Origin of the sequence: Sphingomonas sp. RIT328, from assembly GCF_000632225.1 — a bacterium.
GTDB classification, from domain to species: Bacteria; Pseudomonadota; Alphaproteobacteria; order Sphingomonadales; family Sphingomonadaceae; genus Sphingomonas; species Sphingomonas kyungheensis.
Genome location: NZ_JFYV01000008.1, coordinates 1 through 56,295 on the forward strand (window position 1 = coordinate 1; position 56,295 = coordinate 56,295).

A 56,295-nucleotide genomic window follows, 5' to 3' on the forward strand; every position below is an offset into this window, starting at 1 on the left:
CTCCACCACCACGCTGCGCGTGGCGGTCCCCCTCCCCGTGCCGGGGAGGATTACAGTTTGCGGGCCAAAGCTTTCTTCAATCGGCCGTGCGCGGCAGCCTTGATCTGGCAGACCCTTGCCGCACCGACGCCGAGGACGCGGCCGATCTCTTCGAGGTTGAGTTCCTCGACGTAGAACAATTGCACGACCAGCGCCTCGCGCTCGGGCAGCGCGCCGATCGCGGCGATCAGCGTGTCGCGCAGGTCGCTCTCGGCGAGCTGTTCAAAGGCGTCGGGCGTGTCGTCGGCGAACCAGGGCAGATCGTCCGAATAGATGTCGTCGATTGCCTCGAACCGCACCGCCTCGGCGGTGACGTAATCGGCGCGCAGCTTCTCGACCGAGACGCCGAGTTCGCGCGCGACCGCCGCCTCTTCGGGCGGGCGGCCGGTCTGCGCGGTCAGCGTCGCGATCGCGGCATGATATTGCCGCCGCCGCCGCATCGCCCCGCGCGTCGAGGTCGCCTGCCGGCGCAGTTCGTCGATCATCGCGCCGCGCAGGCGGGTCTGGAGATAGGCGCGGAACTGCGCGCCTTGCTCCGCGGCCTGGCCGACCGCCTCGACTAGCGCGACGAGGCCGATCTGCACCAGATCCTCGACCTCGACGATCGTGCTCATCGAACCGTGGACGTGCCAGGCGATCCGCCGGACCAGCGGCAGATACTGGCGGATCATCGCCTCGGGATCGCCGCCCGGCCGGGTGGCGCGCGAATAGGTGAGCGGCGCCTGCGGCACCATGTCGGCGGGCGCCGGGGTGGCGGCGGTGAACGCCTGCGGCATCGGCTCGGCGCTCATGCCGCGAGCGCCTGATGCTGCTGGCCGATCACCGCGACGACCTCGACGGCCTTCTCCTCGGGCACCTCGAAGAAGGAGAGGACCGGCGTGTCGGGCAGCACCGTCTTGACCAATTTGCGGATGGCGAGGCGGATCGCCGGCTGGACGACCAGCGCGAACGGCTTGGCCTCGGCGATCAGCGGCTGGGCCGCCTCCTGCAGCGCATCGACGATGCGGCGGCCGAGATCGGGCTCGATGACGTGGCGGCGCGAGCTGTCGGCGCGTGCCGCCTGACCGAGCAGCGCTTCGAGCTGGCCGTCGAGCGTCATCACGCGCAGCGGTTCGCGCATGCCGCACAGTTTCTGGATGATCAGCGGGCCGAGTTCGGGGCGGATCAGTTCGATGATCTCTTCGGCGTCGGCGCTGCGCGTGGCGGCAACGGCGATCGCCTGGGCGATGCGACGGAATTCCTTCAACGGAATATTCTCCGCAAGCAGGCCCTTGAGGACCTGGGTGAGGGTGGTGAGCGGCAGCGGATTGGGGGTGAGCGCGGCGACGAGCTGCGCCGCGCGCTCCTTGAGCCCGTCGAGCAGCGACTGGACCTCGTCGGGGCCGAGCAGATCGGTGGCGTTGGCGCCGAGCAGATGGTTGAGGTGCGTCGCCATCACCGTGCCGGCATCGACGACGAGGAAGCCCGCGCCGGTCGCCGCATCGGCATCGCCCGACGGGATCCAGGTGGCGTCGAGCCCGAAGGTCGGGTCCTTCGCCTTCTTGCCGCTGAGCGAGCCATAGGCCTGGCCGGTGTCGAGCGCGAGCATCTCGTCGGGCGACACCTGATCCTCGCCGAGCACGACGCCGTTGATGAGGATGCGATAGGTATAGGGCGCGAGGTTGATGTCGTCGCGCACGCGGCATTGCGGCACGACGAAGCCCAGTTCGCGCGACAGCTGGCGGCGCACGCCGGTGATGCGGCCCATCAGCGGCGCGCCGCGGCGCGGATCGACCAGCGGCACCAGGCCATAGCCGATGTCGAAATTGACCTGCATGCCGTCGGTCACCTCGTCCCAGCCGATCTTGGACGGGTCGGCGGGCTCCTCGGCGACCGCGGGCGCAGCCTCGACCACCGGGCGGCGCTCGATCTGGCGCAGCTTCCAGGCGGCGAAACCGGCGATCCCCGCGGCGGTGAGGATGACGAGATGCGGCATGCCGGGCAGCAGCCCGAGCAGGCCGAGGATCACCGCGACCGGCGTCCAGGTGCGCGGGGACCCGAACTGGCCGCCGATCTGGCCGGCGAGGTCCTTGTCCGACGAGACGCGGGTGACGATCGCGGCGGCGGCGATCGACAGCATCAGCGACGGCAGCTGCGCGACGAGCGCGTCGCCGATCGCGAGCAGGATGTAGCTTTTCGCCGCGGCGGCGATCGTCATGCCGTGGCTTACGGGTCCGAGGATCAGGCCGCCGATGACGTTGGCGGCGAGGATCAGCATCGCCGCGACCGCATCGCCCTTCACGAACTTGGACGAACCGTCCATCGATCCGTAGAAATCGGCCTCGGTCGCGACCTCGACACGGCGCTTCTTGGCGTCGTCGGGGGTGATGAGGCCGGCGTTGAGGTCGGCGTCGATCGCCATCTGCTTGCCGGGCAAGGCGTCGAGCGTGAAGCGCGCCGAGACTTCGGAGACGCGGCCGGCGCCCTTGGTAACGACGATCAGGTTGATGATCATCAGGATCGCGAAGACGAAGATGCCGACGACATAGTCGCCGCCGATCAGGAAGGTGCCGAACGCCTCGATGACGTGACCCGCCGCGCTCTCGCCCTCGTGGCCGTGGACCAGCACGATGCGGGTCGAGGCGACGTTGAGCCCGAGGCGGAACAGCGTCGCGAACAGCAGCACCGTCGGGAAGGACGAGAAGTCGAGCGGCTTCTGCGCGTTGAGCGACACCATCAGCACCGCGAGGCTGATCGCGATATTGGCCACGAAGAAGATGTCGAGCAGGAAGGCTGGGATCGGCACGACCATCACGACGACGAGCAGCAGGATGGCGAGCGGCAGCGCCGCGCCGCGGCCGGAGGCGAGCAGCTTGTTCACCTCAGCGGCCCCCCATCTGCGCGAGCATCATATAGGCGAGCCGGGCATTGGCCGGGGACGGGCGCAGCAGCGCATTGGCGCTGGTCGGCGCGGTATTGAGCCGCCCCATCGCCTGCGTCGCCCAGGCGAGCGCATCCTCCGCGCTCTCGTTGCCGCCGGTGACGACGGTCGAGCCGTTGAGGTCGAGCGACTGGGCGGCGAAGGCGAGGTTGGCGGCGCGCGTCTCGGTGACGCTGTCGCTGCCCGCGCCGAGCTTGTCGGCGAACCGCTGGTAGATCGCCTCGAGCGAGCGCGGCTGGCCGTTGCCGGCGTAGAAGATCGAGCGGTTGGCGCCCGCCGCCTGCGGGAACAAGGATGCCGCCGACGCATCGGGGTTGCTCTGCATCGCCGACAGGAATTTCTTGGCGCCGCCGAGCCCGAGGAAATGCGCCATATAGAGGTCGGTGCCGTTGGCGCTGCGGCCGAGCGTGCCTTCGAGCTCGCCCTTGTTGTCGGAGGCGTGTTCGGCCGCCATCAGCGAGGCGGCGGTGGGATCGTTGCGCAGCGCGAGGATTGCCGAGCGGGTGGCGGGATCGCTGACGGTGAAATGGCCGTGCGACTGGCCGATGCTGTCGGCGGCCCAAGCCATGCCATGTTCGGCGCCGTGCTTCTTGACGACCGCGAGCCAGCTTTGTTCGACGAACTGGTACAGGCCCGACGCCGACGAGGTGCCGGCGCGGGCGTTGGCGTTCAGCCCGGATTCGATCTTGGCCTGGCCGAGCAGATAATCGAAGTCGACGCCCGTCTTGCTGCTCGCAAGCGCGATCGCGGACTGGATCCGGCCGGAGCTAATCGGATTGACGGTCATTACGAAGAAAGCACACCCCTGTTGTCAGAGGGTCTTCAGCAACAACCGTGCCAACTATGACATAAAGCGTCCGGCGCTCGCGCAGAGTCGGTTTGGACATTGGCGGAAGAGCCAATGTCAGGCGCAGGCCGAGACGAACGTCGGGCGGTAGCCGTGGCCGGCATCGCCGGTCAGAATTTGCAGGCGGCGGCGAACATTTGCCGCCATCAGGTTGACGTAGATCCGGCACGTCTCGTTGAGGCGGTTGGCCTCGTCGGCAAGCGCGCGCACGTCGTCGCCGGCCGGGCCGGTGCCGAGCGCGGCGACCTGTTCGATGCCGGCGAGCTTGGACTGGGTCGCGCGTTCGAGCGCATGGACGTCGTTGGACTTGAGCGCGTCGATCTCGGCATGGAGCGAGTCGATCACCTGGATGAGGGCATCACGCCGCGTCATGGCCATTCCAGTTCAGCCGGAGTGCGAGAAGCCGGTCGGCGATCGTCGCCGGCAGGATGGGGAAGGAGCCGTTCTGGATCGCCTTCTTGATCTCGTCGATGCGATCGCTGTCGACCGGCGGTTCCGCCGCGAGCGTGCGGGCGAGGTTGCTGAGCTGCGTCGCGTTGCTGGCCGCGGGCGCCTGTTGCGCCGCCTGCTGCACCGCCGGCTGCACCACCGGCGTCGCGGCCGGCGCGGCGACGCGCGAGACGCTTCCACTTCCGTTCAGCGGCGTCGTGCCGATCGAGTCCACCATGTCCGCACCTATCTGTGTTGCCTGACATGGGTGTAAACGACCGGTAGGGCCCCGCCTTTAGAAAAAAGAATCGCGGCGCGGCGGGCGTGCCTATTCGCCCCAGCCGGGCAACGTGGCGCGGCCGCCTTCGAGCGCGATCGCCTGTACCGGCGCCTTGGCGTCGTCGACCTTGACGAGGAAGCGGCCGCCCGGCGGGGCGTCGCCCATCGCAATGCCTTCGCGGCTGATCGAGAAGCCGGACGATCCCGCCTCGATCACCACCGGGTCGCCGCGGCGGATCACCGGTTCGGCCTTGGCGGCGACCGGCGCGCGCGCGGTGGCGGGAGCGGCGGCCGGGCCGGCGGGACGGATGACGGGGACGAAGATGCGCCAGTCGGGCCCCGAACAGGACACGACCACCGCGTCATGCGCCTCGGTCCGCCAGGCGAGCGCGACGGTGGGGCAGAGCGCGAGGCGCAGCCGGCTGTCGATCGCGGTGCGCGCGCCGCCCTCCGCGCCGATCGGCCGGCTGGTGAAGGCGGCGACCGCACGGTCGAGCCCGCCGGTATCCTGAAAGGCGAGTGCGCCGCCCATCGGCGCTGCGGCAAGGAGAAGAGCGAGGATCATCGGTGCTGGTCCATGGATTGCGGCTCGCCGACGAAGGCGAGCGTGAGGATCGCGGCGCGGCGGCCGGGGCGGGGATTGGTGGCGATGGCGATGCGGCGGCTGACCGGGGCGAGCGCCGCGGCAAGGCTGCGCGCGCGGTCGGCGGCGAGCAGCGCGGCGCTGCCGGTGGCGGGGTCGACATCCGCGGCGCTGCCGTCGGTCGACCCGGTGACGGTGAGCGCGACGCGCGGATCGCGCACCGCGTCACGCGCCCAGGCGATGGCGGCGGCGGGGTCGGTCAGTGCCGCGCTGCCGGGCGCGAAGGCGACGCCGGTCGCCATCATCGCCAATGGCGCGGGCGCTGGCGTGCCGCCGAAGCTTTCGCGCAGCGCATCGGTGATCGCGCGCGGCTTCTCGCTCGCCTGCAACAGGACGAAGAAGCCGACCAGCAGCAGGGCGAGGTCGGCGAGCGTCACCAGCCACAGCGGTTTGGCGGGCGGCGTATCGGGATAGAGCGCGTGGGTCATGCGACGCTCTGCAAAGGCGAGCGCGGGGTTTCGCGCAGCGCGAGCGCGAGCAGCGGCGCGTCGATGCGCGCGCGCTCGAACGCCTCGATCCGGCCGGCGGCGCGCAGCCGCTGGCAGATCGGGATCAGCACCAGATTGGCGAGCAGCGCCCCGTAAAGCGTGGCGAGCAGGGCGATCGCCATCGCGCCGCCGATCGCCTTGGGATCGGTCATGTTGGCGAACATGCCGGCGAGGCCGATCAGCGTCCCGACCATGCCCATCGCCGGCGCCGCCTCCGCCGCCGCCGACCAGACGTCGGCATGCGCGACGTGCCGCGCGACGCGGGCGCCGCGGCGATGGTGGAGCAGCGCCTCGACCTCGCGGACGCCGGCGCCGTCGACGATCGCGGCGACCGCGGCGGCGACATCGGGGTCGGCGATCACCGAGCGATCGAGCGCGACGATGCCGTGGCGCTTGGCGATGCGCGCCTGTGCGGCGATCTGGTCGAGCAGCGCATCGGCGCTGAACCGCCGGCGGCCGAGCACCCGCAGCGCGGACACCGCGCCCGACGCGTCGCGCAGTGGCGCGCGCAGGATCGCGGCCAGCGCGGTGCCGCCGCCGACGATGGCGAGCGCGATCGGATCGAAGAATTGGGCGATCATCATGCGCGTGACGTTGCAAGGGGCGGGCCAAATTGCCCGGCATGGAGCGTTCGCCAATGGGGCGGGGTTGCGGAGTCCGGCAGTATTCTCGCGCGGGCGGGCGTCCATTGGTCAAGCGGATCAACCGCTTGCGGCAGAAAATTACTGGGCTCCCGCCTTCGCGGGAGCACTGTGGCGGGAGCATTGCGGCCTTTGTCGGTGCGCGACGGCATCGTCTTTATGCGCACGCAGGAACCCAGGGTCAGGCAGAGCAACGACTTCGGTTCTCCGCAACCCTGGGCTCCTGCGTGCGCAGGAGCGCTGGCGCGGGTTGGCAGACGTTGCGCTCTCAGGGGCGCGGCGGAGGGTTTCGTAAAGGCGCCCCGACGCCGGTCGCCGGTGCCGCGCCGGGCCCTGCGCAGGCGCGATTTGGTAAAGCTTTCGAACACCATGCCGGTCGACCGGCGGCAGCTTTTGCCGCTCCCCGGCAACGGGCGGCAAGGCTTTGCCGCCGGCCTTGCCGCCGGGTCCGCGGCCGGCGAAAAAGCGGCAGGTGCCACGCGGAATCGAAAACTGGCACGGCGGTTGCTTAGCTCCGGGCAGCGCAATGGTGCGCCGGAGATTTGGGCCGATGGCCGCAGAGAGTTTGTTCGGAGTCCATGGTGCCGCCCTCGAAGTGCGCGGGCAGCGCATGGGCGTGCTGGCCTCCAACATCGCCAACGCCTCGACTCCCGGCTTCAAGGCGAAGGACATCGACTTCAAGTCGGCGCTCGCCACGCTGGAGCAGGACAATAACGGCACCCTCGACGCCGCGACCAAGTTCCGCGTGCCGCTGCAGACCTCGATGGACGGCAATACCGTCGAACTCAACGAAGAGCAGACCGCCTTCGCCGAGAACGCCGTCCAGTATCAGACGACGCTGTCGTTCCTCAACGGGCGGATCGGCCAGATCACCCGCGCGCTGAAGGGGGAGTAAGCCGATGGCCGATCCGATCAACGTCTTCCAGGTCGCCGGGCGAGCGATGAGCGCGCAGCTCATCCGCATGAACACCACCGCGTCGAACCTCGCCAATGTCGGCGGCACGACCGGCTCGGCGGACACCGCCTACAAGACGATGAAGCCGGTGTTCCGCACCAGCTTCGACGCGGCGAGCGGCCTTGCCACCGTCGACGTCGAGAAGATCGTCACCGCCGGTGAATCGCCGACCAAGATCTACGATCCGAACAACCCGCTCGCCGACAAGGATGGCAATATCTACCAGGCCGCGGTCGATGAAAGCCGTGAACTCGTCGACATGATGGAGACGGCACGTTCGTATCAAAACAACGTCGAGGTGATGAATACTGCCAAGCAGCTCACCATCGATACCCTCAAGCTGGGACGTTAATGATGGTGGACTCGATTACCTCGACGCAGTCGACGTTCGACGCGACGCTCGACAAGCTCGGCATCAAGCGGTCGGGCTCCACCAGCGCGACGACGACGGCGACCGGCGCCTCGACGACGCCGACCGCGACCAAGACGACGCTCGACCAGTCCGATTTCCTGACGCTGCTGACCACGCAGCTCAAGAACCAGGACCCGCTGAGCCCGATGGACAACACCCAGATGGTCGCCCAGATGGCGCAATTCTCGTCGGTCGCCGGGATCAGCGAGATGAACAAGACGCTGTCGAGCGTCGCCACCAAATTGGGCTCGACCACCGCGTCCGACGCGATGAGCTATGTCGGCAAGACGGTGCTGACCGAGGGATCGACCGCCTATCCGCGCGCCAGCGGCAGCCTCGACGGGGCGGTCGAGCTCGACGACGACGCGACGCAGGTCACCGTGTCGATCTCCGACGCCAACGGCGGCACGCTGCGCAACCTGACGCTCGGCGCGCAGAAGAAGGGCACCGCGACCTTCGAGTGGGACGGCAAGGACGGCGCCGGCAACAGCGCCGGCGACGGGCCGTTCACGGTCACCGCGCTCGCCACCGCCGGCGACAAGACCGTGACCAGCCGCACCCTCGTGTGGGCGCCGGTCGAATCCGTCTCCTTGCCGTCGAGCGGCTCGCCGACGCTCAAGGTGCTCGGCGTCGGCGACGTCAATCCCGCCGACGTCCGGTCCGCCACCTGATCCCGCTTTTCCCGATATCCGCTTCCAAGGAGTAACCCGATGTCCTTCTACACCTCGCTCTCCGGCCTCCAGGCGTCGCAGACCGACATGGCGACGATCAGCCACAATCTCGCCAACGTCTCGACCACCGGCTTCAAGAAGAGCCGTACCGAATTCGCCGACATCATCGCGTCCAGCACCTCGACCGATCCGCGCAAGATGGTCGGTTCGGGCGTCGTGGTGAAGGGCAACACGCAGCAGTTCAAGGAGGGCAACCTCACCACCACGTCGAACGCGCTCGACCTGGCGATGGTCGGCGAAGGCTTCTTCACGATGCGCTCGACCGGCACCAGCGATTCGACCACCTACACGCGCAACGGCAGCTTCTCGGTCGATTCGAACAACAACGTCGTCGACGCGCAGGGCAGCTACCTGATGGTCTATCCGGTCGACAGCGACGGCAACGTCACCGCCACCGGCGAGAAGGGCCTGACCACGCTGCAGATCCAGCAGACCAGCGGCACGCCCAAGGGCACCAGCAAGGTCGCCACCGCGGTGCAGATGTCGTCGACCTCGACCGTCAAGGGCGCCGCGGCCGACTATAAGTTCGATCGCACCGACACGACGACCTACAACAACTCGGTCGCCTCGCGCATCTATGACGCGAACGGCAATCCGATGACGATGACCAGCTATTACGTGCGCACCGCGACGGGCACCGACGGCCCGCCGGTCACCACCGGCAGCTGGGACGTCTATACCTTCGTCGGCGACCAGGCGATGACCACCGGCACCGCGCCCAACACGAGCAACAAGGTGACGCTGACCTTCGACGACAAGGGCGCGCTGACCTCGACCTCACCGACCAAGATCGACTTCAACGCCTTCACCCCGACCTCGGGCGCGGCGACGCAGACGATCTCGCTCGACATCACCAATTCGACGCAGCTGTCGTCGGCCTTCGCGGTCAACGCCAAGACGCAGGACGGTATTCCGGTCGGCCAGCTCGCCGGCGTCACCGTCACCGACGCGGGCCTGATCCAGGCGAGCTTCTCGAACGGCGACATCAAGCCGCTCGGCAAGGTCGCGCTCGCCAAATTCTCGACGCCGACCGGCCTGCGCCAGATCGGCAGCAGCTATTGGGCGGCGACCGGCGTGTCGGGCGCGGCGACGCTCGGCATGGCGAGCGCCGACGGCTTCGGCACGCTGATGAGCGGCACGATCGAAGGATCGAACGTCGACATCACCGAGGAGCTGGTCAACCTGATCGCGGCGCAGCGCAACTTCCAGGCGAACTCGAAGGCGCTCGATACCGCCAATCAGGTGTCGCAGACGATTATCCAGATCCGCAACTGAGCGACGCGGCGCGGAGGCTTTAGATGGACAAACTGGTCTATACGGCGGCGACGGGGCTGCGTGCGCACATGCAGGCGCAGGCGGCGATCGCCAACAATATGGCGAATGCGTCCACCACCGGCTTCCGCGCCGATCGCGTCGTCTTCGACCGGATCGAGCTGAAGGGCGGCGGCACGCAGCTCGAGGCGCGCATGCCGACCAGCGAAGAGGTCACCGACGCCGATCGCGCCCCCGGCGCGATCCAGGCGACCGGCCGGCCGCTCGACGTCGCGATCAGCGGCAACACCGACTGGCTGGCGGTGCAGGCCGCCGACGGCAGCGAGGCCTATACCCGTCGCGGCGATCTCGAGATCGCGGCATCGGGCGTGCTCCAGACCGGCGACGGCTTCATCGTCCAGGGTCAGGCGGGGCCGATCACCGTGCCGCCGCACGACAGCCTGACGATCGCCGCCGACGGCACGATCAGCATCGTGCCGCAGGGCGGCGACGCCAAGAACCCGCAGGTGCTCGACCGGCTCAAGCTGGTCGACACCAAGGGGACGACGACGCTCAAGGGCCTCGACAATCTGCTGCGCGTCAAGGGCGGCGGGGTGCTCCCCGCCAATCTCGACGCCAAGGTGCAGGGCGGCGCGCTGGAGGCCTCCAACGTCAACATGACGCAGGCGCTGGTCGACATGATCGAGAACCAGCGCAGTTACGAAGTCCAGGCCAATCTGATGAAGTCCGCCAAGGACATGGACGAGAGCAGCACCTCGGTGATGCGTCTGCCGAGCTAAGGGAAGAAAGATATGTCCTCCTCCGCCATGCACATCGCGCGCACCGGGCTCGACGCCCAGGATACGCGCATGCGGGTGATCTCGAACAACCTCGCCAACGTCAACACGACGGGGTTCAAGAAGGATCGCGCCGCGTTCGAGACGCTCGCCTATCAGACGATCACCGCGCCCGGCGCGGCGTCGACCGCCGACACCAAATATGCCACCGGGCTCAACCTCGGCACCGGCGTGCGCGTGCAGGGGACGGCGCGGATCGATACGCAGGGCTCGCTGACGCAGACCGGCAACGCCTATGATCTGGCGCTCGACGGCGACGGCTATTTCCAGGTGCAGCTGCCCGGCGGCAACCTCGGCTATACGCGCGCCGGCAATTTCAGCCGCAGCCCGGAAGGCCTGCTGATCACCTCCGAAGGCTATCAGGTGATGCCGGGCATCACCGTGCCCGCCAACGCCACCTCGGTGTCGATCGGCACCGACGGCACGGTGACGGCGCAGATCCCCGGGCAGAACGAGGGGACCAACCTCGGCCAGATCCAGGTCGCGAGCTTCCCCAATCCGACCGGGCTGCAATCGACCGGCGACAATTACCTCAAGGAGACCGCCTCGTCGGGCGCCGCCAACATGGGCATCCCCGGCCAGGACGGCCGCGGCAACGTCCGCCAGGGCAGCCTCGAGGCGTCGAACGTCAACGTCGTCGAGGAACTCGTCGACATGATCGAGACGCAGCGCGCCTATGAGGTCAATTCCAAGATGATCTCGTCGTCCGACGAGATGCTCAAGACGCTGAACCAGAACCTGTGATGCCCGCTCCGCTGTTCCGCGCCGGGATCGCCGGCCTGCTCGTCCTCGGTGTCGCCGCCCCGGCCGACGCCCGCCTGTTCAAGAAGAAGCCGGCGGAGGATTTCACCGCGGTGCGCGCGCCGCTGGCGCCGCCCGCGCCGGTCGCCAACGGATCGATCTTCCAGGCGGGCGATGGCTATGCCGCGCTTTACGAGGGCTGGCGCGCGCGCCGGGTCGGCGATCCGCTGACGATCGTGCTGGTCGAGCGCACCGCGGCGTCCAAATCCTCCGGGTCGAAGCTCGATTCCAAGGGCTCGTTCGGCGTCACGCCGCCGACCACCGGGCCGCTCAAGCTGTTCAACTCGACCGATATCGGCGCGAGCGGCACGCGCGGGTTCGACGGTTCGGGGCAGGCCGACCAGGCCAATTCGCTGTCGGGCGAGGTCTCGGTGACGGTCGCCGAGGTCTATCCCAACGGCACGATGCTGGTGCAGGGGCAGAAGCGCGTCACGCTCAACCGCGGCGACGAGTTCCTCCAGATCAAGGGCATCGTCCGTACCGCCGATATCGGCGCGGACAATCGCATCCTGTCGACGCGGGTCGCGGACGCGCAGATCGCCTATACCGGCAAGGGCGATGTCGCACGCGCCGGGCGGCAGGGCTGGCTCAGCCGCTTCTTCTCCGTCGTCAGCCCGTTCTGATGCGCCGGGCCCCGTCCTCACCCCCCGCCGCCTTCGGCGTCCCTCCCTTTCCCAATGGGGAGAGGGAAGGCGGAACGGGTGCGGGCAGGGTTAGCGCTACGGTAACCAATATGAGTGCAGGCATTGCCGCTATGATCCGTCATCTTGCCCGTTCGCTGATCACCGCGCTGATCGCCACCGTCGGCCTTGCCGCGCCCGCTTCGGCGGACCGGATCAAGGACCTCGGCGGCTTCCAGGGTATCCGGGCCAACCAGCTCACCGGCTATGGCGTCGTCGTCGGCCTGCCCGGCACCGGGGACGACAATCTCGAATATACCGTCCAGTCGCTGAAGGCGGTGGCGTCACGCTTCGGCCTGCAACTGCCGCCCGGCGCCAATCCGGGGATGAAGAATGCCGCGGTGGTGATGATCACCGCCGAGCTGCCGCCCTTCGCCAAGCCCGGCCAGCGGCTCGACATCACCGTCGCCTCGATGGGCAAGGCCAAGTCGCTGCGCGGCGGCAGCCTCGTGCTGACCCCGCTGCTCGGCGCGGACAATCAGATCTATGCGATGGCGCAGGGCAATCTCGCGGTCGGCGGCCTCGGCGCGGAGGGCGCGGACGGATCGCGGATCGTCGTCAACGTGCCCTCGACCGGGCGCATCCCCGAGGGCGCCACCGTCGAGCGCGCGGTCGCCACCGGCTTCGATTCGGCGCCGATGCTGACCTTCAACCTCGCTCGGTCGGATTTCACCACCGCGCAGAACGTCGCGCAGGCGATCAACGCCAAGCTCGGCTTCGGCACGGCGCAGGCGGTCGACGGCGTGTCGGTCGCGGTGCGCGCGCCGCCGGGCGCCGACGTGCGCGCGACGCTGATGTCGACGATCGAGAACCTCGATGTCACTTCGGCCGAGCCGCCCGCAAAAGTAATTGTAAATGCGCGCACCGGAACGGTCGTTATCAATTCTGCGGTCAGGGTGGGTCCTGCCGCGGTGACGCACGGCAAGCTGACCGTGCGCATCGACGAGAACCAGCGGATCAGCCAGCCGGCGCCGTTCAGCCAGGGTCAGACCGCGTTGGAGAAGAAGTCCAACGTGTCGATCGAGGAGGAGAAGAAACCGATGTTCCTCATCAACCCCGGCCCCAGGCTCGCCGACATCGTCAAGGCGGTGAACGCAATCGGCGCGTCGCCCGCGGACCTCGTCGCGATCCTCGAGGCGCTCAAGGAAGCGGGCAGCCTCAAGGCGGAGCTGATCGTGCTATGACGACGCTCGGCACCACGCCCGTCGGTGCGACCGGCGGCATCTCGACCGATACGTCGCGGCTCAAGTCCGCCGAGAACCTCAAGAAGGCGGGCGAGAAGTTCGAAGCGGTGTTCACCGGCATGATGCTGAAGAGCATGCGCAAGGCCAAGCTCGCCGACCCGCTGTTCGATTCGAAGGCGATCGACACGTTCAGCGAGATGCAAGACGCCCGCGTCGCGCAGACGATGGCGGAGACGACGCCGCTCGGCATCGGCAAGGCGATGACCGCCTTCCTCGCCAAGTCGCAATCCGATCTTAACACCTCTGTTGCAGATCCGCCCAAATGAGCGACTTGCTGTCGATCGGCGCTTCGGGCGTCCGCGCGTATCAGAGCGCGCTGTCCACGGTGGGCGAGAATATCGCCAACGTGAACTCGACCGGTTATACCCGGCGCACGGTCAACATCAGCGAAGTGGCGGGCGGCAGCGGCTCGCTCAATCCCTATGGCGCCGGCAACGGTGTCGTGCTGACCGGGGTCGGCCGGTCGGCCAACGTCTATGCGAGCGCCGCGCTGCGCGCCTCGACCAGCGACCTGTCGCGCACCACCAAGGGCGCGGAATGGCTCGATCGCATCCAGGACGCGCTGACCGGCAATGCGCTGACCACCCGCGTCACCTCCTTCTTCGCCTCGGCGCAGAGCCTTGCCGCCGAACCCAATTCGACCGCGCTGCGCACCGGCATGCTGAGCGCCGCGGCCTCGGCGGGGATCGCCTTCACCGCGACCGGCAAGGCGTTCGACCAGATCGATTCGGATATCGACACCGCCGGCAACCAGGCGGCGCAGAGCCTGACCTCGCTCGGCGACTCGCTCGGCAAGATCAACGACAGTCTCGGCCGCGCGCAGGTCGGCAGCACCGCCGCGGCGCAGCTGATGGACCAGCGCGACAATATCCTCTCGCAGATGAGCGAGCTCGCCGACGTCACCACCAAGACCGATGCGATCGGCCGCGCGACGGTGAGCTTCGCCGGATCGACCGGCCCGGCCTTCGTCCAGGGCGTGACCAGCGGGCAGGTCGCCTATGATCGCGGCAGCGACGGCAAGGTGTCCTTCACGGTGACGGTCGGCGCGGTCAACAGCCAGATCACCGCGAGCGGCGGCACGATCGCCGGCATCACCGACGGCGCCGAGCGCGTTGCGGCGATCCGCCAGGAGCTGAACGCGGTCGCCACCGGCTTCACCGGCGCGGTCAACGCCAACCAGACCGCCGGGCTTGATCAGAACGGCAACACCGGCATCGCGATGTTCGCGACCGGCACCAATCCGACCGACATCAGCGTGTCCGATCAATTCACCTCCGGCAGCCTGATCGCCGCGGGCAAGATCGCGGCGAGCGCCGGCGGCGGGGTGCGCGATTCGTCCAACCTCACCGCGCTCGAAGCGACGCGGCAGTCGCAGGGGTTCGAGACCAAGCTGACCGCGCTCGTCACCGACAATGCGACGGCGTACAAGCAGAAGAACACCATCGCCGACGCGCAGACCGCGATCCGCGACGGCGCGGCGACCGCGCTGTCGACCGCGACCGGCGTCAACCTCGATTCGGAAGCCGTCGACCTGATGCGCTTCCAGCAGGCCTATGCCGCCTCGGGCCGCGTCATCCAGGTGGCGCGCGAGACGATGCAGACCATCCTCGACATCCGCTAGGGCCGCGCCATGCAGATCTCCACCAGCCTCTTCTACAGCAATGCGGCGACCCGCTTTTCGCAGATGAGCAGCCGTGCGTCGGACTTGCAGACGCAGATCTCGACCGGCAAGAAGATCCTCAAGCCCTCCGACGATCCCGCCGCGGCGCAGCAGCTCGCCGAGCTCGACCGCAAGGATGCCGACGCCGCGGTCTATGGCACCAACATCACGCTGGCGAGCTCGCTGCTCGATCAGGCGGACGGCGTGCTCAGCCAGATCAGCACGCAGCTGACCCGCGCCACCGAACTCGCGACGCAGGCGGCGAACGGCACCCAGACCGACGCGACGCGCAAGCTGATCGCGACCGAATTGACGTCGATCGTCGGTTCGCTGGTCGGCCTCGCCAATACCAAGAACGTGCGCGGCCAGCCGCTGTTCGGCTCCGCCTCGGGCGGCGCGGCGGTGATCGACAACAAGGACGGCACCTTCACCTTCCCGCCCGACGTCGAAGTGTCCGAAGTGCCGATCGCCGACGGGCAGACCGTGCAGGCGACCGAGAGCGCCAAGCGCATCTTCGCCCTGCCCGGCGGCACCGACAACACGCTGGCGATGCTGAGCAAGCTCGCCGCGACGCTCAACGCCGGCGGCGACGTCTCGGCGTCGGTCGCGACTTCGCTCGACCAGATCAATCAGGCGGTCGATCAGGTCGCCGACGTTTCCGCGTCGGTCGGCGCGCGCGGCGCGCGGGTCGATCTCCAGCAGCAGTTGCTGACCAGCGCCAACACCGATCGCAGCGAGCTGCGCGGCAAGATCGAACAGGTCGACGTCACCGACGCCGTCGTCCAGCTCCAGCAGATGATGACCGCGCTGTCCGCGTCGCAGGCGAGCTTCAGCAAGCTCTCCAGCCTGTCGCTGTTCGACTACCTCAAATAAGCGCCGCCGCGGCCGGCGGCGCAACAAACTCACCGCGCCGGTAACCACTTGTCGAGGAAGTGCGGTTAATCCGGTCGTATCGGATTGCCGGCCGCGCCGGCGCAACGGGGGTTGCCCAACGTGTTTCCAGCCATCGGTCTTGTCGTCCTGCTCGCCATGGTGTTCGGCGGCTTCGCCATCACCGGCGGTGCGCTTGGCCCGGTGATGGAGGCGATCCCGCACGAGATGCTGATCATCGGCGGCGCCGCCGCCGGCGCGCTGATCATCGGCAATTCGGGGACCGAGCTGAAGGCGATGGGCGGCGGCCTCGCCAAGGTGTTCAAGGGCCCCAAATACAAGAAGCAGGATTATCTCGACGTCATCTTCCTGGTCAGCAAGCTGATGAAGATGCTGCGCATGGACGGCCCGATCGCGCTCGAACCGCATGTCGAGGACCCCAAATCGTCGGCGGTGTTCAGCGAATATCCGCGGCTGCTCGCCGACCACACGCTGGTCAATCTGATCGCCGACACGCTGCGCCTCGTCGTCGTCTCGTCGGGGACGCTCGACGTCCACGCGGTCGAGGAGGTGATGGATCATGCGATCAAGACCCACCACCATGAGGTGGAGGGGCCGCATACCACGCTGACCAGCCTGGCGGATTCGCTGCCCGCGCTCGGCATCGTCGCGGCGGTGCTCGGCATCGTCAAGACGATGGGATCGATCGACAAGCCGCCGTCGGTGCTCGGCGGGATGATCGGTTCGGCGCTGGTCGGCACGTTCATGGGCGTGCTGCTCGCCTATGGCATCGTCTCGCCGCTCGCCGGACGGCTGAAGCAGGTGATCGATGCCGACGCGGCGATCTACAACGTCGTCAAGCAGATCATCATCGCCTCGTTGCATGGCCATCCGCAGCCGCTGGTCATCGAGGCGGCACGTTCGGGCATCGCGCACAAGAACCAGCCGGGGTTCGCCGAGGTGTTCGACGGGCTGCGCGGCAAGTAAGGCGGGAGCAGAGCCATGGCCCGCGCCGCCCCCCACGGCAACAACCAGCCGCCCAAGATCATCATCGTCAAGAAGATCATCGACGGCGGGCACGGCGGCCATCACGGCGGCGCGTGGAAGGTCGCCTATGCCGATTTCGTCACCGCGATGATGGCGTTCTTCCTGTTGCTGTGGCTGCTCGGCGCGACGACCGAGAAGCAGCGCAAGGGGATCGCCGACTATTTCGCGCCGACCCTGCTCGACAAGAAGATGACCGGCCTCGGCGGCAACGGCGTGCTCGGCGGCGAATCGATCCTCAGCAACAACAAGCTCGGCCCCAAGGCGGCATCGGCCCCGATCGCGTCGATCGGCATCCCGATGAGCACGGCGGGCGGCGACCGCAGCGGCACCGGCGACAAGGGATCGCTGCGCAACCCGGTGGCGATGCAGGCGGACAAGCAGGCGTTCCAGGCGATCAAGCAGCAGCTCGAAAAGCAGATCAAGGCGTCGCCGCGGCTCGCCAAGATGGCCGACCATATCCGCTTCGTGCCGACGCAGGACGGGCTGCGCATCGATCTGGTCGACAATGCCGATTATTCGATGTTCGCGCTCGGCACCACCGCGCTCGATCCCAAGGCGTCCGAGCTGATCGGGATGATCGCCGGCACGATCGCGGGCACGCCCAACACGATCATGATCCGCGGCCATACCGACAGCGTGCCCTATGGCGACCCGCGGGCGATGAACAACTGGATGCTCTCCTCGGGCCGTGCCGAGGCGACGCGGCGGCGGCTGGCGCTCGGCGGCATTCCCGAATCGCGGTTCGAGCGGATCGAGGGCGTCGCCGATCGCGAGCCGATCATCACCGACGATCCCGGCGATCCGCGCAACCGCCGCGTCGCGATCACCTTGCTGTACCGGCAGGGCAAGTTCGGCCAGTAATCCGGCGCGCCACGACGCTTCGCTTTTGCGCGGCGATATGGGACAGTGACCGCTTCATGAGCAGCGGAGGCGCGGTTGCGGCACGACCTGACATTCACCACCGCGCTCGCGGCCGCCTTTCTCGCCAGCGGCTGCGGCCAGCGCCATGACGATGCCGACGGCTGGGTCGCGCAGGGCGATACGGCGCTGTGCACCGATCGCGACGGCAAGCGCGTCGCCGACGCCAATTGCGCGCGCCAGGCGCATGCCGGCGGCGGGGCGAGCCCGTTCCTGTGGTATTTCCTCGCGCGCAATGCGGTGATCCCGCCCTATGGCGAGCGGGTCGGCGGCGGCTCGTTCGCGCGGGCACCGGGGCGGGCCTATGGCTTTGCCCCCGCGACGACGCAGGTGACGCGCGCCGGGGCGATCAGCCGCGGCGGGTTCGGCGCCTCGGCGCGGAGCTTCGGCGGCGGCCGCTCGTGATCCGCATGCCGCTGACCCCGCGCCGCGACTGGCAGGCGCAGGTCGAGGCGGAGGGGCTGGTCTGGCACAGCAGCGACGGGCAGCCCTATTGGGACGAATCAGCCTGCTACCGGTTCAACGCGGCGCAGGTCGCCGAGATCGAGGCGGCGACCGCCGAACTCTATCGCCTGTTCCTCGCGGTGGGGGAGGCGATCGTCGCCGAGCCGCGGCGGATGGACCGGCTCGGCATTCCGCGCGCTTTCCACCAGCCGATCCGCGAGGCCTGGGAAGCGGAGCCGCCGGCGCTCAACTTCGGCCGCTTCGACCTCGGCTATGACGGTGCGTCGCCGCCCAAATTGTTCGAGTTCAACTGCGACACGCCAACCTCGCTGCTCGAGGCGGCGGTGATCCAGTGGAGCTGGAAGGCGGCATGCTTTCCGGACGCCGACCAGTTCACCAGCCTCCACGAACGGCTGGTCGAGAGATGGCGCGACCTCGGCGCCCATCTGCCTGCCCGCGTCCACTTCGCGCATGCTGCCGACGACGCGGGGGAGGACGGCGTCACCACCGCCTATCTGCGCGACACCGCGGCGGCGGCGGGGATCGATACCGCAGCCCTGCCGATCGACGCGATCGGCTGGGACGAGCAGCGCCGCCGCTTCGTCGACGAGGGCGGCGCGCCGATCGATGCGCTGTTCAAGCTCTATCCCTGGGAGTGGCTCGCCAACGAGGCGTTTGCCGGCGTGCTCGCCGAGGATCTCGCCGCGGGCGGCACCTCGTGGATCGAGCCGGTGTGGAAGATGCTGTGGAGCAACAAGGGCGTGCTGGCGATGCTGTGGGAGCTGTTCCCCGATCACCCCAATCTGCTCGCCGCCGGCTTCGCCATCCCCGAGGGCGACGCGGTCGCCAAGCCGCTGCTGTCGCGCGAGGGCGCCAACGTCTCGATCCGGCGCGGCGGCCGCATCGTCGCCGAGGCGCCGGGCGATTATGGCGACGAGGGCTATGTCTATCAGGCGATCTATCCGCTGCCCGAGACGGCGCCGGGCTGTTACCCGGTGATCGGCAGCTGGGTGGTCGACGGCGTGCCCGCGGGGATGGGAATCCGCGAGGGCGGGCTGATCACCGGCAATGGCGCGCGCTTCGTGCCGCATATCGTCCTCGACTGAGTGATCGGAGCGGGGCTGTTCGTCGCCTCGGTCGGCAGTGTTCGGGGGGATTGGCGATTTGGTTCGCGCTGAGGCGCGGAGGCGCGGAGGGGAGGTGGCCGGTTTGGCCCTTGCGTTCCCTCTTCGCCGGAGGGGAGGCAACCGACTGCGCCGGGTGCGCCCCCTCCGCGCCACCGCGTGACCCTTACTGGCGGTAGCTTGGATCGATGCGGTCGAGCTTGCGCAGCAGCGCCGGCCAGGCGAGCGCCTGCGCCACCATCCCCATCCCAGCCGGGCTGGCCTGATGTGCGACCTTCTCCTCGACCCCGTCGGGCGGCGGGTTGAGGCCATCGCGTCCCGCTGCGAGCATATGCACCTGCGCCTGGCACGCACGTTCGAGGAAGTAGAGCCGAAGGAAACAGGCCGCGACCGAATTGCCCACCGCCAGCGTGCCGTGGTTGCGCAGGATCATCGCATTCTTGATGCCGAGGTCCGCGACCAGCCGCTCGCGCTCGGCGAGGTCGGTCGCGATGCCCTCATAATCGTGATAGGCGACGTCGTGGCTCGCGATCATCGCGGTCTGGGTGTGCGGCAGCAGCCCGCACGCCATCGCCGACACCGCCTGACCGTGCGGCGTGTGCAGATGCATCACCGCGTGCGCGTCGTCGCGCGCCATGTGGATCGCGGAGTGGATGGTGAAGCCCGCCGGATTGACCGGATGGTCCGAGCGACCGACCGGCTGCCCGTCGCCGTCGATCTTGACCAGCGACGAGGCGGTGATCTCCTCGAACATCATATTGTACGGGTTGATCAGGAAGTGATGCTCCGGCCCCGGCACGCGCGCCGACAGATGGGTGAAGATCAGATCGTCCCAGCCGTAGAGCGCGACCAGCCGATAGGCGGCGGCGAGATCGACGCGCGCCGCCCATTCCTCCGGGCTGATCGAATCGGGGCAGGCGGGGGTGGCTGCGGGCATCGTGGCCATGGTGGATCCTCTCTTATCGTTGGCCGGCAGGATGACAGGAAATGCCCGCCCGGCAAGCCGGTGCGGATCGTGGCAAGATTGTGGCAACATGGACAAGATGGACACCTTGACCGAAACGATCGCGGTCCATCGTTTCCGGATGGCGACCGTTCACCACGCCCCGGCCTCCGCGTCCTCCGCCTCGAGCCGCGCCGCGGCGGGATGCGGTTGCCGCTGGTCGATGACGTCGAGCAGCGCCGGGAACAGCGCGGCGAGTTCGGGCGGGGTCAGCACCGGATGGGCGGGCGCCGGCTGATGCGCGAGCAGGAAGGTGAGCAGCCGGTCGTTGTAGACGGTGCGCGTGCCGACCTGTTCGCCGCGATGCCAGACCGCCACCTCCTGCCCGGCGATCGCGCGCTCCATCGCGATGTCGAGCAGCCGCTTGCGCCCCATCTGGATCGCCACGTCCCAGGCGAGCGCGAAGAGGCTGTAGGATTCGCGCTGGCGCATCGCATAAGCGGTGTTGCGCGCGACGCCGACCGCGGCGCAGGCGTGGCTGACGCAGCCGCTGTCGGCGAGCGCCTGGATGAACTGGCGTTGCGTGGCGATGCTCCAGCCGTCGATCCGCCGGCGCTGGCGGAGGCGGGCGGCGATCGGCGCCATATCCGGATCGTCGCCGCCGGGCTTACCGCGCGGCTTGGTGACCGCGGCGATGGCGACGGCGGGATCGCCGCCGGCCTTGACCGCCTCGATCCCCGCGAGGATCGCGCGATCGGTCATCGCCCGCCGCTCCGCCTGCTGCGCCTCCCACTGCCGGGCGCGCGCCGCGCTCCAGGGTTCGTTGTGCTTGCTCATCGTCCCTCCGATTCGCTGCCAGGGGACCGACGACCTATGCCAAGTGCGACCGTGTAGGACAGAGGGATTCTATGATGCGCTGAGGCGGCGTTGACGCTCGCATTATGGAGTTACATAATGGACGGCGAGATCAGCTTCGATCCGGTCAAGCGGGCGATGACGCTGGCGGACCGTGGGCTGGATTTCGCCGAGGCCGGGCAGGTGTTCGATAGCCGAAGCAAGACGGTGATCGACGACCGGTTCGACTATGGTGAGGTGCGTTACGTGACGTACGGATGGCTTGAGCAGGATGCCGTGGCAGTGGTGTGGACCGAGCGGGATGGCGGGTGTCGGGTGATCTCGATGCGGCATATGCACCAATGGGAGATCAGACATGTCGGACTGGATTGATCCCGATGACGCGCCCGAATTGACCGAGGAAATGGCGGAGATCGCCGAGATACGGGTGGGCGGCAAGGTGATCCGCCCGGCAACGGGGTATCTCGGGCCGAACGGCGTGGTGCGTGGCCGCCCGCCGCTGCGCGAGCAGGCGAAGCGGCAGGTGACGCTGCGGCTCGATCCCGATGTGATCGAGCGGTTCCGCGCCGATGGGCCGGGCTGGCAGGGGCGGATGAACGCTGCGCTGCGCAAGGCGGCGGGGCTTTAGGGGTAGCGCTGTCGAGCGTGGAGCACGGCGAGCACCTCAATTGCATGAATCGCGACCCGATATACGAGAATGTAGTTCGGATGAACGATCGCCTCCCGCGTGCCGGCGATCCGGCCGGGACGATGAATGTAGGGGTGGTCGGGCAGGCGGTCGGCGGCGTGCTGGATCAGCGCCTCCAGCCGGTCGGCCGCGGCGACATTGCGTTCGGCGATGTAATCGAGAATGTCGAGAAAGTCGGTAGTCGCATCGTCGCTCCAGACGACGGCGAGCGTCATTTTGCACGATGCCGATCAATGATCCTGCGCGCCTCGGCCATCACTTGATCGTGCGGTATTTTCGGCGCCTTGGACGCCATAGCCCGCTCGACCTTGGCGCGGAACCATGCGTCATAGGCCTCCGCCTCTTCGGTCGTCGCGAATTCCGACTCGATGGGGGTGAGGTCGGTCATGGGGAAGATATAACGGGTCGAAGTACTCAGCGGAAGAGAGGTGCGACGGTGCGGGTCGATCCCGATGTGATCGGGCGGTTCCGCACGCGGATGGGCCGGGCGGGCAGGGGCGGATGAACGATGCGTCCCCAACGTCGATGGCGCCTGACTCGTCTTAACCGCGGCTACAATACTACGGCACCGACGTTGTAAGATGGAAGCGACGATGATCCTCGTAACCCTCGTTGCGGCGGCCACGCCAACGTCTGACGTGTCCGTCCGCGGCATGATCCGAGAGGCGCGGGAGATCATTCTCCAGTCGGGCGGCCAATTGTGGGCCGGCTATCCGAAAATTCCGCTGCCTGTGCTCTTGATCGACGAGAAGCAGGAGCGTCTGTTTTGTGGCCAGCCAGCGGCAGGGTTTCGTCCGGCGGGGATCGATCGTGTGACGGGATGCCCAGTGCAGCGCCGTCCGCGACAGCTTCCGGTCGATTTGGCCGCGGCCACCGATCTGGACCAACAGTCCGTCATCGAAATCGGTCTACCCTCGGCAGTGGGCCTCTCTCGGCCTGAATGGATCGTCACCCTAGTTCATGAGACATTCCCATCAATATCAGGCGAATATCCCGAGTTATAATCGGACGGTTGCAGATGTTGGGCGGCATCTCGGAACATCCGGGACGGACTGGATATTGGGCTATTCCTTCCCCTATAAGCAGCCAAACGTCGTCGCGGCATTCAAGGTCATGACCGATCGTGCGCTGGCATTCCTATCGAATCGTCTAGCTGATAAGGACCGGCAGCTGATTGCGGATTATCTGAAGGCGCGTCGTGCGGCGCGCGCAGCCTCAGGAGACGTTGCCTGGGTCTATGCCGAGTTTCAGATCGGGCAGGAGGGTGTCGCACGGTGGACCGAATTGACGCTGGGGCGGCAGGTCAGTCGTACCGACGCGGCGGTCGCCGCCGTTGCAGCGGACCGCTGCGCGGGGCTGACGACGAGCCTGCGCGCCATCAACGATCAGGGACTCGCGATCTGGAGGCGCAATGCCTTCTATGTGCTTGGCGCGGTGGAGGCAGAAATGCTTGATCGGGTTAAGCCCGATTGGCGGGATGCCTATGTCCGCCACCCCTTCTCCCTCGGTCAGCAATTGGAAGATTGTTGCGGAGAGGCTGATCCTAGTTCCGAAACCGCGTCAGGGTAGGCGGTGGCGGCGCTATTCCGCCGCCACCGCCTCCCCACCGCGCGGCTTCAACAACGGCGCCAGATACTTCCCCGTGAAGCTTCGCGGCTCCTTCGCCACCGTCTCGGGCGTGCCGACGGCAACGATCTCGCCGCCCTTGACGCCGCCTTCCGGCCCCAGGTCGACGACCCAGTCGGCGGTCTTGATGACGTCGAGATTATGCTCGATCACCACCACCGTATTGCCCTGCTCGACCAAGGCGTGGAGCACTTCGAGCAATTTGCGCACGTCCTCAAAATGCAGGCCGGTGGTCGGCTCGTCGAGGATATACAGCGTGTTGCCGGTCGCGCGGCGGGCGAGTTCCTTGGCGAGCTTGACGCGCTGCGCCTCGCCGCCCGACAGTGTCGTCGCCTGCTGGCCGACCTTGACGTAGCCGAGGCCGACCTCGACCAGCATCTCCATCTTGTCGCGGATCGGCGGCACCGCCTTGAAGAACTCCGCGGCATCCTCGACCGTCATGTCGAGCACGTCGGCGATGCTCTTGCCCTTGAACTTCACCTCCAGCGTCTCGCGATTGTAGCGCGCGCCGTGGCAGACGTCGCAGGTGACGTAGACGTCGGGGAGGAAGTGCATCTCGATCTTGAGCACGCCGTCGCCCTGGCACGCCTCGCAGCGGCCGCCCTTGACGTTGAAGCTGAACCGGCCGGGCTTGTAGCCGCGCGCCTGGCTTTCCGGCAGGCCGGCGAACCAGTCGCGGATCTGCGTGAAGCTGCCGGTATAGGTCGCCGGGTTGGAGCGCGGGGTGCGGCCGATCGGCGACTGATCGATGTCGATCACCTTGTCGAGATGCTGGAGCCCCGTCACCTTGTCGTGCTTGCCGGCAAGGATGCGCGCGCCGTTGAGCGCCCGCGCCGCGGCGGCGAACAGCGTGTCGATGGTGAAGCTCGACTTGCCCGACCCCGATACGCCGGTGATGCAGGTGAAGGTGCCGAGCGGGATGCTCGCGGTGACGCCGGTCAGGTTGTTGGCGCGCGCATTGTGGACGGTGAGCTGCTTGCCATTGCCCTTGCGGCGCTTGGCCGGCACCGGCACCTGGCGCGTGCCGTTGAGATAATCGGCGGTGATGCTGGTCTTGCTCTTGAGCAATTGCTTGAGCGTGCCCTGCGCGACGATCTCGCCGCCGTGGACGCCGGCGCCCGGCCCCATGTCGATGACATAATCGGCGGTACGGATCGCATCCTCGTCATGCTCGACGACCAGCACGGTATTGCCGAGATCGCGCAGGCGCCGCAGCGTCGCGAGCAGCATGTCATTGTCGCGCTGGTGCAGGCCGATCGAGGGTTCGTCGAGCACGTAGAGCACGCCCGACAGGCCGCTGCCAATCTGGCTGGCGAGGCGGATGCGCTGGCTCTCGCCGCCCGACAGCGTGCCGCTGGTGCGATCGAGGTTGAGGTAATCGAGGCCGACGTTGTTGAGGAAGCCCAGCCGCTCGACGATCTCCTTGAGGATGCGTTCGGCGATCGCGCGCTGCTGGTCGCCGAGATGGTTGGGCAGATCGGTGAAGAAGGCGAGCGCGTCGACCACCGACAGATGCGTCGCATAGGCGATGTCCTGCATCGCGATCTTGACCGCCAGCGCCTCGGGCTTGAGGCGCGCACCGTGGCAGACCTCGCAGGGGCGCGAGCTCTGGTATTTGGAGAGTTCCTCGCGCATCCACGCGCTCTCGGTCTGGAGCAGGCGGCGGTTGAGGTTGCCGATCACGCCTTCGAACGGCTTCTTGACGTCATAGGCCTTCTTGCCGTCGACGAAGGTCAGCGTCACCGCCTTGCCGCGGCTGCCGTGCAGGATCAGCGCGTGGATCGCCTCGGGCAGGTCGGACCAGGGCGTGTCGAGGCTGAAGTCGAATTCGCGCGCGAGGCTGCCGAGTACCTGCATGTAATAAGGCGAGGGCGGGTTGGACTTGGCCCAGGGCACCACCGCGCCCTTCTTGATGCTGAGCCCGTGGTTGGGGACGACGAGATCCTCGTCGAACAGCAATTTCTCGCCGAGCCCGTCGCAGGCCGGGCAGGCGCCCTGCGGCGCGTTGAACGAGAATAGCCGCGGCTCGATCTCGGCGATGGTGAAGCCGCTGATCGGGCAGGCGAATTTCTCGGAGAAGACGATCCGGCCGGCGGGCGCGTTGTCGCCGAGCACTTCCGATTTGGGCGTGTGCGGCTCGACCGGATCGGCGGGGTCGACATAAGCGAGACCGTCGGCGAGCTTGAGCGCGGTCTCGAACGATTCGGCGAGCCGCGTCGCGATATCCTCGCGGATGACGAGGCGGTCGACGACGACCTCGATGTCATGCTTGAACTTCTTGTCGAGCGCCGGCACCTCGTCGATCTCGTGGATCTGGCCGTCGACGCGGACGCGGGTGAAGCCCGCCTTCTGCCATTCGGCGAGCTCCTTGCGATATTCGCCCTTGCGGCCGCGCACCACGGGGGCGAGCAGATAGAGGCGCGTGCCCTCGGGCAGAGCGAGGACGCGGTCGACCATCTGGCTGACGGTCTGCGCGGCGATCGGCTCGCCGGTCGCGGGGCTGTAGGGGATGCCGACGCGCGCCCACAGCAGGCGCATGTAATCGTAGATTTCGGTGACGGTGGCGACGGTCGAGCGCGGGTTGCGGCTGGTCGTCTTCTGCTCGATCGAGATCGCCGGCGACAGGCCTTCGATATGATCGACGTCGGGCTTCTGCATCAGTTCGAGGAACTGGCGGGCATAAGCGGACAGCGATTCGACGTAGCGGCGCTGGCCCTCGGCATAGATGGTGTCGAAGGCGAGGCTCGACTTGCCCGAGCCCGACAGGCCGGTGATCACGGTCAGCGTATCGCGGGGGATGTCGACATCGACGTCCTTGAGATTGTGCTCGCGCGCGCCGCGGACGGTGATCTTGGTCAGCATAAGGCGGGTTCTACTTCTGTTCTGTGGCTGAGGCTAGTGCGGGAAGTAGGAACGCAGAGAGGCGCTTGCCAGCACCACGTTGAAACATCGCCGATGGTGTCTTATCTCGACGACACACAGGCAGAAGGGCCGGCAGATGGGCAAGAAGAAGAAGGCGAAGGCGAAGCTCCCCAAGGAGGTGCTCGGCATCCGCCTGCCCAAGGAGCTGCGCGAGGTCGGCGGGGCGCTGCTCGAGAAGGCGAACAGCCCGCAGGGGCGCGAGTGGCTCGCGGCGGGGCTGACGATGGCGGCGACCGCCGCGACCGCGGCGGTGGCGAAGGGCCAGGCGCGGCGCAGCGAGGCGACGCGGCCGGCGGCGGAACGGCCGGTGCCGCCGACACCGCCGGCAACTCCCGTGTCGCCGAGCGGGGACGGGCCGCCCGAACCGCCCCGCCCCGAGGCGCCGCCGCAGGGCACTCAGACCCAGCCCGATCCGCAGGCGATCGCCGCCGCGGTCGGCAAGGCGGCGGAGGCGATGCTCGGCCGACTGTTCGGCGGCAAGGCGGGCTAGGGCCGCCCGGCGGGGCTAAGGCCGGCGTCGCCGGTCGGAGCCGCCGCCGCCCGGTCTCGCTCAGGCGCAGCGCCGCCCGACGCCGATCAGGGCAGGCGCTGCTTGGGGAGCGGCGCGATCACCCGCGGCGAGATTTCGGTCGGGCGGAGCGGCCAGACCGGGCGCGGTTCGAAATCGGGGAGGCGGTCGTTGGCGACCTCCCATTCGCTGAAGCGGAACTGCTCGATCTGACCGGTCATCACCTTGGTCTCATGGACCAGCTTGCGCGCGGCGGCGCTCTGCTCCTCCGCCATCGCCGCATTCTGCTGGGTGACGCTGTCGAGCTCGGCGACCGCGGCGGTGATCTGTCGCAGCGCGAGCGACTGCTGTTCGATATTGTCGGCGATATTGGCGGTGATCGACGCGACGCTGCCGGCGCGTTCGATCACCTGATCCAGCATCGCTTCGGCGTCGTGGACCGAGCGGACGCCGACATGGATCTGTTCGGTCGACCGGCCGATCCGCTTCTTGACGTCCTCTGCCGCCTTGGCGGAGCGACCGGCGAGCGCGCGGACCTCGAGCGCGACCACGGCGAAGCCCTTGCCCGCATCACCGGCGCGCGCGGCCTCGACCCCCGCGTTGAGCGCGAGCAGATTGGTCTGGAAGGCGATCCGGTCGATCACCACCAGGATGTCAGCGATCTCTTCGGAAAATTGCTCGAGCCGGGTGATCGCCGCCACCGCGTCACGCAGCAGGGCGCCCGATTTCTCGACATCGACATTCGCCGCGGCGACGGTGCTGCGCACCTGCGCGGCGTGCTGCGCGGAATTGGTGACGGCCTCGCTGAGCTGTTGCAGCGTGCCGGCGGTTTCTTCGAGGCTGGCCGCCTGACGTTCGGTGCGGGCCGAATGATCGGTCGACGATTCCATCAGCTCGTCCGCGCCGGCGCTGATGTCCATGGCGCTGCGCCGGATCGTCGCGAGCGCCGAACCGAGCGCATCGGCGGCATGGTTGAAGTCGCTTTTAAGCTTGCCGAATTCGCCGGCGAGCACGCCATCGATCCGGACGGTGAGATCGCCCCCGGCGAGCTTGTGCAGGCCGCTGCCGAGGTTGCGCACGATCAGCCGAGTCTGCGAACGGCGCACCATCTCCACCAGCGCGCCCGTGGCGAAGCCGAGCACGCTGAGGAAGAGGACCGCGATCATCAGCATGCGGTTGGCCGAATGTTGCGCGCTTTCGGCGGTGTCGCGCAGCGCGGCGACACGGGCGCCCATCAGTTCGATCTGCGTATCGACGACTTTCGATGCGGCCCGTTCCGCGGGGCGAACCTTCTGGCGGAACAGGCGCATCGCGTCGCCGCGATCGCCGGAGGTCGCAGTGTCGGCAACGTCGGACAAGGCGGCGAGCACCGTGTACGACAATTGGAAATAATCCTCGGGCAACAGATGATGCGCCGGGCCGCTTTCGAGATCGCGCAGCATCTTGCGCATCCATTGCGAGCGATCCTCAAACTTCTTGACGATGATCGATCGGTCGAGCGGATCCTCCTCGCTGATCAGGTTGAGTGCATCGCGCTGCAGTGAGCGGCTGACCGAGCGCACCTCCGCGACGCTGTGCATATATTCCTGCGCGTCGATGGCGCTGCGGTAGGTCGCACCGACCTGGCGATTCTCGTTATAGGTGATCGCGGCGAGCAGCCACAGCAGCAGAATGGCGCCGGCGAGCGACGCCATCACGCGAATATTGAAGCTACGCAGCAAGCTACGACCCTTTGCGCCGGCAAGGCCCATCCCCCGCCCGCTCCATTATAGACGGATCGTGCGCGGTCACGGTGGCGAGCCGCGAAATATCAGGGGCATTGCAGATGACCGGCGACGAGAGAGCCGTCGTCGCACACCGGTGGACCGGTGCGGCGGCGGCTGCCAATAGTGAGCGAAACGACGGCGGGGACGCGATGACGATCAAATTCGGGGTGATGGCGGCAGCGGTGATGGCGGTCACGGCCGTCTCGCAGGCACCGGCGCAGGCGCAGACCGGCGCGCAGGCGGAGGCGGCGCAGCGCGCGCAGGATCCGGGCGCGCGGGCGGGAACGTCCTATGACGTGTCCTTCGCCAATGCGGCGCATCACGAGGCGCAGATCACCGCCACCTATGCGCGCGTGCCGGCCGGGCCACTGCGCGTGCAGATGGCGCGCTCGTCGCCCGGACGCTATGCGATCCACGAATTCGCCAAGAACGTCTATGCCGTCTCGGCGAAGGATGGCGCCGGGCGGCCGCTCCCCGTGATCCGCAGCGATCCCTATGGCTGGACGGTGGCGGGGCATGACGGCACCGTCGTCGTCACCTATACGCTGTACGGCGACTGGGGCGACGGCACCTATGCGCAGATCGACACCAGCCACGCGCATCTCAACATGCCTGCGACCTTCCTATGGGCGCAGGGCTATGACGACCAGCCGATCCGCGTGCGCTTCCACCCCTTCGATCCCCGCTGGCGGATCGCGACGCAATTGCCGGCGGGGCAGGGGACGAACAGCTTCTGGGCGCCCAATCTGCAATATTTCATGGACAGCCCGACCGAGATCAGCGCCTTTTCGCTGCGCGAATGGCCGATCACCGATGCGCTCGGCAAACGGTATGTCGTGCGGCTGGCGGTGCATCACGCCGGCAGCGACGCCGACCTCGACGTCTATACCGCCAAGGTCAAGCGGGTGATCGCGCAGCATTATGCGCTGTTCGGCCAGGCGCCGCGCTATGATTACGGCACCTATACGTTCATCGCCGACTATCTGCCGCAGATCACCGGCGACGGCATGGAGCATCGCAACTCGACGATCATCACCGACAAGCGCGGGCTCGCCGAGGCGAAGTTCGCACAGCTCAACACGCTAAGCCACGAGTTCGTCCACAGCTGGAACGTCGAGCGGCTGCGCCCCGCCGAGCTGGAGCCGTTCGACTTCACCCGCGCCAATCCGACGCCGAGCCTGTGGTTCGCCGAAGGCTTCACGCAATATTACGGGCCGCTGATGATCCGCCGCGCCGGCGAGATGAGCGTCGACGACTTCCTGCGCACGCTCGGCGGCACGCTGAGCGGCGTCGTCACCAGCCCGGCGCGGCGCTACGGCGGACCAGAGGAGATGAGCCTGCGCGCGCCCTTCGTCGATGCCGCCAAGTCGATCGATCCGGTCAATCCCAATATCTTCGTCTCCTATTATCCCTATGGCGCGGTGATCGCGCTGGCGCTCGACCTCGAGCTGCGGCAGCGCGATCCGCGGCTGTCGCTCGATGCCTATATGCGCCACATGTGGACGGCGCGCGGCGACCGCGAGCGGCCCTATACACCCGCCGACCTCGAACGCGGGCTCGCCGAGCTGACCGACGCGGGGTTCGCCAAGGCCTTCTTCGATCGCTCCATCCATGCGAGCGCGCTGCCCGATTATGCGCCGCTGCTGCGTCAGGCGGGATTGGTGATGCGGCCGGTCGATCCGGCGCATGGCTGGTCGGGGCTGACGCTCGCGGCGGGGGAGGCGGGCGACGTGATCGTCGCCGCGCCGCCGCGGCCCGATGCGCCGGCCTATGCGGCGGGAGTCGAGCGCGGGGACATGGTGCTGGCGCTCGACGGCGCTTCGGTCGGCGATGCGGCCTCGGCGCTGGCGGCGCTGGCGACGCATCGGCCGGGCGACCGTGTCGCGATCCGCTTCCGCCAGCGCGGCGTCGTGCGCGATGCGGTGATGACGCTCGGCACCGATCCGTCGTTCGAGGTGGTGCGCGGCGAGACGGCGGGGGTGGCGGTATCGCCGGCGCAGATGGCGTTCCGCGCTGCGTGGCTGGGGAAATAGGCGCGCGGCGGCGCGGAGGGCGCGGAGGGCGCAGAGGGGGTCGGTCTTCGGCGCCGGGGGCTCGGCTGGGGCGATCCGGGTCGTCGCATCCGGAGAGTTCTCCGCGCCTCCGCGCCTCCGCGTGAGAATGTGAGTCACGCCAAGACGCGAAGACGCGAAGGGGAATAGATTGGGCGTGCGTCCTGGCGTGTGAGCGCTCCCGAGCTCGAGCCCGTCCGGTAGCTTTTCTCTTCGCGTCTTCGCGCCTTCGCGTGAGTGCTTCTTATTTTTGGAGGTTGGGGGCGGGGCAGGGGGGCGTTTGCCGTTACGATCCCCTTTCCTTGGCTCGGTCGGGTCTTGGTTCGCGCGGAGGCGCGGAGGAAGATTTTCGAAGGGCAGGTCGTCCTTGCGCATGTCTTCGCGCGCCGCTCGGCTGAGGCGGGGGTCGTGGCGATCGTCGGCGGGGGAGCGGCCAATCCTGCCAGATAACACTCGGGTTGCCCTTCGCAGCGCCGCGGGGTACACGGGGGGTTAGGCAGCGGCCGCTCCGGCAAGGGGCGGCCCTATTTGTTTCCGACCCAGATGATCCGACGGAGTTCCCCCGTGGCCCAGCCTCTTATGCCCCATGCGACCGCGTCCTGGATGGTCGACAATACGTCGCTGTCGTTCGACCAGATCGCCGATTTCTGCGGCCTGCATATCCTCGAGATCCAGGCGATCGCCGACGATACCGCCGCCTCCAAGCTGACCGGGCGCGATCCCGTCCGCGCGCACGAGCTGACGCAGGAGGAGATCGACAAGGGGCAGGCCGATCCCGCCTATCGCCTCAAGATGATCAAGGGCCCCGAGCAGGTCCGCCGCACCAAGGGGCCGCGCTACACGCCGGTCAGCAAGCGGCAGGACAAGCCCGACGGCATCGCCTGGATCATCCGCAACCATCCCGAGATCACCGACGGTGCGATCAGCAACCTGATCGGCACGACGCGCACGACGATCGCCGCGATCCGCGACCGCAGCCACTGGAACATCGGCAACATCACGCCGAAGGACCCGGTGACGCTCGGCCTGACGACGCAGCGCGAGCTCGACGCGGCGGTGGCCAAGGCGTCGAAGGCGTCGGGCGCCGAGGCGGCGCCGGCCGACACGCGGCTGGAGGGCGATCGCGAGGCGCTGATCGCCAGCCTGCGCGCCGAGCGCGACGCGGCGGCGCGCGGCGTCGACGTGGCGGATCAGGACCCGGCGTCGGCGGCGGCGGCGCTGTTCCAGGATCCGTTCAAGCGCTGATGTGGTAAGGGGCGGGCGCGCCGGTTGGGCGACCGCCGTTGCGGGGTGTGGCGGCCGTAAACCGCTGTTCTGCTTGGCGGCTGGTAGCTCGCCGGCGCGGGACCTCTGCAAAACGTCGCGCCGCCCTGAACGCACCGTCACCCCGGACAGAGGATACGCGTGAGCGGACATACCGCTGCTCCAGTGCTCCTGCGGAAGCAGGAGCCGCGGGTTCCGAGAGCTACGAGCCCTTGTCTTGCGCCGCCCTGGAGTCCTGCGTTCGCAGGCATACGGGCGGGATGATCGCTCGGCCTGAGCCCGCATCGTCGCCGCAGCGGCCACCGTCACACCCCACTGGCGCGTCCCCGCGCGCTCGGCTAGCCTCCCGCGAACGCAAGGGAGAGCAGGCATGTGCGACGAACTCACCGCCGAGGACAATGGTCGGCTGACGCGGCGGCAGCTCGGTGCGGCGGCCGGGGCGGTGGGGGCGGCGCTGGTGCTGCCGGCGCCGGCGGATGCCAAGCCGATCAAGGGGCGCGACGTGACGATCACCACGCCCGACGGCCAGTGTGACGCCTATTTCACCGCGCCGACCGGCACCCGTTCGCCCGGCGTGCTGATGTGGCCCGATATCATGGGCCTGCGCCCCGCCTTCCGGGCGATGGCTGACCGGCTCGCGCAATCGGGCTATGCCGTGCTGGTCGTCAACCAATTCTACCGCTCGGCCAAGGCGCCGATCATCGCGCCGGGCGAGAGCTTCGACCAGCCGGCGGTGCGCGACCGGATCATGCCGTGGCGCGCGGCGCTGACCGCGGCGGCGACGACGAGCGATGCGGAGGTGTTCCTCGCCTTCCTCGACCTGCAGACGGAGGTCGACACCCGGCGCGGCATCGGCAGCGCCGGCTATTGCATGGGCGGACCGATGGTGCTGCGCACCGCCGCCGCCAAGCCGGCACGCGTCCATGCCGGCGGGTCGTTCCACGGCGCGGGGCTGGTCAGCGACGGACCGGACAGTCCGCACCTCCTGGTGCCGAAGCTGGCCGGCGGCTATTTGATCGCGATCGCCAGCAACGACGATGCGCGCAGCCCGAACGACAAGACCGTGCTGCGCGAAGCGTTCGCCGCCGCCAAGCGCCCCGCCGAGATCGAGGTCTATGCCGGTGCGATGCACGGCTGGTGCGTCCCCGACAGCAAGGTCTACAACAAGCCGCAGGCCGAGCGCGCCTGGGGTCGGATGCTCGATCTGTTCAAGCGGCAGCTGTGAGCGCGGGGGGCGGGACGATGACGGCGCTGACCTTCTATACCAATCCGCAGTCGCGCGGCCGGATCGCCCGCTGGATGCTCGAGGAGAGCGGCGCGGCCTATGACACGGTGGTGCTCGACTATGCGACGAGCCTCAAGGCCGACGCCTATCGTGCGATCAACCCGATGATGAAGGTGCCGGCGATCGTCCACGGCGAGACGGTGGTGACCGAGGGTGCGGCGATCTGCGCCTATCTCGCCGAGACCTTCCCCGACGCCGGCCTCGCGCCGACCGCAGCGGAGCGGGGCGACTATTATCGCTGGCTGTTCTTCGCCGCGGGCCCGCTCGAGGCGGCGGTGGTCAATCGCGCGATGAAGGTCGAGACCGAGCCGCAGATGCAGCGGATGGCGGGCTATGGCACGTTCGACCTCGTCACCGGCGTGTTCGACGCGGCGGTGTCGCGCCGGCCGTATATCGCCGGCGACCGCTTCACCGCGGCGGACGTCTACGTCGGCTCGGCGGCGATGTGGTACACGCAATTCGGCCTGCTGCCGAAGGCCGAGGGGCTCGCGGCGTACATCGACCGGCTGACCGCGCGCGAGGCGTTCCGGCGCGCCGCGGCGATCGACGATGCGCTGCTGGCGGAGGCGGCGGCGAAGGGCTAGGTCCGTCGCCGCTTGCGCTCAGGCGTCGGCGGCGTGGTCAGACGGAGCGGGCAGGCCAAACGAATAGGACAGGAAGTCCGGGATCGGGCCGTTCCAACCGTCGTCGGGTCCGTCGTCCTGCTGATCGCGCCGCGGGCGGCGGTCGGCCTGGCGCGCCGGCGCGGCCGGTGCCGGACGTTCCGCGCGCGGCGCCTGCTGCGACTGGGGCTGAGCGGCGTCCGGCAACGAGTCCTGCGACCGCGGCTCGCCCTGGCCCGCAGTGCGACGGTCGCGGCGCGGCTCGCGCTCGCGCTCGCGGCGCGCGCGCGGCGCAGGAGCGGCCTGTTCCTCCGCCTCAGCGGCGGGGGCGGCGGGTTCGGTCGCCGGGGTGTCGAGCGTCAGCCGTTCGATCTTCTGGCCGGTCAGCTTCTCGATATTCTGGATGTTCTCGGCATCCTCGCCGGTGATCAGCGTATAGGCGATGCCGGTCGCGCCGCCGCGGCCGGTGCGGCCGATGCGGTGGACGTAATCGTCGGGATGCCACGGCGCATCGAAGTTGAAGACGTGGCTGACACCCTTGATGTCGAGCCCGCGCGCCGCGACGTCGGACGCGACGAGGATGTTGATCTTGCCGTCCTTGAACAGGTCGAGCTCGGCGATGCGCTGCGCCTGCTCCATGTCGCCATGGATTTCGCCCGACTTGAAGCCGTGCTTCTTCAGGCTCTTGTTCAGCTCGCGCACCGTCGTCTTGCGGTTGCAGAAGATGATCGCGTTGCGCACCTCGTCCTGGCCGAGCAGGCGGCGCAGCGTGTCGCGCTTCTTGATCGCATTGCCGGTGACGGGAACGAGGAACTGCTGGATGTTGAGGTTGGTCGAGGCGGGGCGCGACACCTCGATCATCTTGGGATTGTCGAGGAACTTGTCGGCGAGTTTCTTGATCGGCGGCGGCATCGTCGCCGAGAAGAGCAGGGTCTGGCGCTGCTTGGGCAGCTTGGTGCAGATTTCCTCGATGTCGGGGATGAACCCCATGTCGAGCATCCGGTCCGCCTCGTCGATGACCAGCATCGAACAGCCGGTGAGCAGGATATTGCCGCGACCGAACAGGTCCATCAGCCGCCCCGGCGTCGCGATCAGCACGTCGACGCCCTTTTCCAGCGCCTTGATCTGATCGCCCATCGACACGCCGCCGATCAGCAGCGCCATCGACAGCTTGGTGCCCGCGCCGTATTTCTCGAAATTCTCGGCGACCTGCGCGGCGAGTTCGCGCGTCGGTTCGAGGATCAGGCTGCGCGGCATGCGCGCCCGGCTGCGGCCATGGGCGAGGATGTCGATCATCGGCAGCACGAAGGCGGCGGTCTTGCCGGTGCCGGTCTGGGCGATGCCGATCAGGTCGCGCATCATCAGCACGCTGGGGATGGCGGAGGCCTGGATCGGCGTCGGCTCGGTATAGCCGGCGTCGGTGACCGCCTTGAGCAGTCCGTCGGAGAGGCCGAGGTCGGCGAAGCTCATGCCATAAGGCTCATGCAAGGATCCGGATAAGAACGGCCACGCGCGCCTGCGCGGTCCTTGCCGCCGGCGCTTGCGGATTTGGCCGGAAAAGTCAAGAATTGGCTGGCCGTGGCGCTCTATTGCGGCGACCGGCGCGGATTATTTGGCGGCGACGAGCGTGCGGAAGGTGGCGATGCCGCAGCTCGCGCCCGATCGCATGCGCAGCACGTCGCGACCGGCGCAGACCTTGCCGTCGGCGGCGGGGCGCAGATAGAAGCCGGCATAATAATCGAGCGGCCCGCAATCCTTGTCGAGCCGCGCGCGCAGCCGCTTGCCGCCGGTGATCACCAGATCGACCGCGCCGGGCTCCTGGATCAGCGCGCCGGCCAGCTCCGCCGCGGCGACGCATTTGGGGCCCTTCTTCTCCTTGTAGCGGACCGGCACAGGGACGGGCAGCCGCGACGCCGCGCTCATCCGCGGCACGCGGATGACGACGCGTTCGCGGATCGTCATCTGCGCGACCATCGTGCCGTCGAGCGACTGCTGCGCCGGCACGGCGTCGGGAGGTGCGGCGTCGAGCGCCGCGACGGCGGGCGCGGTGACGGCGAGCAGCAGGATGGGAAGCGCGGGATGCAGCATGTCTTGCCCGCCCCTTAGCCCGGATCGTTGAACGCGCGATGAACTTCCGGTAGCGGTCCTGTCATGACGCCTGCGCAGACCGCCCTGCTCGACTCGCTCGCCGCGACGCTCGGGCCCAAGGGGATCGTCACCGATGCCGAGCGGATCGCGCCATGGCTGGTCGACTGGCGGCGGCGCTTCCACGGCGCCGCCCCGGCGCTGCTCGCCCCCGCCTCGACCGCGGAGGTGAGCGCGGTGGTCACCGCCGCCGCGGCGCATGGCGTGCCGCTGGTGCCGCAGGGCGGCAACAGTTCGATGGTCGGCGGCGCGACGCCGCCCGCGGACGGATCGGCGCTGATCCTGTCGCTGCGGCGGATGACCGCGATCCGCCGCCTCGATGCGGCGGCGAACCTCACCGTGGCGGAGGCGGGGGTGATCCTGTCCGACCTGCACGATGCGGCGCTGGCGGCGGGCCGGCGTTTCCCTTTGACGCTGGGCGCGAAGGGGCATGCGACGGTCGGCGGGCTCGTCTCGACCAATGCCGGGGGCACGCAGGTGCTGCGCTTCGGATCGATGCGCGGGCTGGTCGCGGGGCTCGAGGTGGTGCTGGCGGACGGCAGCGTGCATGACGGGCTGGCGCCGCTCAAGAAGGACAATCGCGGTTACGACCTGACGCAATTGCTGATCGGCGCGGAAGGGACGCTCGGCATCGTCACCGCGGCGACGCTGCGTCTCGCGCCCGAGCCGGCGACGCGGACCACCGCCTGGGCGGCGGTGCGCGATCCCGCGGCGGCGCTGACGCTGCTGCGCCGCTGCCAGGCAAGCAGCGATGCGCTGGAGAGTTTCGAGATCCTGCCGCAGGAGACGCTCGCCGCGGTGCTCGCCTACGTACCCGGCGCGCGCGCGCCGGTCGCGACGACGGCGGCCTGGCACCTGCTGATCGAGCATAGCGATCCGGCGGGCGCGGCGCTGACCGAGCGATGGCTCGGCGAGGCGCTCGCCGACGGGCTGATCGCCGATGCGACGATCGCGGCCAACGCGGCGCAGGCGGCGGACTTCTGGCGGTTGCGCGAATCGATTTCCGACGCGGAACGGGCGCTCGGCCCGGCGTCGCAGCACGATCTGTCGGTGCCGGTCGACACGATGCCGCGCTTCATGATCGAGGCGGCGGCGGCGTGCGAGGCGCGCTTCCCCGGCTGCCACGCGAGCGGCTTCGGCCACCTCGGCGACGGCAACGTCCATTTCCACGTCCGCGCTGCACCCGGCACTGATCCGGCGCGCTGGTATGCGGAGGAGGTACCGGTGGTGACGCGCTTCGTCGACGATCTGGTGATCGCGGCGGGGGGATCGATCGCCGCCGAACACGGGATCGGCCAGATGAAGCGCGACGAGCTCGAACGCACCTCGTCGCCGGCGCGGCTCGCGGCGCTGCGCGCGGTGAAGGCGGCGATGGACCCGCTCGGCATCCTCAATCCCGGCAAGCTCGTCACGCTTGCGCCCACGCGCGCCGGCCAATAGAGCAGCCGACCAGCCTGCGGCTGCGCCGCAAACTATCCACGACGGAGAGAGTTCCCATGGCCAGTGCGCCGCTTCCTTTGTTCTACAACGGCCTCGAGCCGCTCTCGAGCGAGACGCATGCCAATTGGCGCATCCGCCAGCAGGACAGCGCGCCCTTCCTGGTCGGGCAGCATGCGATTCCGATCACCACCGACGAATTCCCGCTGGTGCAGCGCCACATGCCGATCGTCTTCTCGGTCGGCGACGATGCCATCCCGCTGGCGCTGATGGGCCTCAACGAGGGCGTCAACGTCTTCATGGGCGACGACGGCAAGCTGACCGAAAACAATTTCTACGTCCCCGCCTATGTCCGCCGCTATCCGTACATGCTGGCGCGGCTGCGCCCTGACGCCGAGGAGCTGTCGCTGTGCTTCGATCCGACGTCGGAGGCGCTCGGGCCGTATGACGACGGCGAGGCGCTGTTCGAAAACGGCCAGCCGAGCCAGGTGACCAAGTCGATCCTCGATTTCGCCGAACAGTTCGAACAGGCCGGCGCCCGCACGCAGGCGTTCATGAACGAGCTGCGCGAGCAGGAGCTGCTGATGGAGGGCGAGGTCACCATCCAGGTCGACGAGACCCAGCAGCCGTTCGTCTATCGCGGCTTCCAGATGATCAACGAGGAGAAGCTCGCCGGTCTGCGCGGCGACCAGCTGCGCAAGATGAGCCAGTCGGGCATGCTGCCGCTGCTCTACGCGCACCTCTTCTCGCTGTCGCTGATGCGCGAGATCTTCGGCCGCCAGTCGCAGCAGGGCAAGGTGCCGCAGCCGCAGCTGGTCTGATCCTGCGGGCGGGCGGCGTCGCGGGATGCGGCGTCGCCCGCTGTTGCCGGGGCGGGGCGGTGTTTCCGGCGAAGTGCGGCGCGCGCGTGGAGCTGCGCCGCCTTCGCGGCTCAGATGAGTGTTTGGTCCGCACGCGAGGCCGCGATCTGAGCGCGAGTCGGCGCGGGATCGCCGGTCGCGCCAGTATTCCCGCGCAGGCGGGAATCCAGTGGTCAAGCAGAGCAACGGCTTGCGGTGGAAAGAACACTGGGCTCCCGAAACTGTACACCTTCGCGGGAGCACTGCTGGGGCTTCGGCCCCTGCGAGGTCTCGTAGCTCATACGTGTACAGATCGCGTGGCAGCGTGGCAGCGTGACGGTGGACGCCCTTGATCTGATACCCGCCCCGCCCTTTTGCCGACCGCTCAGCGACTGTCTTCGGATCTGGATCATGCAAAGGCGCAAAGGTGCTGCGCGTGACGACACGTTCGGACGCTCCTGTTTCGAAAGCTTCTTCGCTCATCGCGATGCGGGACGGCGTTCCTGACCCTCCTCCGCGCCTCCGCGTGAACCTCCTTTTCTCTTCGCGTCTTCGCGTCGTCGCGTGATCTTTCATGCCATGACAGCAGTGGGCCGGAGATTGGTTCACGCGGAGGCGCGGAGGCGCGGAGAGGGGTGGGGAAGCGACCGGCGCGAACTTTTTGTTTCGGCCTCTTCACAGCCTCCGCGAAGTCGCTTCTCGGCTCCGTCATGCCGCACCTGCTCCGGCCTCCGCGGTTCCGGCACACCGTAAGCCGCTGATTTCGCAGTACGGCGGACTTGGCTCCAAGTCCGGATGGGCGAGACGCCTGGCCTAAGGCCGACAATCGCTCGAGGGCGCGCGCCTCCGACGCACCCGACGATGCGGGGGCGGTTCGCGCAGGGCCCGCCTCCGCCGGGCTTGACCGCTTGCGGCGGCGCAGCGATGGTACGGCCCTGACGGCGAGGAGCGGGATATGGCGGAACGGCTGCGCGGCGAGCGCTATTCCAGCGTGGCGATCGCCTTCCACTGGACGATCGCGGCGCTGGTCATCGCCAATCTGATCATCGGCATCGGCCATGACGGCATCCCGGCGCTGCGGGCGCTGATGGGGGCGCACAAGGCGATCGGCATCACCGTGCTGGCGCTCACCGCCGCGCGCGTCGCGTGGCGGCTGACGCATCGCCCGCCGCCGCTGCCCGCGGGCACGCCCGGCTGGGAGAAGGGCCTCGCGCATGCGACGCACTGGAGCCTGTATCTGCTGATGGTGGCGATGCCGCTGACCGGGTGGATGATGGTCTCCGGCCCGCCGGGACCGGGGCCGGCGCGGCCGCTGAGCTGGTTCGGGCTGTTCGACGTGCCCAAGCTGCCGGTCGGCGAGGGCGCGGCCGATCTCGGCCACAATGCGCATGGCCTGCTCGGCTGGCTGATGCTGGCGCTGGTAGTACTGCACGTCGCGGCGGCGCTGCGCCACCATCTGCTGCTGCGCGACTCGGTGCTGGCGCGGATGGCGCCCGCGCTCGACCGGTAAAAGCCATTTCATCAGGAAAAAACACCGCCTTGCGGGGCGGGGGTTGAACCAATCGGCGGCTCGCCTATTTTACAGAAGTACGGCGCTCGTGTCCCCCCTTTCGCGAGCCCGTATGACACACTTTCAGTGTGTCTCCTCCCTGAACCTTGGCCACTCCGTGCTTCTGCACGGGGTGGTTTTTTTATGTCATTCCGCCGCGAGCGCGCGGCCGTCGTCGCCGAGCGCCTCGTCCGCCACCGCGGCGATCATCCGGCGCAGCAGCGCGACGACCATCGGCAGGCCGGCGCCGGGCTGGTCGAGCGCGGCATCGAGATAGAGCGTCCGGTCGAATTCGATCTGGATCGCGTGAATGCCGCGCGCGGGGGCGGCATGGCGTTCGAGGATATGGCCGCCGGCATATGGCGTGTTGAGCGCGCTGCGCAGTCCGCTGCGCGCCGCCTCCGCCTCGAGCCGGGCGATGAAGCGCGGCGCCGCCGCCTGGCCGAAACGATCGCCGAGCACGACGCGGGCATGGTCGCCGAGCGGCGGCATCGAATGGATGTCGAGCAGCACCGCGACGCCGAACCGGCGCTGCACCGCCGCCAGCGCCGCGGCGAGCGCGTCGTGATAGGGGCGGTGATCCTGCGCGATCCGCGCCGCGACCTCGACCGCGCTGAACCGCCGCCGCCACAGATCGCCCGCCGCGCCGCCGCGGCGCGGCACCAGCCCCAGTCCGCTGCGCACCTTGGCGGAGGCGGTGGGCAGCGCCTGCGGCCGCGCGCCTTCGTCGACACGCGGGTCGCGCTCGCTCTCGCCGCGATTGAGGTCGATCCAGGCGCGCGCGCGGCGCTGGACCAGCATCGTCTCGCGCGTCTGCGCGCCGTCCGCCACCGCGTCGACGAAGCGATCCTCGAGCGCGACGAGCGCGGTGGCGGGCAGGCGCAGCGCGCCGAGCAATGCCGCCGGATAGTCGCGCCCGGCATGCGGCACCGACAGCACCACCGGGCTGAGCGGTGCGCCGTCGCGGTCGGTGCCGCCGATCGAGTCGAACGCTGCGTCCATCTATGGCACGTCCTATCGCCTTCGCCGCCATGGCGCGCTGGAAATCTTTACATCTGCGCATCATAGAGCGGGCGTGCACAGGGAGACCGACCGAGCGATGATCCGCATCCTGCTGGCCGAAGACGATCAAGTCATGCGCGAATATCTCACCCGGGCGCTGGAGCGCGCCGGCTATGCGGTGGCGGCGGTGGATCGCGGCACCGCGGCGATCCCGCTGCTGGAGCGCGAATCGTTCGATCTGCTGCTCACCGACATCGTCATGCCGGAGATGGACGGCATCGAGCTCGCCCGCCGCGCCGCCGAGCTGGTGCTGGGGCTGCGCGTGATGTTCATCACCGGCTTCGCCGCGGTGACGCTGAAGGCGGGGCGCGAGATGCCCAATGCGCGCGTGCTGTCCAAACCCTTCCACCTGCGCGACCTCGTCGCCGAGGTCGATCGCGTGTTCGAGACGGGAAGTGCAAGCGGATTGAATTGAGCGCTTGCCAGGCCGGCCAAGCCCGGCTAATGGCCCACCTCCGGCGGGCGTGTAGCTCAGTGGTAGAGCACTGTGTTGACATCGCAGGGGTCGCAAGTTCAATCCTTGCCACGCCCACCATCCTGATTTGGCTCTATCCGGCAGCATTCCTCCACCCCAGAGGGATCGGATAGAGCCACATCGCTCCCCCCATCGTGATCGTCGTGCATCGGATATGCGTCCGTGCATCTGTGCGAGGCCTTGTGCCTCCGCGCTACGCCTCGCCCGTGCGGCGTCCGGTGCGGCGAATCAGGCGTCACGAGCCGGGCGGTGCCGCCCGGCGCGCGACGCCGATCCGGTCAGTCCTGCGCGATGCCGCGCCCGGCGACCTTCTCATAGCCCGACAGTTCGTCGCCGATCGCCACCTTGGCGGCGAGGTCGTCGGCCCGCGCCTGATCCTTTGCGGCGCGCTTGGGGTCGTTGGGATCGCCGTCGGGGTCTGCGGCGCCGACATTGGGGCTGTCGGGCATGTACAGGACGGGCGGTTCGCTCTTGTCGTCGGCCATGATCGTCTCCTTGGGGGATGAGGAAACGATCGGGCGCGGGAGCGGTGCCATCGGTCCCGCGCCGGCCACGGTCAGTAGCGGACGCTGATCGTGCCGAGGATCGAGCGCGGCGCGGCGTAGCGGCTCTGATCGAAGGTCAGCGCAGTCAGATATTTGGCGTTGGTGACATTCTGCAGATTGGCGCTGACTGCGATCCGGTCGGTGAGCGCGTAGCGGGCGAGCAGGCCGAGCGTCGCGACGCTGCCCTGGGTGATGCGGATCGGCTGCCCGGTGGTGGTCGAGAGCGTGCCGGGCTCGAAATAGAAACGCCCCTGATATTGGAGCGACGCGCCGAGCTTGAGCGCGGCGAGGCCCTGCGGCGTATAGGTCAGGTTGAGCCGCCCGGTGCTGCGCGGCACGAAGGTGCGCACCGCGGTGGTGTCGTCGCCGCGGATGCGCATCAGCGTGACGCCGCCGGTGACCTGCACGCCCGTCGTCGGCTGGCCCGAGACTTCGAGTTCGACGCCCTGCGAGCGGGCATCGATGCCGCGATAGATGGTGCGGCCGAGCGTCGTGTCGAAGCCGGCCGATTCGGCGGTGTTGTTCTGCCGCGCCTGGAATAGCGCGGCGCTGGCATTGAGCAGGCCGTTGAACCATGCGCCCTTCAGCCCCGCTTCGATATTGTCGCCGGTGATCGGCGCGAGCTGGCGGTTGTTGGCGTCGAACTCGCTCTGCGGATTGAAGATCGTCGCGTAGCTCGCATAGGCGCTGATCGTCGGCGACAGGTCGAGCGTCGCGCCGACGAACGGCAGGAAGCGCTTGGCGTCGAAGCTGGTCGGCACGTCATAGGAATAGCCGCTGTTGCTGGCATGCGTGTAGCTCGCGCCGAGCATCACCTTGAGCGGATCGGCGGGGTTGAGGCGGACGAGGCCGTAGACCGTCTCGCGCTGCGTGTGCACGTCGAGGCTGAGTGTGTAGGGGGTGGGGAAGGTCGGCGCCGGGAAGGTGCCGCCGAACAGCGAATCGAGCGGCAGCGACTGGTTCAGGCTGGCCTGGTCGTAGCTCGAATATTGCCGGTAGCGTTCGGCGCCGCGCATCACGCCGACCATCACGTCATGCTTGCGGCCGCCGATCGTCACCGGGCCGCCGACATAAGCGTCGAGCGTCAGGTTGCGCGTCTCGCCGGAGAAGGCGCCCGGATAGGTCTGGATGCCGAGGCCGGTGGCGCGGTCGGGGTTGCCGTAGACGTAGAAGAGCTGGTCGTTCTCGCTCGTCGCCTTGCGCAGCGCCGAGATCTTGCCGGTCCAGCCGTTACCGAAATCATGCGTCAGGTCGACGAAGATCTGCCGGTCGATGACGTTCCAGCCCGACCAGCGCGGCGCGTAATTGGCGGAGCGGGCGAAATCGATGCGGCTGCCGTCGGTGTAATAAAGCGGGATCGCGCCCCACATCGCGCCGCGGCTCTGATGGTCCTGATGGCCATAGCCCGCCGACACGACGGTATTGGGGCCGAGATCCGCCTCGACGATGCCATAGCCGGTCCAGCGGCGCAGGCTGTAGCGATCGAGATAGCTGTCGGTGTCGAGCAGCGCGCCGACCGCGCGGGCGCGGATGCTGCCGTCGGCGGTGAGCGGCACGCTGACGTCGGCGTCGATCCGCTTGTTGTCGAACGAGCCATATTGCGCGCTCGCCGTGGCGTGCAGCTCGCGATAGGGGCGCTTGCGGATGAAGTTGATCACCGCCGAGGGATTGCCGGTCGGCGAGAGCAGGCCGGGCGCGCCGCGCACCACCTCGACCCGGTCGTAGATCGCGGTGTCGATCGAGCCGGTCTGGATGCCGAACGAGAAGGGCAGGCCGATGCCGTCGATCTGGAAGGTCTGGATGTCGAAGCCGCGCGCCGAATAATAGACGCGGTCGGTCTCGCCGGCGAGCACGTTGACGCCGGGGACGGTGGCGAGCAGCGCATTGACGTCGTTGAGCTGGAAATCCTCGATCTGCGCGCGGGTGACGACGCTGACCGATTGCGGCGTCTCGCGCTGGCTGAGCGGCAGGCGGGTCGCGGTGCGCTGCGTCTTGACGCCGTAGGAATCGGTGCCCTCGCTGCGCTGGCCGGTGACGATGATATCGTCGCTGCTGCGTTGCGGATCGGCGGCGGTGTCGTTCGCCGGTGCCGCTACCATGCTTGCCGCCATCAACGCGATGAACGCCGTCATTCTCTACTCCCTGATCGCTGCCAGCCTCTTAGCGGCTGTCGCTGCTGTTGCAAGTGAATAGCAATAGCCGATCCATGGGGAAGGATAGTGTTACATCATAGTCACATATCGGGCCCATTTCTCGATCGTCCTAAGTCTGACATTGCCGCTAAGACCGGAATCCACTAATGAAAATGCTAGCGCTACCATAAAGCGCGAGGTTCAGTTTGCGCCGGGTTGGGGCGCCGGAGAGGATGGGGATGACGAAGATCGTGACCGCGGACGGCAAGCGTCCGGCTTTCAACGCTGCGCTGCGTGCCGGTGTGTCGAGCCTTGCGCTCGGCATGATCGCGCTTGCAACGCCGGCTTTCGCCGAAGGGCTGGGCCAGGCGGATACGAGTGCGATCCCACAGGCGACGGACCAGGCGGCGACCACCGCGGGCGACCTCACCAGCAATGCGACCACCGCCGATCAGGTGCCCGCAGACCAGCCGTCGGGTGAAGAGATCGTCGTCACCGGTCGTCGTGCCGCGCTCCAGGCCGCCGACGAGCGCAAGCGCCGCAGCGAGACGATCATCGACTCGGTCGTCGCCGACGAGGCCGGCAAATTGCCAGACAATAGCATCACCGAAGTGTTGCAGCGCGTCTCCGGCGTGTCGATCGTGCGCTTCGCCGCGCTCGGCGATCCCGATCACTTCTCGGTGCAGGGCTCGGGCGTGCAGGTGCGCGGTCTGACCGGCGTCGCCTCGCGCCTCAACGGCCGCGAGATCTTCAGCGCCAACAACGGCCGCGCGATTCTGTGGAGCGACGTCACCCCCGAGCTGATGGCCGCGGTCGACGTCTACAAGGCATCCACCGCCGACCTGATCGAGGGCGGCACCGGCGGGCAGATCGATCTGCGCACCAAGATGCCGTTCGACTTCAACGGCGACTGGCATATGGCCGCGACGGGTGAGTTGAGCATGGGCGACATGGCGCAGAAGGCCGATCCGGCCGCGTCGATGCTGCTCACCAAGTCGTTCGATACGCCGATCGGCAAGATCGGCATCCTCGGCGACATCGCCTACAGCCAGTTCAGCTCGCTGTCGCAGTTCATCCGCACCGAGCCCTATTTCAAGACCAACATCAGCGGGAAGGACTACTATATCCCGGGCGGCTTCACCTATGGTGACGAGGCGTTCCAGTATCGCCGCTACGGTATCTATGGCGCGGTGCAGTGGGCGCCGACCGACGACCTGACGTTCAGCGGCACCTTCTTCCAGTCGCGCTACAAGAGCCAGTCGAGCGATTACGGCGCGCAGGTCAGCTCGCAGACGCTCGCGGTCGACCCGGCGAGCAGCAGCTTCGACAGCAACGGCGCGCTGACCAAAACCAGCTCGCTGTTCAACCGCGACACCAATACCTTCCTGCCCAGCACCAGCCCGGTGACGAGCTCGGGCAACAAGGGTTTCGTCGACAGCAACACGCGCACCCGCGACTATTCGCTGGCGTTCAACTATGCGCCGACCGACAGCCACCTGTCGTTCAAGGGCGCGTTGCAGCGTGTCGATTCGCGGCAGATCTACGATCGTCTCGACATCTTCCGCGATCTGAGCTTCGGCACCGGCTTCGGCATGGACCTGACCGGCGACCTGCCGCAGATCACCACCACCGCCGCGGCGCAGGCCGGCTTCGCCAATCCGGCGAACTATTTCTGGTCGGCGTCGATGCCGCATAACGAGCGCAACAAGGGCCGGCTCGATGCCGCGAACCTCGATGTCGAATATTCCTTCGACGACAGCTTCCTCAAGGCGATCAAGGTCGGTGCCCGCGCTGCCGAGCGGACCGAACGCGATCTCCAGAACGGCTATAACTGGAGCGCGCTGGGCCGCGGCTGGAACGGCGATCCGCAGCTGACCTATGCCAATGCCGCGCCGGGCGACACGACCTATCACGCGTTCAAGGACTTCTTCCGCGGCGAGACGGTCCTGCCGGGCAATCTGATGTTCGCGAGCGAGGATCTGGCCCGTCGCTTCGTCGCCAACCGGACCGGACTGACCGCGTCGCCGCCGGCGGGCTTCTGCCCCGCCACGGCACAGTTCGACTGCTCCGCATCGGGTCCGCTGCCTTCCAGCACCTATGGTGGGGGTTCGCAGATCACCCGTCCGGCCGGTTTCGTGCTGCCCGGCGATCAGGTCGACAACAAGACGATCACCAAGGCTGCTTACGCCTTGGCACGCTTCGGTCGTCCGGAGGGCGGCATCTCGGGCAACGTCGGCGTCCGCGTCGTCAACATCCAGAACGAGGGCAGCGGCTACATCCAGCAGAATTCGTCGACCTTCGTTCGCAACGGCGTGACGCAGACGCTGGCGCAGACCTTCATCGCCCGTGGCGGCAAGGCGGAATTCACCCGCTGGCTGCCGTCGATCAACGTCGACTATGCGCCGAACAGCAAGACGAAAATCCGCGCCGGCTATAACATCACGATGGATCTGCCGAGCTTCAACGCGCTGCGCGCGTCGGGCAGCATCGGTGTGGCGACGACGAGCAATCCGGGCAACACCGGCGGCACCAGCAGCCTGCCCAATATCTTCACCAACTTCACCGCCGATACGGGCAATCCGCTGCTCAAGCCGACGATGTCGAACAACTTCGACCTGTCATTTGAATATTACGCCCGCGCCGGTACCGCCTTCCACATCGCGCCGTTCTACAAGCGCCTGACCAACCTGCCGATCTACTCGCTGACGCAGCGGCAGGTGACGGTGGTGTTCACCGACGGCACCAGCGAGAACGTCAATGCCGCGGCGACCGACTATATCAACGCGACCAAGGCGGCGACGGTCAAGGGCGTCGAGGTCGGCGGTCGTGCCTTCCTCGACATGCTGCCCGGCGTGCTCGCGGGTCTCGGCTTCGAGGCGAATTATACGTTCATCGACAGCCAGAACCCGGGCGATCTGTATCGCGACATCAACGGCGTCACGCACAATGACGCGCCGCTGATCGGCCTGTCGAAGCACAATGCCAACGTCACCTTGCTGTACGAGCGCAAGGCGGTGTCGTTCCGCGTCGCTTATTCGTGGCGGTCGCGGTACCTGCAGACGACGAACAGCAACGGCACCAACCCGACGTATAACTATTACCCGTCGGCGGGTGCGACCGCGGTGCCGATCCAGATCGCGCTGCCGGTCTATGGCGGCGCCTATGGTACGCTGGACGGCGGTGCGCGCTTCAAGGTGACCGACAATTTCTCGTTCGGCGTGCAGTTCACCAACATCCTCGGCGCGACGCAGCGGACGTTGATGGGCGGCTATCCCAACGGGGCGCTCTATGGCCGCAGCTGGTTCCAGAGCGATCGCCGTATCTCGACCGGGATCAACCTGGCCTTCTGACGACATCGTGGCCTGCCCGCCGGAAACGGCTGGCAAGTCATTGTAATACGACAAATAAATCGACCTGACGGTGGGCTCCGGCTAGACCGGTGGCTCGACCGGCACAGCGGAGGAATGGGATGACAGCGCTCTTGGTCCGTATCGGCGCCGGAGCGCTGCTCGGCCTGTCCGCCGCCGCCTCGGCGCAGCAGGCGCGCACGATCGACGTCGATGTCGCGCGCGCGGGCCCGCCGATCGATCGGGCCTTCGACCTGTCGGTGGGGTCGGATTATGCCGGTACGCTGATCCGCCCCGACAGCCTCGCCCAGCTCGACACCGCGGTGCGCGAACTCGGCTTCCGCTACGTCCGCTTCCACGACATCTTCACCGACGCCCTGGGGACGGTGAAGCGGACGCCGGACGGCGGCATCACCTATGACTGGACGAAGATCGACCAGCTCTACGACGCCTTGCTCGCCCGCAAGATCAAGCCGTTCGTCGAACTGGGTTTCACCCCCGACGCGCTCAAGACGTCGAACCAGACGATCTTCTATTGGAAGGGCAATACCTCGCACCCGCAGCCGGAGGGCTGGGCGAAGCTGATCGACGCCTATGTCCGCCGCCTGCGCGAGCGCTACGGCGCGGCGGAGGTGCGCAGCTGGTATTTCGAGGTGTGGAACGAGCCCAATCTCGCCGGCTTCTGGGAAAAGGCGGATCAGGCGGCCTATTTCCGCCTGTATGAAACGAGCGCGCGGACGATCAAGGCGATCGATCCCGCCCTGCGTGTCGGCGGTCCGGCGACCGCGGGCGCGGCCTGGGTGCCCGAGCTGCTAGCTTATGCCAAGGCGCGGAACGTGCCGGTCGATTTCGTCTCGACGCATACCTATGGGGTCGACGGCGGTTTCCTCGACGAGAAGGGCGAGGACGACAACCGGTTGTCGACCAATCCCGATTCGGTGGTCGGCGACGTGCGCCGCGTGCGGGCGCAGATCGCCGCCTCGCCCTTCCCCGACCTGCCGCTATTCTTCACCGAATGGAGCGCGAGCTACAATCCGCGCGATCCGGTGCATGATTCCTATATAAGCGCGCCCTTCATCCTCACCAAGCTGCGCGCGACGCGCGGCATCGCGCAGGGGATGAGCTATTGGACCTACAGCGATCTGTTCGAGGAGGCGGGGCCGCCGCCGACCCCGTTCCACGGCGGCTTCGGGCTGATGAACCGCGAGGGCATCCGCAAGCCGGCGTGGTTCGCGTATAAATACCTCCACGCGCTCGCCGGGCCGGAGATCCCGCTTGCCGACGGTCAGGCGCTGGCGACGACCGATGCGCGGCGGACCGCGGTGCTGCTATGGGACTGGCAGCAGCCCAAGCAGGTGCTGAGCAACCGGCCGTTCTTCACCCGCCAGCTGCCGGCGACCGCCGCCGCGCCGGCGACGCTGCGGCTGACGCACCTGACGCCCGGCCGCTACCGGCTGGCGGTGCGGCGCACCGGCTATCAGCATAACGACGCGCATTCGCGCTACCTTGCGATGGGATCGCCCAAGACGCTGACGCCGGCGCAGATCGCCGAGTTGCAGGCGCTGACCACCGATACGCCGGAGGTGGCGCGGACGGTGCAGGTCGGGCGCGACGGGACGTACACGCTGCGGCTGGCGATGCAGAGCAACGACGTGGTGCTGGCGACGCTCGAGCGGTCGCGCTGATGCGCCGGTCGCGGCGGGTCAGGGCGGGCGGCGCGCTGCTGGTCGCGCTCGCCTTGCCGGCCGCCGCGCCGACCCCGGCTTATCGCTGGACCAATGTCACCGTCGGGGCGGGCGGCTATGCGCCGAACATCGTGTTCAGCCCGGTCGAACGCGGCCTCGCCTATCTGCGCACCGACATGGGCGGCGCCTATCGCTGGGATGCGCAGGCGGCACGCTGGCTGCCGTTGCAGGACGACAATGCCGAATCGAGCTATATGGGGATCGAGAGCATCGCGCCCGATCCGGTCGATGCCGATGTCGTCTATATGGCGGCGGGGATGAACGCCGGCGCGCCCGCGGCGATCCTGCGTTCGGCCGATCGCGGCCGCCACTGGACGGTGACGCCGGTGCCGTTCGCGATGGGCGGCAACGAGCCGGGCCGCGGGCTCGGCGAGCGGCTGGCGATCGATCCGCGCGATCATGACCATTTGTGGTTCGGATCGCGGCACGACGGTCTGTGGCAGAGCCGCGATGCCGGGCGGCATTGGGCGAAGGTGGCGGGCTTTCCCTATGCCGGGCTCGGCAGGCCGGCGCGCCGGACGGCGCATGGCGGCGTGTCGTTCGTCGCGATCGATCCGAGGCTGGGCGCGCGGCGGATCTGGGCGGGGATCGCCGATCCGGGCGTCGCGCCGCTCTACCGCTCCGACGACGGCGGCGCGCATTGGCGCGCGGTCGCGGCGCCGGGCCTGCTCGCCGCCAAGGGGGTGATCGACGCACGCGGCGTGCTGTGGGTCGGCTATGGCAGCGGCATCGGTCCGAGCGAGGTCAAGACCGGCGCGCTGTGGCGCTACGATCCCGTCGGCACGGGGCGCGACGTGACGCCGCCCGACTGGCGGGACGCCGGGGCGGAGGGCGCGTTCTTCGGCGTCGCGGTGGCGCGCAGCGCGCCGGGCACCGTCGCGGTATCGACGATCGACCGCTATCGCGCGGGCGATTCGCTGTGGCTGAGCCGTGACGACGGCGCGCAGTGGGACGATGTCGGCAAGCGCAGCCGCCGCGATGTCTCGGCGACGCCCTTCCTGCTGCACGAGGGCAAGGGCGCCGATTTCGGCCATTGGATCTCCGGCCTCGCCATCGATCCCTTCGACGCCGGGCATATCGCCTATACCACCGGCGCGACCGTCTATGCGACGCAGCGGGTGCCGGCGCGCGGACCGGTCGACTGGGCGCCGTGGGTGCGCGGCATCGAACAGACCGCGGTGATCACGCTGATCGCACCGACGGGCGGCGCGCCGGTCGTCTCGGGCTTCGGCGACCTCGCCGGCTTCGTCCACGACGATCTCGACCGTTCGCCGCAGCCGAGCTTTATCGATCCCTATCTCTCCAACACCAACATGCTCGATTATGCCGGTCGGGCGCCCAACGTCATCGTGCGCAGCGGCAGCCTGTATCTCGACCGGCCGCGCGACGCGAGCCTCGCCCGGTCGGAGGATGGCGGGCGGCACTGGACGCCGCTGCGCCTGCCGCCGCAGGGAGAGCCGCCGGCGCGCGACGACCTCAATGGCGAGGCGGCGATCACCGTCTCCGCGGACGGCGCGACGATGATCGTCGCCGCGCGCGTGCCGCAGCGGACGCGCGACGGCGGGCGGAGCTGGCAAGCGGTGCGCGGCCTGCCGCCGCGGACGCGCGCGGTGGCGGACAAGGTCGATGCGGCGACCTTCTACGCGGTCGATGCCGCGGCGGGGCGGCTGCTCGTCTCGCATGATGGTGGCGCCAGCTTCGCGCCGGTCGCGACTCAGGGCCTGCCGCGCGACCTGTCCGCCGCGGCGCCGCGCAATCGCGAATCGCAAAGCGCGCTCGTCGCCGTGCCGGGCGCGGCGGGCGAATTGTGGCTGCAGGTCGGGACGGCGCTGTTCCACAGCCGCGACGCGGGCCGGCGTTTCGTCGCCGCGAACGGCGATCTTGCGGTCGAGCTGTTCGGCATCGGCAAGGGCGCGGTCTATGCGATCGGCAGCCGCGGCGGGGTGCGCGGCATCTGGCGCGCGAACGATGCCGGGGGAGCATGGAGCCGGATCGACGACGATGCGCATCGCTGGGGCGGGCGCTATCGCGTCATCGCCGGTGACCCGCGCCGCGCCGGCCGCGTCTATGTCGGCACCGACGGGCGCGGGCTCTTCTACGGCGATCCGGCCGGCTGACACGCATCCCCTGACGCGCTCGACCGTTCAGGGATGCTCGAAGCCGTTGGGAGAAAAGCTTTTGTCTGCGCTCGCAGGTCATACCGCCATCATTACCGGCGCCAGTTCGGGAATCGGCCTCGCCGTCGCCGAGGGGCTCGCCGGGGCAGGCGCGGCGGTCGTCATCAACTATCGGTCGGACGAGGACAGCGCCAACAGCCTCGCCGAACGGATCGGCGAGCGGGGCGGACGCGCGATCGCGGTGCAGGCGGACGTGTCGCAGGAGCAGGAGGTCGGGCGCTTGTTCGACGCCGCCGCCGACGCCTTCGGCCGGATCGACGTGCTCGTCTCCAATTCGGGCGTGCAGAAGGATGCGCCGGTCGCCGATCTGTCGCTCGACGACTGGAATACGGTGATCGACATCAACCTGACCGGACAGTTCCTCTGCGCGCGCGAGGCGGTGCGCCGCTTCCGCAGCCAGCCCGAATCCGCGCGGCCGTCGCGCAGCGCCGGCACGATCATCGCGATGAGCTCGGTGCACGAGCTGATCCCCTGGGCGGGGCACGTCAATTATGCCGCGGCGAAGGGCGGCGTGCGGATGCTGACGCGGACGCTGGCGCAGGAGGTCGCGCCGGACCGGATCCGCGTCAATGCCATCGCCCCCGGCGCAATCCGCACACCCATCAATCAGGAGGCGTGGGAGACGCCCGCAGCGCTCGAAAAGCTGCTGCGGCTGATCCCCTATGGCCGGATCGGCGAGCCGGAGGATGTCGCACGCGCGGCGGTGTGGCTCGCATCGGACGAGGCGGATTACGTCACCGGCACGACCCTGTTCGTCGACGGCGGCATGTCGCTCTATCCCGAATTCCGCGACAATGGCTGAGCGCGACGCCGCCGCGGAGGCGGAAGCGCAGGTGCGGGCGCAGGCGGCGGTGACGCCGCGACGGCGGATCGGCGATCACGGCATCATCGGCGACATGGAGACCGCGGCGCTGGTCGCGGCGGACGGCACGATCGACTATCTGTGCTGGCCGTCGCTCGACAGCCCGAGCGTGTTCGCCGAACTGCTCGACGCCGAGCAGGGCGGCGCGTTCGAGATCGTGCCGGCGCTCGACGACGCGCGGGTGCTGCAGATCTACGTCCCCGACACCAACGTGCTGACGACGCGGTGGATGGCGAGCGCGGCGAGCGTCGAGATACTCGACCTGATGCCGCATCCCGACATCTGCGGCGATGCGGGCCTCGACCGACGCTGCCTGATCCGCCAGATCACCGTGACCCGCGGCACGGTGCGCTTCACCGCGCGCTGTCGTCCGCGCTTCGATTACGCGCGCGAAGTGCCGGAGGCGGCGGCGGTGGACGGCGGCGTCCGTTTCGCCGGAAGGGCGCTGACGATGCGTCTGTACGGATCGGTGCCGGTGCAGGCGGCGCCGGGCGAAGCGGTGGCGGAATTCACGCTCGGCGAGGGCGAGACCGCCTGGTTCGTGCTCGGCGACGACGCATTGCGCCGCCCCGATGATGCCGGCGTTTCGGGCGACATCACCGAAACGACCAAGGCGTGGCAGCACTGGCTGAGCCGCACGGACTATCGCGGGCGCTGGCGCGAGGCGGTGCTGCGCTCGGCATTGGCGCTCAAGCTGCTCACCTCGGACCGGCACGGCTCGATCGCCGCGGCGGCGACCTTCGGCCTGCCCGAGGCGGTCGGTGCCGGGCGCAACTGGGATTATCGCGCGACCTGGATCCGCGATGCGTCGTTCACCGTCTATGCCTTCATGCGGCTGGGCTTCATCGACGAGGCCGAGCATTTCCGCCAATGGGCCGGCAAGCGGGTGATGGCGTCGGATCAGGATCACCCGATCCGCATCATGTATGCGATCGACGGATCGCATGCGAAGGACGAGACCGAATTGCCGCACCTCGCCGGTTATGCCGGCAGCCGGCCGGTCCGCATCGGCAATGGCGCGCACGCGCAGAGCCAGCTCGATATCTTCGGCGAGCTGATGGACAGCGTCTATCTCTCCAACAAATATGGCGCGGCGATCGATCATGCCGGCTGGCAGCACGTCCGCGGCATCGTCGACTATGTCATCGCGCATTGGCAGGAACCCGATGCCGGCATCTGGGAGATGCGGTCGGAGCCGCGGCATTTCCTCCATTCGCGGCTGATGTGCTGGGTGGCGCTCGACCGGGCGATCCGGCTGGCGAAGAAACGGTCGCTGTCGGCGCCGCTGGTCGCGTGGAGCGAGGCGCGCGATGCGATCGTCGAGGATATCTGGAGCAACTTCCGCCATCCCGAGCACGGCTATTTCGTGCAGAGCCGCGGCGGCACCGAGCTGGATGCGGCGTTGCTGATGATGCCGTTGATGCGCTTCGTCTCGTCGACCGACCCGGTGTGGCTGACGACGCTCGACGCGATCGGCGCACAGTTGCGCGACGACGGGCTCGTCTACCGCTATCGCGGCGACGACGGGCTGGACGGGCAGGAGGGGGCGTTCACCACCTGCACCTTCTGGTATGCCGAATGTCTCGCCCGCGCCGGGCGGCTCGACGAGGCGCAGCTGATCCTCGCCAAGGGGATCGCTTATGCCAATCCGCTCGGGCTGTTCTCCGAGGAGCTCGACCTGCGCGGTGAGCCGATCGGCAATTTTCCGCAGGCGCTGACCCATCTGGCGCTGATCAGTGCGGCCTATTTCATCGACCGGCGGCTCGATCCCAGCTACCGGCCCAATTGGCAGCCGTGATGCGTCCATAAACGACAGGCTTTACGGGCCCCCTTATTGGTACTAATGCGAAACAGTATCAATAAAGGGGGCTCTTTTGATCGACACCAGTCTGGCGATGCGGATCGGCATCGCCATCGCAGTCGGCTATGGCGCGGTATCCGCCGCCGCGGCACAGACCGCGCCGGAGGACGAACCCGGCGAGACGATCCTCGTCACCGCCTCGCCGCAGGGCTATACGGCGAGCGAGACCGGGCTCGCCAAGATCCCGGTGCCGCTGCGCGACCTCCCGCAATCGATCGCGACCGTCACCGCGGCGGTGCTGCGCGACCAGCGCGCTTTGTCGGTGCAGGATGCGCTGAAGAACGTGCCGGGGGTCAGCTTCGCGGCGGGCGACGGCCAGCGCGACCAGGTCACGATCCGCGGCTTCTCGGCGATCGCCGACCAATATGTGAACGGCTTCCGGGACGATGCGCTTTATTACCGCGACCTGTCCAACGTCGAACGGGTCGAGGTGGTCAAGGGGCCGGCGGCGGTGCTGTTCGGGCGCGGATCGTCGGGCGGGCTGATCAACCGCGTGCTCAAGCGTCCCGACAGCAATGTCACCGCCGCGGCGTTAAGCGCCGGATCGTACGCCGCGCGGCGTGCCGAATGGGACGTCGGCCGTTTCGATGCGCGCAGCGGCGTCGGCTTCCGCATCACCGGCGCGCACGAGGATGACGACAGCTTCCGCGACCAGCAATTGCTGCGCCGTTCCGCGATCGCGCCGTCGCTGCTGATCGGCGAGGGGCGCGCAACGACGCTGATGCTCGAAGCCGACGCGCTGCACGATCACCGGCTGATGGACCTCGGCATTCCGGCGCTCGGCGGGCGGCCGATCGACGTGCCGCGGTCGACCTATTACGGGGCCGCCAATGCGCGCGACGTGGATACGACGACGAGCAAGGTCTATTCGCAGACCGTCGAGCTGACGCACCGCCTGTCCGAAGCACTGCGCTTCCGCAACGGCTTCCGCCACTATGATTACCGGCTGTGGCGCAACAGCACGCTCCCCGCGGCGATCGATCCGGTCGCGCGGACGGTGACCTTGCAGCACGGCCGGCTCAACCGCGACGAGGAAGGCTGGTCCGATCAGGCGGAGCTGACGTGGCGCGGCCGGCTCGCCGGGGTCGATCACGTGCTGCTCTACGGCGTCGAGCTGTCCCGGCAGACGAAGCGGGCGGATACGTTCGCGCAGGTCAAGGTGGCGGTGACGTCGCTGTTCAAGCCGGTGCTGCCGGTACTCGATCCCGCCCGCTTCACGCGGATCGCGACGGCGACCGCGAGCGTGTTCGACACCGGCGGCGTCTACGTGCAGGATTTCGCCGACTTCGGCCATGGCATCAAGGCGCTGGTCGGCGTCCGCCGCGATCGCTTCCGGCAGGCGACCGACCAGCGGCTGCCGGTCGCGGCGCGGCTGGTCCGCACCGATATCGCGTGGAGCCCGCGGGCCGGGATCGTGCTGCAACCCGACGCGACGCAATCCTATTATCTGTCGTGGAGCCGCAGCTTCCAGCCGTCCGCCGAGACCTTCGCACTGACCGCGAGCAATGCCGACATCGCGCCCGAGCAGACCAGCAACAAGGAGGTCGGCGGCAAATATACGCTGCTCGGCGGCGCGCTCAACGTGCAGGCGGCGGGGTTCCTGCTGCGCCGCACCGGGATCAAGGGCACCGATCCGCTCGACCCGACGCGGCTGGTCGCGGCGGGCACGCAGCGGACGCGTGGCGTCGAACTGTCGGCGCAGATGACGCTGCCCGCGGGGTTCCAGGCGGTCGCCGGCTATGCCTATCTCGATGCCCGGATCACCGCCTCGTCGCGCCCCGATTTCGTCGGCAAGGGTGCGACGATCGCGCCGCGCCATGCCGCCAACGGCTTCCTCAGCAAGAGCTTCGCCGGCCGCTTCGGGCTGGGCGGCGGAATCAATTATGTCGGCGACCGCTGGGCTGATCCGCTCAACACGACGGTGCTGCCGCATTATGTCACCGTCGACGGGCTGCTGTGGGTGGCGACGGGGCCGCTGCGCTGGCAGCTCAACGCCTATAATCTCGGCAACGTCCATTATACCGTCGCCGGACATGGTACGTCGGCGCTGCTCAACATGCCGGGCGCGCCGCGCTCGGTGCTCGGCACGCTGCGGATCGCCTTGTAGTTCGTTCATCGACCGGCCAGCCGTCTGCGCTACAAGGGCGGCGTGGGGCGCTGGCTGGGCATGATCATCGGAGCGGCGGGACTGGCGGCGGGTTCGCCGCTCGCGGCGCAGACGTTGGTCGCGCCGCCGCCCGTGGTCGCGCCGGTCGAGTCGCTCGACGCCGCGATCGCGCAGGATGCCGCGGCGGTCGCCGACCGGCTCGGGCTGCCGGTCGACGAGGCGG

Annotated in this window: 54 protein-coding genes and 1 tRNA gene (1 of these 55 only partly in view); 36 read left to right on the plus strand and 19 right to left on the minus strand. The window is 68.3% G+C overall.

What is annotated here, in order from left to right:
• Positions 1-50: 50 nt before the first annotated feature.
• The 8 genes from BW41_RS04590 to BW41_RS04625 all read right to left on the minus strand — a co-directional run bounded on the left by BW41_RS04590 (position 51) and on the right by BW41_RS04625 (position 6,226).
• On the minus strand, positions 51-830 hold the full coding sequence (locus BW41_RS04590; RefSeq protein ID WP_037531895.1) for a sigma-70 family RNA polymerase sigma factor: 780 nt from the start codon (positions 828-830) through the stop codon (positions 51-53).
• Positions 827-2,899, minus strand: coding sequence for a flagellar biosynthesis protein FlhA (gene flhA, locus BW41_RS04595; RefSeq protein WP_037531897.1), 2,073 nt, complete (start codon positions 2,897-2,899; stop codon positions 827-829). Before flhA ends, BW41_RS04590 begins: the two co-directional genes overlap by 4 nt.
• A 1-nt stretch (position 2,900) precedes the next feature.
• Positions 2,901-3,746 carry a flagellar protein FlgJ gene (locus BW41_RS04600; protein ID WP_037531899.1) on the minus strand — a complete coding sequence of 282 codons (846 nt, stop codon included), beginning with the start codon at positions 3,744-3,746 and terminating at the stop codon, positions 2,901-2,903.
• A gap of 117 nt (positions 3,747-3,863) precedes the next feature.
• Complete coding sequence (locus BW41_RS04605) at positions 3,864-4,178, minus strand: flagellar protein FlgN (protein ID WP_152542114.1); 315 nt, start codon at positions 4,176-4,178, stop codon at positions 3,864-3,866.
• Positions 4,165-4,473 carry a flagellar biosynthesis anti-sigma factor FlgM gene (flgM, locus tag BW41_RS04610; protein ID WP_037531903.1) on the minus strand — a complete coding sequence of 103 codons (309 nt, stop codon included), beginning with the start codon at positions 4,471-4,473 and terminating at the stop codon, positions 4,165-4,167. The genes BW41_RS04605 and flgM overlap by 14 nt, the downstream gene beginning before the upstream one ends.
• Before the next feature lie 90 nt (positions 4,474-4,563).
• A complete protein-coding gene (locus tag BW41_RS04615; protein ID WP_037531904.1) occupies positions 4,564-5,079 on the minus strand; it encodes a flagella basal body P-ring formation protein FlgA in 516 nt (171 codons plus the stop codon).
• On the minus strand, positions 5,076-5,585 hold the full coding sequence (locus tag BW41_RS04620) for a hypothetical protein (RefSeq protein WP_235199516.1): 510 nt from the start codon (positions 5,583-5,585) through the stop codon (positions 5,076-5,078). Before BW41_RS04620 ends, BW41_RS04615 begins: the two co-directional genes overlap by 4 nt.
• On the minus strand, positions 5,582-6,226 hold the full coding sequence (locus BW41_RS04625; RefSeq protein WP_081792909.1) for a MotA/TolQ/ExbB proton channel family protein: 645 nt from the start codon (positions 6,224-6,226) through the stop codon (positions 5,582-5,584). Before BW41_RS04625 ends, BW41_RS04620 begins: the two co-directional genes overlap by 4 nt.
• Positions 6,227-6,836: 610 nt before the next feature.
• Between BW41_RS04625 and flgB the strand changes: the two genes are divergently transcribed.
• The 15 genes from flgB to BW41_RS04700 all read left to right on the plus strand — a co-directional run bounded on the left by flgB (position 6,837) and on the right by BW41_RS04700 (position 19,262).
• Positions 6,837-7,181, plus strand: coding sequence for a flagellar basal body rod protein FlgB (flgB, locus tag BW41_RS04630; protein WP_037531908.1), 345 nt, complete (start codon positions 6,837-6,839; stop codon positions 7,179-7,181).
• 4 nt (positions 7,182-7,185) lie between these two features.
• Positions 7,186-7,593, plus strand: a complete 408-nt coding sequence (gene flgC / locus BW41_RS04635; protein WP_037531910.1) for a flagellar basal body rod protein FlgC — start codon at positions 7,186-7,188, stop codon at positions 7,591-7,593.
• 2 nt (positions 7,594-7,595) lie between these two features.
• The gene (locus tag BW41_RS04640; protein ID WP_037531911.1) at positions 7,596-8,324 is read left to right on the plus strand and encodes a flagellar hook assembly protein FlgD; all 729 of its coding nucleotides are present in this window, start codon (positions 7,596-7,598) and stop codon (positions 8,322-8,324) included.
• Between the two features lie 39 nt (positions 8,325-8,363).
• Entirely contained in the window at positions 8,364-9,659 is a 1,296-nt protein-coding gene (locus BW41_RS04645) for a flagellar hook protein FlgE (protein ID WP_037531913.1), read from the plus strand.
• 23 nt (positions 9,660-9,682) lie between these two features.
• A complete protein-coding gene (gene flgF, locus BW41_RS04650) occupies positions 9,683-10,435 on the plus strand; it encodes a flagellar basal-body rod protein FlgF (protein ID WP_037531916.1) in 753 nt (250 codons plus the stop codon).
• A 12-nt stretch (positions 10,436-10,447) separates the two neighbouring features.
• Entirely contained in the window at positions 10,448-11,236 is a 789-nt protein-coding gene (flgG, locus tag BW41_RS04655) for a flagellar basal-body rod protein FlgG (protein ID WP_037531917.1), read from the plus strand.
• On the plus strand, positions 11,236-11,916 hold the full coding sequence (locus BW41_RS04660; RefSeq protein ID WP_051583249.1) for a flagellar basal body L-ring protein FlgH: 681 nt from the start codon (positions 11,236-11,238) through the stop codon (positions 11,914-11,916). Before flgG ends, BW41_RS04660 begins: the two co-directional genes overlap by 1 nt.
• A gap of 131 nt (positions 11,917-12,047) precedes the next feature.
• Entirely contained in the window at positions 12,048-13,157 is a 1,110-nt protein-coding gene (locus BW41_RS04665; RefSeq protein WP_037531918.1) for a flagellar basal body P-ring protein FlgI, read from the plus strand.
• The gene (locus BW41_RS04670) at positions 13,154-13,483 is read left to right on the plus strand and encodes a rod-binding protein (protein ID WP_037531919.1); all 330 of its coding nucleotides are present in this window, start codon (positions 13,154-13,156) and stop codon (positions 13,481-13,483) included. The genes BW41_RS04665 and BW41_RS04670 overlap by 4 nt, the downstream gene beginning before the upstream one ends.
• Positions 13,480-14,838 (plus strand): flagellar hook-associated protein FlgK, encoded by a 1,359-nt coding sequence (gene flgK / locus BW41_RS04675; RefSeq protein ID WP_037531921.1) that lies wholly within the window; start codon positions 13,480-13,482, stop codon positions 14,836-14,838. Before BW41_RS04670 ends, flgK begins: the two co-directional genes overlap by 4 nt.
• Positions 14,839-14,847: 9 nt before the next feature.
• A complete protein-coding gene (gene flgL, locus BW41_RS04680) occupies positions 14,848-15,750 on the plus strand; it encodes a flagellar hook-associated protein FlgL (protein ID WP_037531922.1) in 903 nt (300 codons plus the stop codon).
• A 120-nt stretch (positions 15,751-15,870) separates the two neighbouring features.
• Positions 15,871-16,734 (plus strand): flagellar motor stator protein MotA, encoded by an 864-nt coding sequence (motA, locus tag BW41_RS04685; RefSeq protein WP_037532027.1) that lies wholly within the window; start codon positions 15,871-15,873, stop codon positions 16,732-16,734.
• 15 nt (positions 16,735-16,749) lie between these two features.
• A complete protein-coding gene (locus tag BW41_RS04690; protein WP_037531923.1) occupies positions 16,750-17,655 on the plus strand; it encodes a flagellar motor protein MotB in 906 nt (301 codons plus the stop codon).
• Between the two features lie 75 nt (positions 17,656-17,730).
• Positions 17,731-18,117: a hypothetical protein gene (locus BW41_RS04695; protein ID WP_037531924.1), complete on the plus strand. Its 387-nt coding sequence runs from the start codon at positions 17,731-17,733 to the stop codon at positions 18,115-18,117.
• A gap of 5 nt (positions 18,118-18,122) precedes the next feature.
• Positions 18,123-19,262, plus strand: coding sequence for a glutathionylspermidine synthase family protein (locus BW41_RS04700; protein WP_443027637.1), 1,140 nt, complete (start codon positions 18,123-18,125; stop codon positions 19,260-19,262).
• A 184-nt stretch (positions 19,263-19,446) separates the two neighbouring features.
• Here the strand turns inward: BW41_RS04700 and BW41_RS04705 are convergent, their stop codons facing one another.
• Positions 19,447-20,226: a class II aldolase/adducin family protein gene (locus tag BW41_RS04705; RefSeq protein WP_037531927.1), complete on the minus strand. Its 780-nt coding sequence runs from the start codon at positions 20,224-20,226 to the stop codon at positions 19,447-19,449.
• Positions 20,227-20,376: 150 nt separating this feature from the next.
• Positions 20,377-21,060 carry a hypothetical protein gene (locus BW41_RS19970; protein ID WP_051583250.1) on the minus strand — a complete coding sequence of 228 codons (684 nt, stop codon included), beginning with the start codon at positions 21,058-21,060 and terminating at the stop codon, positions 20,377-20,379.
• A 117-nt stretch (positions 21,061-21,177) separates the two neighbouring features.
• Here BW41_RS19970 and BW41_RS04715 point away from each other — a divergent pair, with 117 nt between their 5' ends.
• Together BW41_RS04715 and BW41_RS04720 are read left to right on the plus strand one after the other, a co-directional pair.
• Positions 21,178-21,450, plus strand: coding sequence for a BrnT family toxin (locus BW41_RS04715; protein WP_081792900.1), 273 nt, complete (start codon positions 21,178-21,180; stop codon positions 21,448-21,450).
• Positions 21,434-21,706 (plus strand): BrnA antitoxin family protein, encoded by a 273-nt coding sequence (locus BW41_RS04720; RefSeq protein ID WP_081792901.1) that lies wholly within the window; start codon positions 21,434-21,436, stop codon positions 21,704-21,706. Before BW41_RS04715 ends, BW41_RS04720 begins: the two co-directional genes overlap by 17 nt.
• On the opposite strand, the gene BW41_RS04725 is transcribed toward BW41_RS04720, so the two are convergent.
• Both BW41_RS04725 and relB read right to left on the minus strand, forming a co-directional pair.
• Entirely contained in the window at positions 21,703-21,981 is a 279-nt protein-coding gene (locus BW41_RS04725; RefSeq protein WP_037531928.1) for a type II toxin-antitoxin system RelE/ParE family toxin, read from the minus strand. The two genes, BW41_RS04720 and BW41_RS04725, sit on opposite strands and share 4 nt — an antisense overlap.
• Entirely contained in the window at positions 21,978-22,154 is a 177-nt protein-coding gene (gene relB, locus BW41_RS04730; RefSeq protein ID WP_037531930.1) for a type II toxin-antitoxin system RelB family antitoxin, read from the minus strand. The genes BW41_RS04725 and relB overlap by 4 nt, the downstream gene beginning before the upstream one ends.
• Before the next feature lie 205 nt (positions 22,155-22,359).
• On the opposite strand from relB, the gene BW41_RS04735 reads away from it, so the two are divergent.
• Together BW41_RS04735 and BW41_RS04740 are read left to right on the plus strand one after the other, a co-directional pair.
• The gene (locus BW41_RS04735; RefSeq protein ID WP_152542116.1) at positions 22,360-22,770 is read left to right on the plus strand and encodes a hypothetical protein; all 411 of its coding nucleotides are present in this window, start codon (positions 22,360-22,362) and stop codon (positions 22,768-22,770) included.
• 55 nt (positions 22,771-22,825) lie between these two features.
• On the plus strand, positions 22,826-23,335 hold the full coding sequence (locus tag BW41_RS04740; RefSeq protein WP_037531932.1) for a hypothetical protein: 510 nt from the start codon (positions 22,826-22,828) through the stop codon (positions 23,333-23,335).
• 12 nt (positions 23,336-23,347) lie between these two features.
• On the opposite strand, the gene uvrA is transcribed toward BW41_RS04740, so the two are convergent.
• Positions 23,348-26,254, minus strand: coding sequence for an excinuclease ABC subunit UvrA (gene uvrA / locus BW41_RS04745; RefSeq protein ID WP_037531934.1), 2,907 nt, complete (start codon positions 26,252-26,254; stop codon positions 23,348-23,350).
• Between the two features lie 136 nt (positions 26,255-26,390).
• On the opposite strand from uvrA, the gene BW41_RS04750 reads away from it, so the two are divergent.
• Positions 26,391-26,804, plus strand: a complete 414-nt coding sequence (locus BW41_RS04750; protein WP_037531935.1) for a hypothetical protein — start codon at positions 26,391-26,393, stop codon at positions 26,802-26,804.
• A gap of 86 nt (positions 26,805-26,890) precedes the next feature.
• Here BW41_RS04750 and BW41_RS19975 read toward each other — a convergent pair whose 3' ends face one another.
• Complete coding sequence (locus BW41_RS19975; RefSeq protein WP_161773113.1) at positions 26,891-28,543, minus strand: methyl-accepting chemotaxis protein; 1,653 nt, start codon at positions 28,541-28,543, stop codon at positions 26,891-26,893.
• Positions 28,544-28,737: 194 nt separating this feature from the next.
• Here BW41_RS19975 and BW41_RS04760 point away from each other — a divergent pair, with 194 nt between their 5' ends.
• The 4 genes from BW41_RS04760 (at position 28,738) to BW41_RS04775 (ending at position 33,771) form a co-directional block, all read left to right on the plus strand.
• The gene (locus BW41_RS04760) at positions 28,738-30,621 is read left to right on the plus strand and encodes a M61 family metallopeptidase (RefSeq protein ID WP_152542118.1); all 1,884 of its coding nucleotides are present in this window, start codon (positions 28,738-28,740) and stop codon (positions 30,619-30,621) included.
• A gap of 582 nt (positions 30,622-31,203) precedes the next feature.
• The gene (locus BW41_RS04765) at positions 31,204-31,884 is read left to right on the plus strand and encodes a DUF1013 domain-containing protein (RefSeq protein WP_037531936.1); all 681 of its coding nucleotides are present in this window, start codon (positions 31,204-31,206) and stop codon (positions 31,882-31,884) included.
• Between the two features lie 388 nt (positions 31,885-32,272).
• Entirely contained in the window at positions 32,273-33,127 is an 855-nt protein-coding gene (locus BW41_RS04770; RefSeq protein ID WP_037531938.1) for a dienelactone hydrolase family protein, read from the plus strand.
• A 17-nt stretch (positions 33,128-33,144) separates the two neighbouring features.
• On the plus strand, positions 33,145-33,771 hold the full coding sequence (locus BW41_RS04775) for a glutathione S-transferase family protein (protein WP_037531940.1): 627 nt from the start codon (positions 33,145-33,147) through the stop codon (positions 33,769-33,771).
• 18 nt (positions 33,772-33,789) lie between these two features.
• Here the strand turns inward: BW41_RS04775 and BW41_RS04780 are convergent, their stop codons facing one another.
• Both BW41_RS04780 and BW41_RS04785 read right to left on the minus strand, forming a co-directional pair.
• A complete protein-coding gene (locus BW41_RS04780) occupies positions 33,790-35,259 on the minus strand; it encodes a DEAD/DEAH box helicase (RefSeq protein WP_051583252.1) in 1,470 nt (489 codons plus the stop codon).
• Between the two features lie 138 nt (positions 35,260-35,397).
• Positions 35,398-35,877 carry a hypothetical protein gene (locus BW41_RS04785; RefSeq protein ID WP_037531942.1) on the minus strand — a complete coding sequence of 160 codons (480 nt, stop codon included), beginning with the start codon at positions 35,875-35,877 and terminating at the stop codon, positions 35,398-35,400.
• 63 nt (positions 35,878-35,940) lie between these two features.
• On the opposite strand from BW41_RS04785, the gene BW41_RS04790 reads away from it, so the two are divergent.
• The 3 genes from BW41_RS04790 to BW41_RS04800 all read left to right on the plus strand — a co-directional run bounded on the left by BW41_RS04790 (position 35,941) and on the right by BW41_RS04800 (position 39,720).
• A complete protein-coding gene (locus tag BW41_RS04790; protein ID WP_037531945.1) occupies positions 35,941-37,374 on the plus strand; it encodes an FAD-binding oxidoreductase in 1,434 nt (477 codons plus the stop codon).
• Positions 37,375-37,430: 56 nt separating this feature from the next.
• The gene (locus BW41_RS04795) at positions 37,431-38,192 is read left to right on the plus strand and encodes a SapC family protein (protein ID WP_037531947.1); all 762 of its coding nucleotides are present in this window, start codon (positions 37,431-37,433) and stop codon (positions 38,190-38,192) included.
• 973 nt (positions 38,193-39,165) lie between these two features.
• A complete protein-coding gene (locus tag BW41_RS04800) occupies positions 39,166-39,720 on the plus strand; it encodes a cytochrome b (protein ID WP_037531948.1) in 555 nt (184 codons plus the stop codon).
• Positions 39,721-39,906: 186 nt separating this feature from the next.
• On the opposite strand, the gene BW41_RS04805 is transcribed toward BW41_RS04800, so the two are convergent.
• Positions 39,907-40,761, minus strand: coding sequence for an N-formylglutamate amidohydrolase (locus BW41_RS04805; RefSeq protein WP_037531950.1), 855 nt, complete (start codon positions 40,759-40,761; stop codon positions 39,907-39,909).
• 97 nt (positions 40,762-40,858) lie between these two features.
• On the opposite strand from BW41_RS04805, the gene cpdR reads away from it, so the two are divergent.
• Together cpdR and BW41_RS04815 are read left to right on the plus strand one after the other, a co-directional pair.
• Entirely contained in the window at positions 40,859-41,236 is a 378-nt protein-coding gene (cpdR, locus tag BW41_RS04810) for a cell cycle two-component system response regulator CpdR (RefSeq protein ID WP_037531952.1), read from the plus strand.
• A 45-nt stretch (positions 41,237-41,281) separates the two neighbouring features.
• A tRNA-Val gene (locus BW41_RS04815) sits at positions 41,282-41,356 on the plus strand.
• A gap of 218 nt (positions 41,357-41,574) precedes the next feature.
• Here the strand turns inward: BW41_RS04815 and BW41_RS04820 are convergent.
• Positions 41,575-41,781, minus strand: a complete 207-nt coding sequence (locus BW41_RS04820) for a hypothetical protein (protein WP_037531954.1) — start codon at positions 41,779-41,781, stop codon at positions 41,575-41,577.
• Positions 41,782-41,852: 71 nt separating this feature from the next.
• Entirely contained in the window at positions 41,853-43,973 is a 2,121-nt protein-coding gene (locus BW41_RS04825; protein ID WP_037531956.1) for a TonB-dependent siderophore receptor, read from the minus strand.
• A gap of 239 nt (positions 43,974-44,212) precedes the next feature.
• Between BW41_RS04825 and BW41_RS04830 the strand changes: the two genes are divergently transcribed.
• The 7 genes from BW41_RS04830 to BW41_RS04860 form a co-directional block, all read left to right on the plus strand.
• Complete coding sequence (locus BW41_RS04830; RefSeq protein ID WP_037531958.1) at positions 44,213-47,323, plus strand: TonB-dependent receptor; 3,111 nt, start codon at positions 44,213-44,215, stop codon at positions 47,321-47,323.
• Between the two features lie 119 nt (positions 47,324-47,442).
• Positions 47,443-49,005 (plus strand): GH39 family glycosyl hydrolase, encoded by a 1,563-nt coding sequence (locus BW41_RS04835; RefSeq protein ID WP_081792903.1) that lies wholly within the window; start codon positions 47,443-47,445, stop codon positions 49,003-49,005.
• Positions 49,005-51,182 (plus strand): hypothetical protein, encoded by a 2,178-nt coding sequence (locus BW41_RS04840; RefSeq protein ID WP_081792904.1) that lies wholly within the window; start codon positions 49,005-49,007, stop codon positions 51,180-51,182. Before BW41_RS04835 ends, BW41_RS04840 begins: the two co-directional genes overlap by 1 nt.
• A 61-nt stretch (positions 51,183-51,243) precedes the next feature.
• Positions 51,244-52,044, plus strand: a complete 801-nt coding sequence (locus BW41_RS04845) for an SDR family oxidoreductase (RefSeq protein WP_037531960.1) — start codon at positions 51,244-51,246, stop codon at positions 52,042-52,044.
• The gene (locus BW41_RS04850; protein WP_051583253.1) at positions 52,037-53,902 is read left to right on the plus strand and encodes a glycoside hydrolase family 15 protein; all 1,866 of its coding nucleotides are present in this window, start codon (positions 52,037-52,039) and stop codon (positions 53,900-53,902) included. Before BW41_RS04845 ends, BW41_RS04850 begins: the two co-directional genes overlap by 8 nt.
• A 76-nt stretch (positions 53,903-53,978) precedes the next feature.
• A complete protein-coding gene (locus BW41_RS04855; RefSeq protein ID WP_051583254.1) occupies positions 53,979-56,072 on the plus strand; it encodes a TonB-dependent receptor in 2,094 nt (697 codons plus the stop codon).
• A 42-nt stretch (positions 56,073-56,114) separates the two neighbouring features.
• Positions 56,115-56,295, plus strand: partial view of a S1 family peptidase gene (locus BW41_RS04860; RefSeq protein WP_235199518.1) — the 5' end (the start) only. Its footprint extends 1,064 nt past the window's final position; the window shows 181 of its 1,245 coding nt (coding positions 1-181); it begins with the start codon at positions 56,115-56,117; its stop codon lies off the right edge, out of view.

What these genes read in the sequence shown, in the direction of transcription:
- flgG (WP_037531917.1), top strand. Translation starts at nt 10,448, where the DNA reads ATGTCCTCCTCCGCCATGCACATCGCGCGCACCGGGCTCGACGCCCAG.
- BW41_RS04790 (WP_037531945.1), top strand. Translation starts at nt 35,941, where the DNA reads ATGACGCCTGCGCAGACCGCCCTGCTCGACTCGCTCGCCGCGACGCTC.
- BW41_RS04600 (WP_037531899.1), bottom strand. Translation starts at nt 3,746, where the DNA reads ATGACCGTCAATCCGATTAGCTCCGGCCGGATCCAGTCCGCGATCGCG.
- flgC (WP_037531910.1), top strand. Translation starts at nt 7,186, where the DNA reads ATGGCCGATCCGATCAACGTCTTCCAGGTCGCCGGGCGAGCGATGAGC.
- BW41_RS04785 (WP_037531942.1), bottom strand. Translation starts at nt 35,877, where the DNA reads ATGCTGCATCCCGCGCTTCCCATCCTGCTGCTCGCCGTCACCGCGCCC.
- BW41_RS04645 (WP_037531913.1), top strand. Translation starts at nt 8,364, where the DNA reads ATGTCCTTCTACACCTCGCTCTCCGGCCTCCAGGCGTCGCAGACCGAC.
- BW41_RS04800 (WP_037531948.1), top strand. Translation starts at nt 39,166, where the DNA reads ATGGCGGAACGGCTGCGCGGCGAGCGCTATTCCAGCGTGGCGATCGCC.
- BW41_RS04590 (WP_037531895.1), bottom strand. Translation starts at nt 830, where the DNA reads ATGAGCGCCGAGCCGATGCCGCAGGCGTTCACCGCCGCCACCCCGGCG.
- BW41_RS04770 (WP_037531938.1), top strand. Translation starts at nt 32,273, where the DNA reads ATGTGCGACGAACTCACCGCCGAGGACAATGGTCGGCTGACGCGGCGG.
- BW41_RS04835 (WP_081792903.1), top strand. Translation starts at nt 47,443, where the DNA reads ATGACAGCGCTCTTGGTCCGTATCGGCGCCGGAGCGCTGCTCGGCCTG.
- BW41_RS04820 (WP_037531954.1), bottom strand. Translation starts at nt 41,781, where the DNA reads ATGGCCGACGACAAGAGCGAACCGCCCGTCCTGTACATGCCCGACAGC.
- BW41_RS04615 (WP_037531904.1), bottom strand. Translation starts at nt 5,079, where the DNA reads ATGATCCTCGCTCTTCTCCTTGCCGCAGCGCCGATGGGCGGCGCACTC.
- BW41_RS04780 (WP_051583252.1), bottom strand. Translation starts at nt 35,259, where the DNA reads ATGAGCTTCGCCGACCTCGGCCTCTCCGACGGACTGCTCAAGGCGGTC.
- flgF (WP_037531916.1), top strand. Translation starts at nt 9,683, where the DNA reads ATGGACAAACTGGTCTATACGGCGGCGACGGGGCTGCGTGCGCACATG.
- BW41_RS04720 (WP_081792901.1), top strand. Translation starts at nt 21,434, where the DNA reads ATGTCGGACTGGATTGATCCCGATGACGCGCCCGAATTGACCGAGGAA.
- BW41_RS04775 (WP_037531940.1), top strand. Translation starts at nt 33,145, where the DNA reads ATGACGGCGCTGACCTTCTATACCAATCCGCAGTCGCGCGGCCGGATC.
- BW41_RS04660 (WP_051583249.1), top strand. Translation starts at nt 11,236, where the DNA reads ATGCCCGCTCCGCTGTTCCGCGCCGGGATCGCCGGCCTGCTCGTCCTC.
- relB (WP_037531930.1), bottom strand. Translation starts at nt 22,154, where the DNA reads ATGACCGACCTCACCCCCATCGAGTCGGAATTCGCGACGACCGAAGAG.
- BW41_RS04640 (WP_037531911.1), top strand. Translation starts at nt 7,596, where the DNA reads ATGGTGGACTCGATTACCTCGACGCAGTCGACGTTCGACGCGACGCTC.
- BW41_RS04750 (WP_037531935.1), top strand. Translation starts at nt 26,391, where the DNA reads ATGGGCAAGAAGAAGAAGGCGAAGGCGAAGCTCCCCAAGGAGGTGCTC.
- BW41_RS04670 (WP_037531919.1), top strand. Translation starts at nt 13,154, where the DNA reads ATGACGACGCTCGGCACCACGCCCGTCGGTGCGACCGGCGGCATCTCG.
- BW41_RS04665 (WP_037531918.1), top strand. Translation starts at nt 12,048, where the DNA reads ATGATCCGTCATCTTGCCCGTTCGCTGATCACCGCGCTGATCGCCACC.
- BW41_RS04605 (WP_152542114.1), bottom strand. Translation starts at nt 4,178, where the DNA reads ATGACGCGGCGTGATGCCCTCATCCAGGTGATCGACTCGCTCCATGCC.
- BW41_RS04690 (WP_037531923.1), top strand. Translation starts at nt 16,750, where the DNA reads ATGGCCCGCGCCGCCCCCCACGGCAACAACCAGCCGCCCAAGATCATC.
- BW41_RS04625 (WP_081792909.1), bottom strand. Translation starts at nt 6,226, where the DNA reads ATGATCGCCCAATTCTTCGATCCGATCGCGCTCGCCATCGTCGGCGGC.
- BW41_RS04825 (WP_037531956.1), bottom strand. Translation starts at nt 43,973, where the DNA reads ATGACGGCGTTCATCGCGTTGATGGCGGCAAGCATGGTAGCGGCACCG.
- BW41_RS04620 (WP_235199516.1), bottom strand. Translation starts at nt 5,585, where the DNA reads ATGACCCACGCGCTCTATCCCGATACGCCGCCCGCCAAACCGCTGTGG.
- BW41_RS04830 (WP_037531958.1), top strand. Translation starts at nt 44,213, where the DNA reads ATGACGAAGATCGTGACCGCGGACGGCAAGCGTCCGGCTTTCAACGCT.
- BW41_RS04850 (WP_051583253.1), top strand. Translation starts at nt 52,037, where the DNA reads ATGGCTGAGCGCGACGCCGCCGCGGAGGCGGAAGCGCAGGTGCGGGCG.
- BW41_RS04805 (WP_037531950.1), bottom strand. Translation starts at nt 40,761, where the DNA reads ATGGACGCAGCGTTCGACTCGATCGGCGGCACCGACCGCGACGGCGCA.
- flgB (WP_037531908.1), top strand. Translation starts at nt 6,837, where the DNA reads ATGGCCGCAGAGAGTTTGTTCGGAGTCCATGGTGCCGCCCTCGAAGTG.
- BW41_RS04795 (WP_037531947.1), top strand. Translation starts at nt 37,431, where the DNA reads ATGGCCAGTGCGCCGCTTCCTTTGTTCTACAACGGCCTCGAGCCGCTC.
- BW41_RS19970 (WP_051583250.1), bottom strand. Translation starts at nt 21,060, where the DNA reads ATGAGCAAGCACAACGAACCCTGGAGCGCGGCGCGCGCCCGGCAGTGG.
- BW41_RS04735 (WP_152542116.1), top strand. Translation starts at nt 22,360, where the DNA reads ATGATCCTCGTAACCCTCGTTGCGGCGGCCACGCCAACGTCTGACGTG.
- BW41_RS04715 (WP_081792900.1), top strand. Translation starts at nt 21,178, where the DNA reads ATGGACGGCGAGATCAGCTTCGATCCGGTCAAGCGGGCGATGACGCTG.
- BW41_RS04840 (WP_081792904.1), top strand. Translation starts at nt 49,005, where the DNA reads ATGCGCCGGTCGCGGCGGGTCAGGGCGGGCGGCGCGCTGCTGGTCGCG.
- flgK (WP_037531921.1), top strand. Translation starts at nt 13,480, where the DNA reads ATGAGCGACTTGCTGTCGATCGGCGCTTCGGGCGTCCGCGCGTATCAG.
- flgM (WP_037531903.1), bottom strand. Translation starts at nt 4,473, where the DNA reads ATGGTGGACTCGATCGGCACGACGCCGCTGAACGGAAGTGGAAGCGTC.
- uvrA (WP_037531934.1), bottom strand. Translation starts at nt 26,254, where the DNA reads ATGCTGACCAAGATCACCGTCCGCGGCGCGCGCGAGCACAATCTCAAG.
- BW41_RS04705 (WP_037531927.1), bottom strand. Translation starts at nt 20,226, where the DNA reads ATGGCCACGATGCCCGCAGCCACCCCCGCCTGCCCCGATTCGATCAGC.
- BW41_RS04725 (WP_037531928.1), bottom strand. Translation starts at nt 21,981, where the DNA reads ATGACGCTCGCCGTCGTCTGGAGCGACGATGCGACTACCGACTTTCTC.
- BW41_RS04760 (WP_152542118.1), top strand. Translation starts at nt 28,738, where the DNA reads ATGACGATCAAATTCGGGGTGATGGCGGCAGCGGTGATGGCGGTCACG.
- cpdR (WP_037531952.1), top strand. Translation starts at nt 40,859, where the DNA reads ATGATCCGCATCCTGCTGGCCGAAGACGATCAAGTCATGCGCGAATAT.
- BW41_RS04700 (WP_443027637.1), top strand. Translation starts at nt 18,123, where the DNA reads ATGCCGCTGACCCCGCGCCGCGACTGGCAGGCGCAGGTCGAGGCGGAG.
- flgL (WP_037531922.1), top strand. Translation starts at nt 14,848, where the DNA reads ATGCAGATCTCCACCAGCCTCTTCTACAGCAATGCGGCGACCCGCTTT.